Raw genomic sequence first — 55276 nt, 5'->3', positions numbered from 1 at the left:
ACGGGGCAGGGCCGAACGGGCGCCCCGCGGCGGGCCGGACCTGCCCGGGCTGCCCGGGCTGCCCGGGAGGAGTACGGGGCGTAACCCGGGGGCGGTCCGGGGCGTTGTTCCGTACGACGGCCGTGGCGGGGAGGACCCCCGAGCCCCCACCACGGCCGTAGTGCTGCGCCGGAGCCGTCGCTACCGGTTCACGCGGCGAGGCCGGAACGCTCCAGGGCGTCGGTACCCGCGCGCAGGGCCGCGAGCCGCTCGTCGAGCGTGAAGCCGGCCGGCGCGAGGGTCAGCGTCGTGACCCCCGCAGCCGCGTACGCCTGCATCCGGTCGGCGATCCGGTCCACGGAGCCGAGCAGCGTGGTCTGGTCGATGAGCTGGTGGGGCACGGCGGCCGCGGCGCCCGCCTTGTCGCCGGACAGGTACTTGTCCTGGATCTCGGCGGCCTCCTTCTCGTATCCCATGCGCTGGGCGAGCTGGTTGTAGAAGTTCTGCTTGCGGCTGCCCATGCCGCCGACGTAGAGGGCGGTGTACGGACGGAACATGTCGGCGAGGCCGTTGATGTCGTCGCCGACCGCCAGCGGCAGGGTCGGGCAGACGTCGAAGCCCTCCATCGTCTTGCCGGCCTTCTCCCGTCCGGCCCGCAGGTACTGCACCGCGGTCTCCTGGAGGTGGTCGGCGGACGGGAAGATCAGCAGGGCGCCGTCGGCGATCTCGCCGGTCTGCTCGAGGTTCTTCGGGCCGATCGCGGCGATGTAGAGCGGGATGTGTTCACGCTGCGGGTGGACGGTCAGCTTGATGGGCTTGCCGGGGCCGTCGGGCAGCGGCAGGGTCCAGTGCTCGCCCTCGTAGGACAGCCGCTCCCGGGACATCGCGCGGCGCACGATCTCGACGTACTCGCGGGTGCGGGCCAGCGGCTTGTCGAACTTGACGCCGTACCAGCCCTCGGAGACCTGCGGTCCCGAGACGCCGAGGCCGAGGCGGAAGCGGCCGCCGGAGAGCGAGTCCAGGGTGGCCGCGGTCATGGCCGTCATGGCGGGCTGGCGGGCCGGGATCTGCATGATGGCGGAGCCCACGTCGATGGACTCGGTCCTGGCGGCCACCCAGGCGAGCACCGTCGGCACGTCGGAGCCGTACGCCTCGGCCGCCCAGCAGACGTCGTAGCCGAGCCGGTCGGCCTCCTGGGCGACGGCGAGGTTGTCACCGTCCATGCCCGCACCCCAGTAACCGAGATTGATGCCGAGCCGCATAGCCACACTCCCTCTACTGATCAGTAACGTTCCTGTGCCGGGGACTCTAGCGCGGGGCGCCGTGATCCGGCAGGCTCGCCCCCCGGGCCGCGGTTGTCCAGGGGCCTCCACCGCGTGGGGCCCTGGCCAGTAATCTCAGCGCCCATGGAGCAGAGGCATCTCGGCCGTACCGGCCTTCGCGTGTCCCGGATCGGGCTGGGCACGCTCACCTGGGGCCGGGACACCGACGAACACGACGCCGCCGACCAGCTCAAGGCCTTCTGGGACGTGGGCGGCACCCTGATCGACACCGCCGACGTGTACGGCGGCGGCGAGGCCGAACACCTGCTGGGGCGCCTCCTGGACAACCTGGTCCCGCGCGAGGACCTGGTCATCGCGACCAAGGCGGGCAGCGTCGCCGACCCCTACCGGCGCTCCGACGGATCGCGGGGGCACCTGCTCGCCGCGCTGGACGCGTCCCTGCGACGGCTCGGGACGGAGTACGTCGATCTGTGGCAGATCCACGCGTTCGATCCCGTGACCCCGCTGGAGGAGACGCTGCAGGCGCTCGACCTGGCCGTGTCGTCGGGGCGCGTCCGGTATGCCGGAGTGTCCGGTTTCAGCGGCTGGCAGCTGGCCAAGGCGGCCACCTGGCAGCTCGCCGCGCCCGGGCTGCGCACCCGTCTCGCCTGCACGCAGATGGAGTACTCCCTGCTGCAGCGGGGAGTGGAGCGCGAGGTGCTGCCGGCGGCGCTGGACCTCGGGGTGGGGCTGCTGCCGTCGTCCCCGCTCGGCAGGGGGGTGCTGACCGGCAAGTACCGCACCGGTACGCCGTCCGACTCGCGCGGCGCCTCCGAGCGGCTGGCCCCCTTCGTCGAGCCCTACCTCGACGAGGCGGCGAGCAGGATCGTGGACGCGGTGGCCACGGCAGCCGACGGCCTCGCCACGACGCCGCTCCAGGTCGCCCTCGCCTGGGTGCGGGACCGGCCGGGGGTGGTGGCCCCGGTCCTGGGCGCGCGCAACGCGCGGCAGCTGACCGAGGCGTTGTCAGTGGAGGCGCTTAGTCTTCCTGACGAGATCTGCCAGGCGCTCGACGACGTGTCGGCGCCCGTGCACCGCTATCCCGACCAGGACTGGAGCACGCTGTGACTGCGCATCCCCGGGGAGAATCCCCGGACCCCGCGGCCGAGACCCACGAGGCCGGCGAGGACGCCGTCGTCCAGGACGCCGACACGCCCGGCGGCACACCCGAGGAGGACGGCGCGGGGAGCGCAGAGGGGGCGCACGACGGATCAGAGGGCGCAGCGGGGGCGCACGAGGAGGACGCCGACGGCGCGGAGGACGCCCGGGAAGCCGGGCAGCCCCCCGCGGCGGCCGACGCCCCCGCGTTGTCGGAGGCCGAGGCGGAGCTGGCCGCGCAGCGCGAGCTGCGTCTGCGGATCGAGCAGCGCAAGGCGGAGAAGGACGGGCCCGTCGCGGCCGGGACCAAGCTGAGCGGCCCGGCCGCGGATCTGCTCGCGGCCGTACGGGCGGTGGAGAGCGGCGAGAAGCCGGGCACCGCGTTCTTCGACTCACCCGCCTCCGCTCCCGCGCCCCGCCGCGCCGCTCCCGACGCGCCCGCACGGCCCTCTCCCGTTCCCGCTCCCGAGCGGACGGCCCCGCGGGCCGCGTCGCCCGAGGCGGCGGCCTCGGTCGCGGCGGTGCTCGCCGGGGGCGGGGCTCCCGAGGCCCTGGCGGGCCCGGCGGCGGCTTCGCTCGGCGAGGGGGCCGCGGGCGTCCTCCGGGAGGACCCGTGGCAGCTGCTGTCCGTGCCAGGTGTCCGGCCGGAGCAGGCTGACGGCTTCGCACGCGCCCTGCTGGGCGCGGAGTGCGGACCCGACGACGAACGGCGGACGGCGGCCCTGGTGGGGTGGCTGCTGGAGCGGGCCGCGCTGCGGGGTCACACCGCGCTCGACGCCGACGACGCACGGAAGGCGCTGGCGGGGTTCGGGGTCACCGACCCTGCGGAGGCCGTCCAGCACGCCGTCGCGGAGGGCGTCGTGCTGGTCTTCCAGGACGGTGTCGACGCGACGGGCGCGGAGGAGCCGGAGGAGGGGGCCGAGGCGGCGGGCGAGGACGCGGACGCGGACGGCGGCGGGACCGAGGACGACGCGGATCCGGTGCGGGTCCTGCTGGGCCTCGACCGGTACGCCCTCGCCGAGGAGAGCCTCGCCGACGGCCTGGGCCGGCTGATCAACTCCTGCGGGAAGGGGGCCGACTGGACGGACGCCGCTGCCGCCGCCCCGTCTGCTTCGGCGGGCGAGCTGATCCGTGCCGCCGCGACGGCGGGTCTGGTCGCCCACAGCGGGGGCGAGAGCGCCCGGTCGGAACCCGCCGCCCTGATCGCCGCCGCGCAGGGGCTCGGTCTGCGGGCCCTGGGCACCACGCACAGCGCCGACGGCCGGCGCAGGCTGGCCGAGGCCGTCGGCGATCCGCGCCGCGCCGTCACCCTGGCCGCTCTGCTCTCCGGGGAGGACGGTCCCGGCCGGGACGCGGACGGTGCGTTCGCGCTGGACGTGCTGGTGGTGCTGGACGCCCCGCAGGTCGACGTCGAGACGGCGGCGATGCTGGTGGAGTCCCTGGCCGACGGGACGCGGCTGGTCCTGAGCGGCGATCCGGGGGTACTCGGATCGGCTGGTGCGGGCCGGGTGTTCGCCGATGTGACCGCGGCGCGCGCCTGCCCCCACGTGGTCTCGCGCACACCCGACCCCGGGCCGATCGGTGAGCTGGTCTCGGGCATCGGGATCGGTGAGCTCGCCCGGGTCGAGGCCCCCGGGAAGGAGGTGGTGATCGTCCCCGTCCGCGATGCGGGCGAAGCCGTCCACCGCACGGTGCAGCTGGTGGCCGATTCGGTGCCGCGGGCCCTCGGCGTGCCGTCGTCCGACACCCAGGTGATCACCGTCGGGCACGGTGGCTCGGCGGGCACCACCGCGCTGAACGCGGCGCTCAAGCAGCGGCTCAACCCCGGACCGGGCCGCTTCGGCGGATTCGACCCGGGTGACCGGGTCGTCCATGTTCCCGCTCCCGGCAGAGCCGTGCCCGGTTTCGTGGTTTCGGCCGACGGGGAGGGCCTGCACCTGGACTGCGCGGGCACACCCGTCGTCGTGGCGCAGGAGAGGGTGGAGGCCTCCGTACGCCACGGCTGGGCGCTCAGCGCCCACCAGGCGGCCGGGATGCGCTGGCCCGCCGTCGTGGTGGTCCTACCGGGAGACGCGGCCGAGGGGCTCAGCAGGCCCTGGGTCTACACGGCCTTCAGCCGCGGGGAGCGGCACCTGTCCGTGGTGCACGGCGTGGACCAGGCCCTGCCGCGTGCGGTGGCCGAGGTGCCGGCCCAGGAGCGGACGACCCGGCTGCGTCCGCTGCTGGAGGCGCTTCCCACCCCGGACGCCTCGTAACGGAGGGGATCCGCCCCGGCCGGAGCAGGCCGACGGCCCCGGCACGCAGCGTGCCGGGGCCGTCGGACGGTGCGCTCAGGCGCGTTGCGGGAGGCTGCCGTCCTGGTCCCCGTCCAGCTCGTCCTCCTCGTCGAAGACCGCACTGGCGTCGAACCGGCAGACCACCAGTGCGGGGTCGGCCTCGTCGAACGGCGCCCCGAGCCACTCCCCCGGCTCGGGAAGCTCGTCCACGGCGGAGACCCAGAGTGTGGAGTCTCCCTCCTCCAGGCCGAACTCCTTGTGCCGGGAGGCGATCTCGTCCGCCTCGTACTCGCCGAACACCACGCCCAGCGCGGCGTGCACACCCGCGTCGGCCACGGTCGGGACGCCGGCGTCCCGACCGTCCGGATCGAGCTCGGTGAGCCGCTGTGCCTGGGCGATCAGCCGCGCGGGCTCCGCGACCGCGTAGTCGCGCCTGATCAGGACGCTCACGGCATGCGGTTCGTCGGGGCCCTCGTAAGGCGGGAGGGAGTCCTCCGCCCCGGGGATCTCGAAGGGGGTGACCTCGTCGTAGCGGTCGTACAGCAGCTCGTCGTAGACCTCGGCCGCGGCGGCCAGTGCGTTGAACGCGTCGTAGACAGCGGGGTCGTCGTCCCCGGTACGGCGCTCGACTGCCTGGAGGTGGCGGTCGAGCGCGGTTTTGACTGCATCGGCGGCGGCGCGTACCTCGGCAGCGGTGGGCTGCGCAGCATCAGACATGGGACAGACGCTATCCGTACCGGGGGTCTGCCCGCACAATAGATGCGATGCCGGAATACGAATTCATCGACGTGTACGTGCCGCGCGGGGTGTCCCGCAAGGAGGCGGCCCGACTGCTGACCGACCATGCCGAGTACGGGCACTGGGAGTTGGACCGGCTGACGCTGCGCCGTGACGGCAGCCGCCGGGTGCGGCTGCGCCGCCGCATCATCCGCCAGCTCCGGCCCACCTGGTAGGACGGAGCGGGTCCCGCACGCGCGGAACCCGCTCGTCGTGCCGATGCCGCGAAGCCGTTACGCGGCGCTGCGGGAACGCCGGTACAGGACCGTGCCCGCACCTGCGAGCATCAGGCCCGCGCTCGCCGGAACGAGCAGGCCGAGACCGCCCCCACCGGTCTGCGCGAGCTGCTCGCCGGGCACGAGCTGGGGCTCGGGAGCCGGAGGCGCGGGCGGGGTGACCGGCCGCTCCGGGGTGTGCGGCGTCTCCGGCACGACGGGAGGCGGGGCCGTCTCCGAGTCGTTCTCGCAGGAGTTGCCGAAGACCGGGTTGAGCAGTCCGCCGACGGTGACGCTGTTGCCGCAGACGTTCAGGGCGATCTCCAGCGGCGCCTGCACCTGGTTGCCGGAGAGGATCCCGGGGGAACCGGTGGTCTCCGCCTGGGCCGAGGTGCCGGGAGCACGGTGCCTGCCCGTCCCCGCGCCGCCGTCACGGCCGCCGTCGTGCCCGGAGGCGTGGCTGCCGGAGCCGTGCCGGGACTCATCACCGCCGGAGCCGCGCCCGGAGCCGTGCCCGGACGAGGAGCGGTCGTCCGAGGTGTGTCCGCGGCGCGAGTCCGAAGATCCGTTTCCACAGTCGTTTCCGCTCGTGGGGTTGAGCAGACCGGCAACGTCCACGGAGTTTCCGCACACGTTGACGGGTACATCGATCGGGACCTGGATCGAGTTCCCGGAGAGCACTCCCGGTGAACCCGAAGCGGCGCCGGCCGCACCCGCGTCAGCGTGTGCGTAGCCGCCGCCGAGCGCGAGCACTCCGCCCGCCGCTGCCATCGTGATCAGGCCTTTACGTGTGACCTGTCGCATAGGTTGTCTTCCTGCCTTCTGCCTGCCGAAAATGCCCCGGACACAGCGGTGAAGGGGCCGAATGCCCAGTGGCCCCGGAGTGCATGGCGCGCACTCCGGGGCCGACCGGACTCACACCCTTACGGGTTGATGCTCAACGTCAGTTGTTGACGCAGGCGTTGCCGAAGGCGGGGTTCAGCAGACCGATCACGGAGATCGTGTTGCCGCACACGTTCACCGGAACGTGGACCGGAACCTGGATGACGTTGCCCGAGAGCACGCCGGGGCTGCCGATGGCGGCACCCTGGGCACCGGCGTCGGCGGAAGCCATACCCGCACCCGCGAGCACGAGACCACCGGTAGCAGCCGCGATTGCGACGACCTTCTTGATCATTATTCCTCCTGATTGACAAGTGCGGTCCCAGCCGCGGACCGCATCATCTGTAACGAGGAGGAGGTGCCGGGGCTACGAGTGCGTGATCCCTTTCACCCTTTCCGGTGAGGTCCGTACAGGCTGGCGATTTCGGCTGCCCGTGAGGTCAGGAGTGGTCGATGAACCGGTCGAGCACCCGGGCTCCGAATTTCAGGCCGTCCACCGGGACGCGCTCGTCCACACCGTGGAACATGCCGGCGAAGTCCAGCTCCGGCGGCAGCTTCAGCGGGGCGAAGCCGAAGCAGCGGATGCCGAGGTCGTCGAAGGACTTCGCGTCGGTGCCGCCGGAGAGCATGTAGGGCACGGCCCGGGCGATCGGGTCCTCGGCCTTCAGCGCGAGCTGCATCGCGTCGACGAGGGACCCGTCGAAGCTCGTCTCCAGGGCCTTGTCCCCGTGCACGTCCTCGCGCTTGACCCGTGGGCCGAGGATCCGGTCGAGGTCGGTCAGGAACTCGTCCTCGAAGCCCGGCAGGAACCGGCCGTCCACGTGCGCGGTGGCCTGCCCGGGGATCACGTTCACCTTGTAGCCCGCGCCCAGCATGGTGGGCGCGGCGGAGTTGCGCAGGGTCGCGCCGATCATCTTGGCGATCCCGCCGAGCTTGGCGAGGGTCGCCTCCATGTCCTCCGGGTCGAGCGGGGTGCCGAGCGCGTCGGAGAGCTCGTCGAGGAAGGACCGCACGGTCTTGGTCACCCTGACCGGCCACTGGTGGCGCCCCAGCCTGCCGACGGCCTCGCAGAGCTCGGTGATCGCGTTGTCGGTGTTGGTCATCGAGCCGTGTCCGGCGGTGCCGTCCACGGTGAGCCGCATCCAGTGCATGCCCTTCTCGGCGGTCTCCACCAGATAGAGGCGCAGGTTCTCGTTGACGGTGAAGGAGAAGCCTCCGACCTCGCCGATCGCCTCGGTCACCCCGTCGAAGAGGTCCCGGTGGTTGTCGACGAGGTGGCGCGCCCCGTAGGTGCCGCCCGCCTCCTCGTCGGCGAGGAAGGCCAGCACGATGTCGCGCGGGGGCTTGCGGCCGCTGCGCATCCGGTCGCGCACGACCGCGAGGGTCATCGCGTCCATGTCCTTCATGTCGACGGCCCCGCGTCCCCAGACGCAGCCGTCCGCGATCTCCCCGGAGAACGGGTCGTGCGTCCAGTCCGCCGCGTTGGCCGGGACCACGTCGGTGTGCCCGTGGATCAGCAGCGCCGGCTTGGAGGGGTCCTCGCCCTCGATCCGGGCCACGGTGGAGGCGCGTCCCTTGTGGGACTCGATGATCTGCGGCTCCAGCCCGACCTCGGCGAGCTTCTCGGCGATGTACTCGGCTGCGGCCCGCTCCCCCGGTCCCGAGTGGTCGCCGTAATTGCTGGTGTCGATCCGGATCAGGTCACGACAGAGGTCCACGACCTCGTTCTCGGCGGTCCCGCCGATGCCGGCCGGGGCCGTGTTGGTCTCGCTCACGCTGCTTCCTTCCACTGGCACGGTGGTGCTCCCCCTCATCCTCGCGCGCCCGCCCCGCGCGCCCAAGGCCGCCCGCCCTCCGTCATGCGGCTTTCGCACGCCCGGGGCGTGATCGAGCACCCCTGAATGTTTGCTATGGTTTTCCACGTCGGAACGGGCCGGGCCCGCGAGACAGACACCTTGTCCGGGTGGCGGAATGGCAGACGCGCTAGCTTGAGGTGCTAGTGCCCTTTATCGGGCGTGGGGGTTCAAGTCCCCCCTCGGACACAGTGCAGTGGAAAGCCCCCAGGTCGCCCTGGGGGCTTTCGCCTTTTCCGGCACGCTCCCCTGATGCGCGCCCAGGTCACGGAGTGCGCCGGGAACGGGCGGGCGCACGTCGGAGCGGCTCCGGCGGTGCGCGCGCCGGTGGGATGATGGAGGCTCCGCGCCCGACCGTGCCGGGCCCCCTCCGGCGACAAGGACTCCTGCGATGAGAGGTCGCGCGCGACCACCCGCCGCCCCGCTCCCCCAGCGCGCGGGCGTCGATCCGGTGCGGGTACGGCTCCCTGCGGATCCCGCCGGGGCCTGGCCCACCGTCCGGGACCACCTGCTGGACCGGTTCGCGGTGGCGGTCGGCGCCGGGCGGGTGGATGCCATGCTGGCCGAGGGCCGGTTCGTCGGCGCGGACGGAGGGGCGGTGCGGGCGGACGAGCCGTACACGGCCGGGCGCCTGCTCTGGTTCCACCGTGATTTCACGCCCGAGGAGCCGGTGCCCTTCCCCATCGGGGTCGTCCACCGCGACGACCGCCTGGTGATCGCGGACAAGCCGCATTTCCTGGCCACCACCCCGCGCGGCCGGCATATCACCCAGACCCTGGTGGCGCGGCTCCGCGACGGGCTGGGGCTGCCGGAGCTGCAGCCCGCGCACCGACTGGACCGGCTGACGGCGGGCCTGGTGCTCTGCGTCGTACGGCCCGGGGACCGGGGCGCGTACCAGACGCTGTTCCGCGACCGGCTGGTGCGCAAGGAGTACGAGGCGGTGGCACCGTACGATCCCGGGATCGCCCTGCCGCGTACGGTGCGCAGCCGCATCGTGAAGGAGCGCGGGGTGATCGCCGCCCGGGAGGAGCCGGGCGAGCCGAACAGCGAGAGCCGGATCGAGCTGCTGGAGCACCGGCGGGGTCTCGGCCGCTACCGGCTGCTGCCCGCCACCGGGCGCACGCACCAGCTGCGGGTCCATATGAACGCGCTGGGGCTGCCGTTGGTCGACGATCCGGTCTATCCGGTGGTGGAGCCCGAGCCGGAGCGGGCGGAGTACGGGCGGCCGTTGCAACTGCTCGCGAAGGTGCTGGAGTTCACCGATCCGGTCACGGGCCAGCCGCACCGCTTCGAGAGCGGGCGGCGGCTCTCCGCGTGGCCGGACCGGTGAACACTGCCGGGGTCAGTGGCCCCGGGCGATCCACTCGTCGAGCTGCGGGGCTTCCGCGCCGATGGTGGTGGAGTCCCCGTGCCCGGTGCGGGCCGTGGTTTCCGGCGGGAGCGCGAGCAGCCGGTCCCTGATCGAGTCGATGATCGTCGGGAAGTGCGAGAAGGAGCGTCCGGTGGCGCCCGGCCCGCCCTGGAAGAGGGTGTCGCCGGTGAAGACGGTGCCCAGCTCCGGGGCGTGGAGGCAGACGGCCCCGGGCGCGTGGCCCGGGGTGTGCAGCACCGTCAGGCGTGTCCCGGCGACCTCGATCTCCTGGCCGTCGGCCAGTTCGGCGTCGGGTGCCCGGTCCGGGTGGGTCTGCTTCCAGAGCGGCAGGTCGTCCGGGTGCAGCAGGATCGGCGCGTTCGTCGCGGCGGCGAGGGCCGGGGCGGCGTCGATGTGGTCGTTGTGCGCGTGGGTGCAGATGATCGCGCGCAGCGTACGGCCGCCGAGTGCGGCCTCGATGGCGGCGGCGTCGTGGGCGGCGTCGATGACGACGGCCTCCGTGTCGTCACCGACGATCCACACGTTGTTGTCGACGTCCCACTCGCCCCCGTCGAGGGCGAAGGTGCCGGAGGTGACCAGGTGATCGATGCGGGCGGCCATCAGAGGACCACCACCGAGCGCAGGACGTCGCCGTCGTGCATCCGGGCGAAGGCCTGCTCGATCTCGCCGAGCCCGATGGTCTCGGTCACGAAGGCGCCCAGGTCGAGGCGGCCCTGCTGGTGCAGGTCGACCAGCATCGGGAAGTCGCGCGAGGGCAGGCAGTCGCCGTACCAGGAGGACTTGAGCGAGCCGCCGCGGCCGAACACGTCGAGGAGCGGGAGTTCGAGCTGCATCTCGGGGGTCGGCACACCGACGAGGACGACGGTGCCGGCCAGATCGCGGGCGTAGAAGGCCTGCTTGTACGTCTCGGGGCGGCCGACCGCCTCGATGACGACATCGGCGCCGTTGCCGTCGGTCAGGGCGCGGATCGCCTCGACGGGGTCGTCGGAGCGGGAGTTGACGGTGTGGGTGGCGCCCATCGTCTTCGCCGTCTCCAGCTTGCGGTCGTCGATGTCGACCGCGATGATCTTCGCCGCTCCGGCGAGCCGGGCACCGGCGATCGCCGCGTCGCCGACGCCGCCGCAGCCGATGACGGCCACGGAGTCTCCGCGGCCGACCTGACCGGTGTTGATGGCGGCGCCGATGCCCGCCATGACGCCGCAGCCGAGCAGCCCGGCGACGGCCGGGGAGACCTCGGGGTCGACCTTGGTGCACTGGCCGGCGGCGACGAGGGTCTTCTCGGCGAAGGCGCCGATGCCGAGCGCCGGGGAGAGCTCGGTGCCGTCCAGGAGGGTCATCCTCTGCTTCGCGTTGTGGGTGTCGAAGCAGTACCAGGGGCGGCCGCGCAGACAGGCGCGGCACTGGCCGCACACCGCACGCCAGTTGAGGACGACGAAGTCGCCCGGCGCGACGTCGGTGACACCGTCACCGACGGACTCCACGACACCGGCGGCCTCGTGGCCGAGCAGGAAGGGGAACTCGTCGTTGATCCCGCCCTGCTTGTAGTGCAGGTCGGTGTGGCAGACGCCGCACGCCTGGATCGTGACCACGGCCTCACCGGGGCCGGGGTCCGGAATCACGATGGTCTCGACCCGCACCGGCTCGTTCTTTCCCGGAGCGATGACCCCTTGTACGTGCTGCGGCATTCCCGTGGACTCCCTTTCCCGACTTTTCCTCATGGATCGATCACCGACAACCGTACGCCGCGCGAGGGGGCCGCGTCGGCACACCGCGGCGACGGCCTCCCCCGCCGGCTGCGGCGCACGTCAGTCCCCGTACACCCGGCGTCCTCCCACGTAGGTGGCCATGACCTGTGTGCGCGCGATCTCCTCGGGCCGTGCGGCGTACGGGTCGCGGTCCAGGACCACCAGGTCGGCGAGGGCCCCGGCGCGGATGCTGCCGGTGTCGTCCAGGTGGTTCAGGCGGGCCGAGCCGGCCGTGTACGCGGTGAGCGCGTCGGTCAGGGAGGTGCGCTGACCCGGGAGGAAGACGGGCCCGTCGCCGCCGGGCGGGACGCGGTTGACGGCGGTGTGGATGCCGTGCAGCGGATCGGCGCTGCTGACCGGCCGGTCGGAGCCCGCGGCGACGGTGGCGCCGGAGCGCAGCAGTGCGGCGAACGGGTACTGGAGCGCGGCCCGTTCACCGCCCGGGTATCCGGCGGCGCTGGAGATGATGCTGGCCGCCGCGTCCGCGCGGTTGCGGCACCTGACCCCGGCCCCGCCGGACGCCTGAGGGTCCCCTGACGCGTGAGCACGGGGGTGGCCGGGGCCTGAGACCTCCGGGCGGGTGGCCCCGACCGGTGGCCGGGGGCGTCTCAGGGCGCCAGTACGTCCAGTTCGTGCAGTGCGCCGACCGCGATCTCCTTGGTCAGCCGTTCCGCGCCCGCCGCGTCCCCCTCGCGTACGGCTTCGGCCAGCCGGACGTGGAGCGTGACGGCGGCGGGGTCGGGGTCCTCGAACATCACCTGGTGGTGGGTGCGCCCGGCGAGGACCTCGGCGACGACGTCGCCGAGCCGCGCGAACATCTCGTTCCCGGACGCGTTGAGCACGATGCGGTGGAAGGCGATGTCGTGCCGGAGGTACCCCTCCAGCTGCTGGCCGCGCGAGGTCGCCACCATGCCGAGGGCGCATTCGGTGAGCTCCGCGCACTGCTCGGCCGTGGCGTGCCGGGCCGCGAGGCCCGCGGCGACCGGTTCGACGGCGGACCGCAGCACGGTGAGGGAGCGCAGCTGCCGGGGCCGGTCGGCGCCGGCGAGCCGCCAGCGGATGACCTGGGGGTCGTAGACGTTCCACTCCTCGGTGGGACGCACGGTCACCCCGACCCTGCGCCGGGACTCGACCAGGTGCATGGACTCCAGGACGCGGACCACTTCGCGGACGACGGTGCGGGACACGTCGAAGCGCTGGGCGAGCTCGTCGGTGCGCAGGACGAGGCCGGGCGGGGAGTCACCCGCGGCGATCTCCAGGCCCAGGGTGTCCAGCACCTGCGTATGGAGCCCCTGGGCAGGTGTGGTCATGCCGACCAGCCTACGGGGCGGCCCGGGGGATCAATAAGTACGACGTTTATGTCACAGCCTCTTGAATAAGTCGTATGTAATGGGTTTCAGTAGCGCGACGGACCGATGTCGCGGACCGATGTCGATGAAGACAGCGAGGCACCAATGAGCACCCCCCACGTCGTCGTGGTGATGGGCGTAGCAGGGACCGGCAAGACCACGATCGGTCCCCTGCTCGCCGACGCCCTGGGCGTCCCCTACGCCGAGGGCGACGACTTCCACCCGCCGGCCAACATCGCCAAGATGTCCGCCGGTACGCCCCTGGACGACAACGACCGGTGGCCGTGGCTGGACGCGATCGGGCAGTGGGCGCACGGCAGGGCGGGGCTCGGCGGCGTCGTCAGCAGCTCGGCGCTCAAGCGCGTCTACCGCGACCGGCTGCGGGCCGAGGCGCCCGGTGCCGTCTTCCTGCATCTGACCGGTGACCGGTCGCTCATCGAGCAGCGCATGGCGGACCGCAAGGGCCACTTCATGCCGGCCGCGCTGCTCGACTCCCAGTTCTCGACCCTGCAGCCGCTGCAGGAGGACGAGGCGGGCGTCGGTGTCGACGTGTCCGGCACCCCCGAGGAAATCACCGAACGGGCCGTCGCCGCGCTGCGCCGGCTCGCGAACTAAGGAACACCACCGTGACCAGTCTCAGCGTCGAGATGCTGGCAGCGGATGCCGTCGAACCCATCACTTCGGCCGGCAACGCGCAGCTGGGCATCGCCGTCCTGGCGGGCATCGCCGTCATCGTCCTGCTCATCACCAAGCTCAAGATGCACGCGTTCCTCGCGTTGACCATCGGCTCGCTCGCCCTCGGCTCCTTCGCCGGGGCCAACCCGGCGAAGACGATCACCAGCTTCACCGCCGGCCTCGGTTCGACCGTCGCGGGTGTCGGTGTCCTCATCGCGCTCGGCGCCATCCTGGGCAAGCTGCTCGCCGACTCCGGCGGCGCCGACCAGATCGTCGACACGATCCTCGCGAAGGCGAGCGGGCGCGCCATGCCGTGGGCGATGGTCCTGATCGCCTCGATCATCGGGCTTCCGCTCTTCTTCGAGGTCGGAATCGTGCTGATGATTCCGGTGGTGCTGCTGGTCGCCAAGCGCGGCAACTACTCCCTGATGCGGATCGGCATCCCCGCACTCGCCGGTCTCTCCGTGATGCACGGGCTGATCCCCCCGCACCCCGGCCCGCTGGTGGCGATCGACGCCCTCGGCGCCAACCTCGGCATCACGCTCGCCCTCGGTGTGCTGGTGGCCGTCCCGACCGTGATCATCGCGGGGCCGGTCTTCTCCCGCTACGCCGCCCGCTGGGTGGACATCCAGGCGCCGGAGAAGATGATCCCGCAGCGCCCCTCGGAGGACCTGGACCGCAGGCCCGGCTTCGGCGCGACCCTGGCGACGATCCTGCTGCCCGTGGTGCTGATGCTGATCAAGGCACTGGTCGACATCGTGGTGGACGACCCGGAGAACCACGTCCAGCGGGTCACCGACGTCATCGGCTCGCCGCTGATCGCTCTGCTCGCCGCCGTGATCGTCGGCATGTTCACCCTGGGCCGGGCGGCCGGCTTCACCAGGGACCGGCTCTCCGGCACCGTCGAGAAGTCGCTCGCCCCGATCGCGGGCATCCTCCTGATCGTGGGCGCCGGCGGCGGGTTCAAACAGACCCTCATCGACGCCGGTGTGGGCCAGATGATCCTGGAGTTCTCCGAGAACTGGTCGATACCCGCCCTGCTGCTCGGCTGGCTCATCGCCGTCGCGATACGCCTGGCGACGGGCTCGGCGACGGTCGCCACCATCTCGGCGGCCGGCCTGGTCGCCCCGCTGGCGGCCGACCTGTCGACGTCGCACGTCGCCCTGCTCGTCCTCGCGGTCGGCGCGGGTTCGCTCTTCTTCAGCCATGTCAACGACGCGGGTTTCTGGCTGGTGAAGGAGTACTTCGGCATGGACGTCCCGCAGACGATCAAGACCTGGTCGGTGATGGAGACGATCATCTCCGTCGTCTCGCTGGGCTTCATCATGCTGCTGTCGCTGGTGTTGTAGGGGGGCTACTCCTCCGGCTCCCGCCACAACGGGTGCTCGGCACGGGCCCAGGGGCGCTCGACCGACCCGGTACGCATGCCACGGCGTGCCTCCGGGTCGGCGAGCGCCTTCGCCATGTGCCCGGCGAGGACGATGCCGATCGCGAGCGCGAGCCAGTCGTGCACGAAGGTCGCGCCCGTGCGCCACACCAGCGGGGCGATCCCGGTGAACCACATCAGCAGCCCGGTGCCCAGCATCACGAGCACGGCGCCCGCGATCCACGCGGCGTAGAGCTTCTGGCCCGCGTTGAACTTCCCGGCCGGCCGGGAGCCCGGTGTCCGGTCGCGGCGCAGCACGGCCCGCAGCCACCGGTGGTCGTGCGGCCCGAAGCGGTTGAGCCGCGAGAGGTCGGCGCGCAGCGCCCTGGAGACCAGCCCCGCCAGGAGCGGCACGGGGATCAGGAGCCCGGACCACTCGTGGACGGTCACCACGAGGTGGCGGCGGCCGACGAGCTGCGCCAGCTGGGGTACGTACAGGCAGGCGGCCGTGGCCACGCAGAGCAGCACCAGCCAGGCCGTGGTGCGGTGCACCCAGCGCTCGGCGGCGCTGAAGCGCCGGACCCTCGGGCCGTGTTCAGACAGTAGGGGCGTCGTCCCGTCCGTTCGAACGGCCCACCCAGGCGTCGACGTCATAGCCGAGCTCCTCCCAATAGCCGGGGCGCACGGAGTCGGTGACGGTGATCCCGGAAAGCCATTTTGCGGACTTGTAGAAGTACATGGGGGCGACGTACAGCCGGACCGGGCCGCCGTGGGAGTGGGCCAGCGCCTTGTCCTGCATGCGCAGGGCGACCAGGACGTCCGGCCGGCGGGCCTGTTCCAGGGTGAGGCTCTCGCTGTACGCGCCGTCGAAGCAGGTGAAGCGGATCGCCTTGGCACCGGACCGCACGCCCGCCGCGTCGAGCAGCGCCGAGAGCGTGACGCCTTCGAACGGGGTCTCGGGCACCCGCCAGCCGGTGACGCACTGGACGTCCCGTACGAGACGGGTCTGCGGCAGCGCCTTCAGGCTGTCCAGCGTGTACGTCGCCGGTCGGTCGACCAGGCCGTCCACGGTCAGCCTGTAGTCCGCGGAGGTCTTGCGCGGCACCGAGGAGGTGACGGAGTAGTAGCGGAAGCCGCCGCCGTTGGGCAGCAGGCCGCTGAGCCCGGTGGGGTCCTTGTCGGCGACGGCCCCCAGCCCGCTCTCGACCGCGCCCTGGAGGACGGGTGCGGCCGCCACACCGGCGGCGCCGAGGCCGAGCATGGTCAGGACCAGACGGCGCCCGACGGGCGTGCCGCCGGAGTCGGGAGGGGGGCCGGGAGGGGGGTTGTTCACCCGCTCATTCGACCACCCGCGGCCCGCTCTTCACCAGGGGCCACGGGTTCGCGTCATGCTTCGGTAAGAAACGGCGGTCAGCGCGGCGCGGTGGTGCTCTCCGCCGCCTTCTCCAGTTGGAACGCCTCGTTGCCGAGGCCGATGCGCGCGTGGACGTCGGGCTTGGTGCGGCGCAGCACCGCCCCGTAGGCCAGGCCGACGGCGAGGGCCAGGACGATGACGCCGGGCAGCAGCCAGTTCAGGGACGAGCCGGGTCCCGAGCCGACCAGGACGTCGAAGTCCCGGACGGTGAGGACGGCGATGGCCAGCAGGGCCAGGCCCGCGAGACCCGAGGCCACCAGCCGGGGCGCCTGGGCCCGGCCGGCGCCGCGCCGTACGAAGAACACGATGACGGCGAAGGAGGCCGCGGCCATCAGCACGATGACTCCGAGCGCGCCGACGTTGCCCATCCAGGTGAACAGGTGCAGGACGGGGGCGGTCGGGTCACCGGCCGGGTTGTCGTCGGTGAGGGCGAAGGCGAGCACGATCACGGCGGACAGCACGGACTGGAGCATCGAGCCGGTGGCGGGGGCGCCGCTCGCCTTGTTGGTGCGGCCGAAGGCGGCGGGCAGCAGTCCTTCGCGGCCCATGGCGAACGCGTAGCGGGCGACCACGTTGTGGAAGCTGAGCAGCGCCGCGAACATGCCGGTGACGAAGAGGACGTGCAGGACGTCGGTGAAGGTGGCGCCGAGCCGCTCCTCGGTGAGGCCGAAGAGCATGCCCGGGCCCTCCTTGAGCGAGAGGTCCGCGATGGAGGAGGGGCCCGCGGCGACCGTGAGCGCCCAGGAGCTGACGGCGAGGAAGAGGGCGGCGTAGCCGACGGCGAGGAACATGACGCGGGACACGACGACCTGCGGGCGGCTGGTCTCCTCGGCGTACACCGGGGCCTGCTCGAAGCCGACGAACGCGGCGATGCAGAAGCAGAGCGCGGTGCCGAGGCCCGCCCCGGTGAGGGTCTCGGGGTTGAACGCGTGGAAGGACAGGCCCTCGGGCCCGGGCTTGCCGACGGCGGCGATGTCGAAGATGACCACGAGGGCGCACTCGATGACGAGCAGTACACCGAGGACCTTGGCGTTGAGGTCGATCTTCAGCCAGCCCAGCACGCCGACGACGGCCACGGCGAGCAGGGCGGGGATCCACCACCCGAGCTCGATGTCGAGGTAGGTGGCGAAGAGGCCGGAGACCTCGAAGCCGAGGATGCCGTAGATGCCGACCTGCATGGCGCTGTAGGCGACGAGGGCGACGAGCGAGGCACCCGCGCCGGCCGTGGCGCCGAGCCCGCGGGCGATGTACGCGTAGAAGGCGCCGGCGTTGTGGACGTGGCGGCTCATCTCCGCGTAGCCGACGCCGAACAGCATCAGGACGATGCCGAGGATGACGTAGAGCAGGGGCTGTCCGACGATCCCCATCACGCCGAAGACCGTGGGCATCACGCCCGCGACGACCATCAGGGGGGCGCTCGCCGCGAGGACGGAGAGGAGCAGCCCGGGGGTGCCCAGCCGGTCGGCGCGCAGGGCGCGTTCCTCACCCTTGTAGGTGTTGATCCCGCCGGTGTCGCCGGTCGTCCCGGTGGTGCCGGTCTCGCTCGTATCTGTTCTGCCCGTCGACATGGCGGGGATGGTCCCTTCGTCGATAACAACGTGCGTCAGGGGGAACCGAGCGCGAGGGTGCGCGCGGCGAGGAATGCGGTGTGGGGATCGTGGCCGGCGTACGACCACGGCGCCTCGGTCGCGTGGGGGCCGATGCGGTGGAACAGGGCGGCGGCCTCGGCGGGGCGGCCCTCGCAGATCTTGGCGTGGGCGAGGAAGTTGAGATCGGCGCGGTGGCGGGGGTGGTCCTCGCGTTCCCATTCGAGCCACCAGTCGAAGGCGGCCTTCATCACCTGTCGGGCACGGCGCCCCGACCAGTGTCCGGAGGCCGCCGGGTCGTCGGACACGGCACCGGCCGCGGCCAGGACGCGGTAGCGCTCGGCATGGGCGACGACGGGGAGCACGGCGAGCGGCGAGTCGGCCGGGGCCTGTTCCGCGGCCCACGCGGCGAAGTCGTACACCTCGTGGAGGGGGTCGCTCTCCGGGTGCGCCTCGGCGAGCCCCGCGGTCATGAGGTGGTGGGCGTGGTGGTGTTCGGGGTGCCGGGCACGGATCTCCTCGAAGTGCCGTGCGACCTCCGTCCGGGTCCCGTGCGTGCGCTCCAGGGCCATCAGGCCGAGCCAGGGGGTGGGGTCGGCGGGGTCGAGCGCGGCGGCGGCCAGGCATGCCTCGCGCGCCCGGCCGCTCTCACCGGCGGCGGCCCTGGGCCGCTGGGCGCGGGCGACAGCGGCGCAGGCCAGGAGTGTCGTGGCGTCGGGGCTGTCCGGTTCGGCGAGCAGCCAGTCGCGCGCCCAGCCGGCGGCCGAGGGGACGGCGGCGAGGGCGAGGAGCCGATGTCCCCGGCGGTCCCAGTCACTGCCCGTGGCGACGAGCAGGGACCGCGCCCTGGTCCAGCGCCCCTGGGCGAACTGTGTCCGTACGTCGATGAGTTCGCTGTCGCCGAGAGCCGGGTCGAAGGAGCGGTCCGAGCGTCCGCCCTTGCGTCGGGAACGGCCCAGGGGCGGCGGAGGCGGAGACATCCGCAGGCTTCCTTTTCGACTTCGGCATGAGATCGGCACATTTCGATGCCGTGTGCGAGCAAACGATCGCGCACAGCAAACCGGTAGGCAATGCTCCGAGTCAAGAGCGGACATACCCCAACTACGTTCACAAGCCATGCAGTTGGCCGAATCGAGGGGCGGTACGGACCATTCGCGCAGTTCGCGAGCGCGTTGCGGGAGTGGCGGGTGGAGGCGAGGTGACGCGTGCCACACTGCCGCCATGGAGAACCGTGAACCGCTCAAGCCCCTCCTCCTCGCCTACCCCGGGCCCCTGCGCGACTGTCTGGTGGCGGCCGTGCTCTCGGGCGAGAAGGTCTGCACCTCCGGGCTGCTCGCGGAGTTCGAGGCGGAGCGCGAGGAGCTCCCGCCGGTGGGTGAGCGGTCCGCCCTCATCGACTCCGCCGGGCGGGAGGTCGCCGTGGTCGAGCTCACGGAGGTGCGCGTCGTGCCGCTGGGGTCGGTGGGCCTGCGCCACGCGCTCGACGAGGGCGAGGGATACGCGTCGGTGGCCGAGTGGCGGGCGGGGCAGGAGGAGTTCTGGCACGGGGAGGAGATGCGGGAGGCACTCGGGGACCCGCTGTTCACGGTGGACGACTCGACGATGATCGTGGCGGAGCGCTTCCGGGTGGTGGAGCGGCTCGCCTGACGGCGCCTCCGGAGCGCCTCTGGGCCGGTGAGCCGCCCGTGGCGCCCGCGACGCCCGTTACGGCGACGTCCGGCCGGGTCGCCGCCACCCGGCCGGGGACCTCCGGCCGGGTCCCGGCGGTCCCGGCCGGGGACGATCAGCCCGTTGCCTCTGCCGCGGCCCGGCCGGCCGCCCGGCCCGAGAAGATGCAGCCGCCGAGGAAGGTGCCTTCCAGGGAGCGGTAGCCGTGGACCCCACCGCCGCCGAAGCCCGCAGCCTCCCCCGCCGCGTAGACCGCCGGCAGCGGGGTCCCCTCCTCGGTCAGGACGCGGGAGGACAGGTCCGTCTCCAGCCCTCCGAGGGACTTGCGGGTCAGGATGTTCAGCCGTACGGCGATGAGCGGGCCCGCGGCCGGGTCGAGGATGCGGTGCGGCTTCGCCGTGCGGATCAGTTTGTCGCCGAGGTAGGAGCGGGCGCCGTTGATCGCCGTGATCTGGAGGTCCTTGGTGAAGGGGTTGGCGATCTCGCGGTCCCGGGCCGTGATCTCGCGGCGCAGGTCCTCCTCGTCGATGAGCCCTTCGCCGGTGAGCGCGTTCATTCCCCGCACGAGCGCGCCGAGGTCCTTCTCCACGACGAAGTCGACGCCGTTGTCCATGAACGCCTTCACCGGCCCGGGGACGTCGGCGCGGGCCCTGCCGATCACGTCGCGCACCGACTTCCCGGTCAGGTCCGGGTTCTGCTCGGAACCGGAGAGCGCGAACTCCTTGCCGATGATCCTCCGGTCCAGGACGAACCAGGTGTAGCCGTGTCCGGACCCCATGATGTGTTCGAGGGTGCCGAGGGTGTCGAAGCCCGGGAACAGCGGGACGGGCAGCCGCTTGCCGCGCGCGTCCAGCCAGAGGGAGGACGGGCCGGGCAGGATCCGGATGCCGTGCCTGTCCCAGATCGGGTCCCAGTTCTCGATGCCCTCGGTGTAGTGCCACATGCGGTCGCGGTTGATGTGGTGGCCGCCCGCCTTCTCGGCGATGCCCAGCATCAGTCCGTCGACATGGGCGGGGACCCCGGAGAGCATCTTCTCCGGCGGGGTGCCCAGCCGCTCGGGCCACTGGGCGCGCACGAGGTCGTGGTTGCCGCCGATGCCTCCGGAGGTGACGATCACGGCCTGTGCCCTGAGCTCGAAGGTGCCCGTGACCTCGCGGCTGGTCGCGGTGCCCCGCCCGGCTCCGCTCTCCCGGAGTATCTCGCCGGTGACGGTGTCGACCGCTCCGGCCGAGCGGCCGAGGCCGGTCACCCGGTGGCGGAAGCGCGCCTGGACGAGGCCCTTCGCCATGCCCTCCCGCACCCGCCGCTCGAAGGGGGCGACGACGCCCGGACCGGTCCCCCAGGTGATGTGGAAGCGGGGGACGGAGTTGCCGTGGCCGTTGGCGTCGTAACCGCCGCGTTCCGCCCAGCCGACGACAGGGAAGAAGCGCAGCCCCTGGGCGTGCAGCCAGGACCGCTTCTCCCCGGCCGCGAAGTCGACGTACGCCTCGGCCCACTTCCGCGGCCAGTGGTCCTCGTCGCGGTCGAAGCCGGCCGTGCCGTACCAGTCCTGGAGGGCCAGCTCGTGGCTGTCCTTGATCCGGAACCGCCGCTGCTCGGGCGAGTCGACGAGGAAGAGCCCGCCGAAGGACCAGTGCGCCTGGCCGCCGATCGACTGCTCGGGTTCCTGGTCGAGCAGGATCACCGAGCGGCCCGCGTCGACGAGCTCGGCGGTGGCCACCAGCCCCGCGAGTCCTGCCCCGATCACGATCACATCAGCGTCGTACGCCATGGGGTTCCATCCTTCGGGGCGGTGCGGGGCAGCGGCGGGCGCGGCGGGCGCGGCGGGCCAAGTTACCTGTGGGTCAGATCTTCGGTACGGGCCGCCGCCACGTCAACCGTCCGGCGGTGGCGCCCTCACCGATCCTGTACGGCTGCCGGGCTATCGTCGGACCGTGTCGGTGCTGGTAATCCTGCTGTCCGTGGGCGCCGCCTGCTGCCTGGGCTTCGGCTTCGTGCTCCAGCAGGACGCCGCCCGCCGCGCCCCCCTGAGCGACTTCCTCTCGCCCCGGCTGCTCCTCGACCTGATGCGGGTCCCGAGCTGGCTGGCCGGACTGGGCCTGATGGTCTGCGGAATGGTCCTCGGCGCCCTGGCGCTCGGTCAGGGCGAGGTCTCCGTCGTCGAACCGCTCCTGGCGACCAACCTCCTCTTCGCGATGGCCCTCTCACGCCACCGCACGGGCCAGTCGCTGGGGCGGCAGGGGTGGGGAGGGCTCTGCCTGCTGGCGGGCGGCGTCACCGCGTTCCTGCTGGCGGGCGAGCCCCAGGGCGGCCGGGCGGAGACGTCGTCCCTGCGGCAGTGGCTGGTGATCGGTGTGGTGGCCGGTCTCGCCCTGGCCCTGACCGCCTGTGCCAGACACCCCCGGACCCGGGGGACCCCCGTCCTCCTCGGTCTGGCGGCAGGACTCCTCTACGGGCTGCAGGACGCCCTGACCCGGCTCAGCGGGGAGCGGCTGACCGACGACGGCTGGGACGCGCTGCTGACGAGCTGGTACCCGTACGCCGTCCTCGTCCTGGGAGTGACCGGACTGATCCTGGTCCAGAGCGCCTTCGAGGCGGGGCCGCTGCGGATGTCCCTGCCGGCGCTGACCGCCGCGCAGCCCCTGGCCGGGATCGGCTGCGGGATCGGGTTCCTCGGCGACCAGGTGCGCACCGACACCGGCGCCCTGGCCTGGCAGGCCGCCGGGCTCGCGGCGATCGTGGCCGGCATCGTGCTGCTGGGACTGCACCCGGCGATGCCGGAGGGCAAGGAGAAGCACGGTTCCACCGCCGCCGACCGATTGATGTTGGATGGACCCCATGAATCCGGCTGACGAGATCCTGGACTTGGTGGACGAGAACGACGAGGTGGTCGGGCAGATGGCCCGCGGCGAGGCGACCGCCCGCGGTCTGCGCCACCGCTGCGTCTTCATCGAGGCCAGGGACCCGGAGGGCAGGCTCTTCGTCCACCGCAGGACGGCCACGAAGCTGGTCTTCCCCTCGCACCACGACATGTTCGTCGGCGGGGTCGTCGGCGCGGGCGAGTCGTACGACGAGGCCGCGCTGCGGGAGGCCGAGGAGGAGCTGGGGGTCTCCGGTCTCCCCCGCCCGACGCCCCTCTTCACGTACCTCTACGAGAGTCCGGCGCACAGCTGGTGGTCGTACGTGTACGAGGTGCGCTGCGCGCTGCCCGTGCGGCCGCAGGCGGAGGAGGTCGCCTGGCACACCTTCCTGACCGACGCCGAGCTGGAGGAACGCCTGGACGCGTGGACGTGGGTGCCGGACGGGTTGGAGGCCTACCACCGGCTGCGGGAGTTCCGGGCCGCGGGCGGGGCGGGGGCCGTCGCGTGAGCGACTTCGTACGGGGCCTGCGGCTGTGGCTCGCGCCGGAGCGGATCCGCGAGGAGGGCGACACTCCCGACTACCGCTTCTCCCTGGCCAACGAGCGCACCTTCCTCGCCTGGATCCGGACGGCCCTCGCGCTCATCGGCGGCGGCTTCGCCGTCGACCAGTTCCTCCCGGAGCTGGCCTGGGGCGTCCGCACCGGCCTGGCTCTCGGACTTCTGGCGGCAGGGGTGCTCTGCTCCCTGCGCGCGGTCAACCACTGGGTGCGGTGCGAGCGGGCGATGCGGCGCGGCGAGGATCTCCCGTCGTCCCGCTTCCCCGCGCTGCTCAGCCTCGTGGTGGCCGTGGTGGCGGTCGCGATGGTGGTGGTGGTCCTGTTCGGCTGGGAGGGCCGGTGACCCCCGCGGAGCGTGATCCCGGTCTGCAGCCCGAGCGGACGCGGCTGGCCTGGCGGCGCACCACCCTGTCGTGCACGGTGGTGGCCCTGCTCGCGGTGCGGCAGGCCCTGCACGGCGGGGCGACCATGACCGGGATGATCGCGGTGGCCCTGTCCCTGCTGGCCTGGGTGGGGTTCCTGGCGGTGGCGCACCGCAGGGTGACCGGCATGGGGAGCGCGGAGCCCGCCCCGCTGTCGGCGCGCCGTGCTCTGACGGCGGCCGCGTGCACGGTGGCACTGGCGGTCTTCGCCGCCGCGATGCTGTTCTGACCCGCCACATCGCCGGACGGCCGGCCGCGGCCCTCAGTCCTCCCACTCCACGGAGACGACGATCTTGCCCCGGGTGCGCCCCTGCTCGTTGAGCCGGTAGGCCTCGGCGGCCTGCTCCAGGGGGAACACCCGGTCCACGTGGACGGAGACGATGCCTTGCTCGGCGAGGCCGGCGAGGTGGGCGAGGTCCGTGGCGTCGGGCCGTACGAAGGCGTAGCGCCCGCCGTAGGAGAAGACCTCGGCGTCGGCGATCGACGCGAGGCGGCCGCCGGTGGCGAGGGTCTCGGCGGAGACCCGGAGCGCCTCCCCGCCCACGGTGTCGAAGGCCGCGTCGAAGCCGTCGGGGGCGAGGTCCCGCAGCCGGGCGGCCAGGCCCTCGCCGTACTCGACCGGTTCGCCGCCGAGGCGGCGTACGTAGTCGTGGTTGTGGGGCCCGGCGGTGCCGACGACCCGGCAGCCCGCGTGCCGGGCGAGCTGGACCGCGAGCGATCCGACCCCGCCGGCGGCCGCGTGGACGAGGACCGTCTCGCCCCCCTGGACCTTCAGGCTGTGGTGCAGCACCTGGTAGGCGGTGAGACCGCACAGCGGGAGCCCCGCCGCCTCCTCGAAGCCGATGCTCAGGGGCTTGCGGGCGAGGGTGCGCACGGGTGCGGCGACGTACTCGGCGAAGGTCCCGCGCGAGAGGAAGTCCTCGCGCACGTAGCCGATGACCTCGTCGCCCACGGCGAACTCGTCGACGGCCGCCCCGGGCTGGACGACGACGCCGGAGACGTCCCAGCCGGGGATGACGGGGAAGACCGCTTCCAGCCCGGCCTGGAGATAGCCCTCGCGGGCCTTCCAGTCGACGGGGTTCACGGCGGCGGCCCGCACCTTCACCAGGACCGAGTCGGGGCCGACCTTGGGATCGGGCCGTTCGCCGTACTCCAGGACGCCGGCGGGACCGTACCTGCTGTAGCTGATCGCCTTCATACTTCGACGATCGGCGCGGCCCCGGATACCCGCAACTCAGGCCGTGACCACGTGGAAGGGCGGCGGCAGGGTGCGCGGGTCGTGGCCGGAGTGCCGGAGTCCGACGAGGAAGGCGGTGGCCGACTCCAGATACGCGGCCCGGTCGAGCCCGCCCACGGTCAGGGGCACGCGGCCGAGGTCCCGAGGGCTGGGACGACCGAGCCGTACGCCGAGGAGGAGCCGGAGATCACTTCTCGGATTCCGGGAGGGCACTGGACGACATACCGACTGGTCGGCATCATGGTCTCGACCGTTCAACCGCCCCGGAGGTGCGCCCCATGAGCCCAGTCCACCCGCCAGGTCTCGACCTCGACCTGCTGCGCGGCCATCTCGACCGGGAGCGGCCGGGGCTGGTGAAGGGGCCGCTCGACGCCCGGGTGATCGAGGGCGGCCGCTCGAACCTCACCTACATCGTCACCGACGGGAGCGCGCAGTGGGTCGTGCGCAGGCCTCCCCTGGGCCATGTGCTCGCCACCGCGCACGACATGAAGCGCGAGCACCGGGTGATCAGCGCCCTCCACCCGACGCCGGTCCCGGTCCCGGAGACCCTCCTGCTCTGCGAGGACGACGCCGTCATCGGCTCGCCCTTCTACGTCATGGAGTACGTCGAGGGCACCCCGTACCGGACCGCCGAGCAGCTCGCCCCGCTCGGCGCCGAGCGGACCAGGGCCGTCGTCCTGGGGCTCGTCGACACCCTGGTGGACCTGCACGCCGTGGATCCGGCGGCCGTCGGCCTCGGTGACTTCGGGCGTCCGGACGGCTTCCTCGACCGGCAGCTGCGGCGCTGGGGCAAGCAGCTGGACGCCTCGCGCAACCGCGAGCTCGCCGGGATCGACGAACTGCACGCGGCCCTCGGCCGGGAGCTCCCCGCCTCCCCCGCGCCCACCGTCGTCCACGGCGACTACCGCCTGGACAACGTGCTGATCGGCCAGGACGACCGGATCAGGGCGGTGCTGGACTGGGAGATGTCCACGCTCGGCGACCCGCTGACCGACCTCGGCCTGCTGGTGATGTACAGCTCCGACCTGGACCTGCCGGCCTCACCCGTCTCCACCACGAGCGGCGCGCCCGGACACCCCGGCCCCGCCGAGCTGATCGAGCGCTACGCGGCCCGCTCCGGCCGCGACACCTCCGCCATCTCCTGGTACACGGCCTTCGCGTGGTTCAAGCTCGCCGTGATCCTCGAGGGCATCCACTACCGCTACACCCTCGGGCAGACCGTCGGCGCCGGCTTCGACCGCATCGGCGACCTGGTCCCCGTCTTCATCGCGCACGGCCTCACCACCCTCAAGGAAGGCTGATCACCCCATGGACTTCGCATTCGACGCCCGTACCGAAGAGCTGCGCACGAAACTGCTCACGTTCATGGACGAGCACGTGTACCCGGCCGAGGAGGTCGCCGAGGAGCAGCGCGCGGCACTGGCGTCGCCATGGGACACCCCGCAGATCGTGGAGGACCTCAAGGCCGAGGCCCGCAGGCAGGGGTTGTGGAACGTCTTCCTCCCGGACGCGGAGTACGGCGCCGGGCTGACGAACCTCCAGTACGCCCCGCTCGCCGAGATCACCGGCCGCAGCCCGCACCTGGCGCCGACGGCGCTGAACTGCGCCGCCCCGGACACCGGGAACATGGAGGTGCTCTTCCAGTTCGGGTCGGACGAGCAGAAGAAGCAGTGGCTGGAGCCGCTGCTCGCCGGGGAGATCCGCTCGGCCTTCGCGATGACGGAGCCCGAGGTGGCCTCGTCGGACGCGACGAACATCGAGACGCGGATCGCCCGGGACGGTGACGACTACGTCATCAACGGCCGCAAGTGGTACATCTCCGGGGCGATGAACCCGGACTGTGCGGTGTTCATCGTGATGGGCAAGACCGACCCGGACAGCGAGGACATCCGCCGCCAGCAGTCCATGATCCTCGTCCCCCGCGACACCCCCGGCCTCGAAGTGCGCCGCGCGATGCAGGTCTACGGCTACGAGGACCACTCCCACGGCGGCCACGCAGAGGTCGTCTTCACCGACGTGCGGGTGCCCGCCGCGAACCTGATCGGCGAGGAGGGCGGCGGCTTCGCCATCGCCCAGGCACGGCTGGGTCCGGGCCGGATCCACCACTGCATGCGGCTGATCGGGATGGCGGAGCGCGCGATCGAGCTGATGTGCAGGCGCGCCGTGGCCCGTACGGCCTTCGGCAAGCCGCTGGCCCAGCAGGGCGTCGTCCAGAACTGGATCGCGGACGCCCGGGTGACGGTGGAGCAGCTGAGGCTGCTGGTGCTGAAGACGGCCTGGCTGATGGACACGGTGGGCAACCGCGGTGCCCACACCGAGATCCAGTCGATCAAGATCGCCACCCCGCGCGCGGTCGTCGAGATCCTCGACCGGGCGGTGCAGCTGTACGGCGCCGGCGGGGTGAGCCAGGACTACCCGCTGGCCGAACTCTGGTCGTCGGCGCGGACGCTGCGGCTGGCCGACGGTCCGGACGAGGTGCACCAGCGGTCGCTGGCCCGGCGCGAGATCAAGAAGTACCTCTGACACCACCGGTACGGGGAGGCGCCGGCCGGCGCCTCCCCGTCGGGTCAGAAGGTGAGCTGCCAGCTGTCGATGTAGCCGGTGTCCCGCGCGGCGACGTCCCGGACCTGGAGTCTCCAGGTGCCGTTGGCGGCCTCGCTCGACGCGTTGACCGTGTAGGTCGCGATCACGTTGTCCGCCGAGTCGCTGCCGCTGGAGTTCTTGAGCCGGTAGGCCGTGCCGTCCGGCGCCAGCAGATCGACGACGAGGTCACCGCGGTAGGTGTGTTTGATGTCCACACCGACCTTGAGCGCGGACGGGGCGTTGCCCGTGCGCCCGGTCACCACGACCGAGGAGGTCACCGCGGCGCCGTTGTCGGGCACGTTGACGTTGGCCGCGTTGCTGAAGACGGTGCCGGTCGGCGGCGTGACCGTCCCGGCGGACAGGGTCCATATCGCATGGGCGACGGCGTCGCTGTTGCGGTCCAGGGCCGTGTCGTTGATGTTCGCCGTCGTGTCGCACGACGAGTGGTAGCAGCGGTCGAAGGCCTGTCCCGCCGTACCGCCCCACTTCTGGGCCTGGGCGCTCGTCTTGGTGTAGTCCGCGCCGGAGAAGAGCCCGCCGACCGGTACGCCCGCGTTCTTGAACGGGGCGTGGTCGGAGCGGCCGTCGCCCTCGGTCTCTATCTCGGTGGGTATGGAGAGCCCCGCGTAGTAGTCCTTGAAGGTCTGCTCGATGACGGGGTCGTCGTCGTACACGAAGTACCCGGGGTTGGGCGAGCCGATCATGTCGAAGTTGAGGTAGCCGGCGAGCTTGGCGCGCTCGGTGGAGGCCAGGTTGTTCACGTAGTACTTCGAGCCCACGAGGCCCAGCTCCTCGGCTCCCCACCAGGCGAAGCGCAGGTGCTTGTCCGGTGCGAGCTGCGCCCGGGACACCGCGAGGGCGGTCTCCAGCACGGCGGCCGATCCGGAGCCGTTGTCGTTGATCCCGGCGCCCGAGGTCACCGAGTCGAGGTGGGAGCCGGCCATGAGGACCTGGTTCGGGTCACCGCCCGGCCAGTCGGCGATCAGGTTGTACCCGGTGGCACCGCCGGAGGTGAACTGCTGGAGCGCGGTGGTGTATCCGGCCGCGTCCAGCTTGGCCTTCACGTAGTCGACGGACGCCTTGTAACCGGCCCTTCCGTGGGCGCGGTTGCCGCTGTTGGCGGTGGCGATCGACTGGAGCTGGGTGAGGTGCGCCTTGACGTTGGCGAGCGGGATGTCGGGGGCGGCGGCGACCTTCGCGGGTGCGGCCTGGACGGCCGGTGCGGCAGTCGCCAGCAGGGCCGCCACGGCGAGTGCGGCGGCGGGCAGGGATCTGAGTCGTGCAGGTCTCATCTGGGGCTCCGGATTCCGTTCGGGGACTGACGGAACGTGCGGGGGGTCCCAGGGCTGTGCACGGCCCTGGACCTGGAGCGGTGAGGCTGGAAGCGCGTCCCCGATGCTCGGGTAGATGACCGAGTACCGTCAAGGGTGGGTTTCGGACAGCAGTGTCCGCATAACGGACGATGGATCCCGACGCCCCCGCACAGGCCTCAGTGGCCCCCAGAGGGCTGATGGCACGTCAGAGAAAGTGCGCGGAGGTACGCGCCGGTGAGCTGGACCTCGCCCGTCTCGCCCCGGACGCCGCAGGCCGGGGCGGACGGTGGTGCTGGCGGGCCGGGCCCCGGAGCCCCGCAATCCGGCGGCCGGGGTCCTGCTGCGGCAGCTGGTGGACGGCGCGGCGGCGTCCACCGGCGCGGTCAGGGACGCAGAGCCTTCAGCAGCAGGTCCGCCAGGTGGTCGGCGACCTCCTGCTGGGTGAGCGGGCCCTCGGGGCTGTACCAGGTGGACAGGTGGTGGACCGAGCCGAAGTGGTAGTCGACGACCAGGTCGGCCGGGGTCGCGGAGGAGAACACCCCGGCTCGCTGCCCCTCCTCGATCAGGGCACGGAAGCGCTCGTGGTAGCGGCGTCGCTCCACCCTGACCTGCTTGTTCTTCTCGGGGCTCAGGTGGTGCATCGAGCGGAAGAAGATCGAGGCGTCGTCGAGGTTGTCGATGGTCGTCACGACCACGTCCGCCGCCGCGTCACGCAGCCGCTGCTCGATCGGCGCCTCGGCGTCCGCGTAGGCGTCGAGCCGCTCCTGCTGGAGCCGCAGCACCCGGGCGTAGACCTCGTGGAGGAGGTCCTCCTTGGAGCCGAAGTAGTGGTAGAGCGCCCCCTTGGTGACCCCCGCCGCCTCGACGATCTCCTGGACGGAGGTGCGGTCGTAGCCGCGTTCCGCGAAGAGGCGGGTGGCGGCGGCCAGCAGCCTCTGGGGGACGGGGGCCCCGTTCCCGTCCGTCGCCTTGGCCATTGCCGCCACCTGCCCTCTCGTACCGTGCGTGAACTGTTCTAACGGGGGGAACGCAGTTCCCGCCTGAGGATCTTCCCACTCGCCGTCTTCGGGAGTTCGGCCAGGATCTCCACTTCGCGCGGGTACTTGTACGCGGCCAGCCGCTCCTTGCAGTACGCGCCGAGCTCACCGTCGCTCACCTCGGCTCCCGGGCGCAGGCTCACATACGCCCGGACGCTCTCGCCGCGGTAGGCGTCGGGGACGCCCACGACGGCGGCCTCGCGGACCGCCGGGTGGGTGTAGAGGACGTCCTCCACCTCCCGGGGCCAGACCTTGAAGCCGGAGGCGTTGATCATGTCCTTCTTGCGGTCCACGACGTAGAGCCAGCCGGCCGTGTCCATGAATCCGATGTCGCCGGTGCGCAGTTCCCCGTCCGGGAATCCGGCGGCCGTGGCCTCCGGGAGGTTCCAGTAGCCGGAGACGACCTGCGGTCCGCGTACGGCGATCTCGCCCAGCTCGCCGAAGGGGACGTCCCCGCCCAGCTCGTCGACGATCCGGACCACGGTGTCGGGTCCGGGGACACCGACCGAGAGGGTCCCCGAGACGGGGTCGACGGGTGCCTCGTGCTCCGGCGGTACGGAGGCGCAGGGCGCGGTGCACTCGGTGAGTCCGTAGCCGTTGCGGATGTAGGGGCCGAACCCCTCGCGGAACTTCTCCACGAGTGCGGGCGGCAGCGGCGCGCCACCGGAGGAGATCACCTGGAAGGAGGCGAAGTGCTCCCGGGTCGCCCCGGGGTGCGCGGCAAGCGCCATGAAGGCGGTCGAGGGGCCCACCGTGTAGGCGGGGCGGTGCTCGGCGAAGGCCTCCAGGACGACGCTCGCCTCGAAGCGGTAGGCCAGGACGAGGGTGCCCGCGTTGGCGATGCACGCGGCGAGCTGGCACACCATGCCGGTGATGTGGAAGAGCGGGGCGAGCGCGAAGTAGGCCGAGCCCTCGGCGATGGGGTGGCCCGCCCTCTGCCGCTCCGCGTTGACCATGATGTTGCCCTGGGAGTTCATGGCTCCCTTGGGGGTGCCGCTCGTCCCGGAGGTGTAGCTGATCAGGGCGGTGTCCGAGGCGGTGAGCTCGCGGCCGGCGGGGGCGGGGAGACCTCGGCGGGCGACGGCCACCAGGTCCGACGCCAGGTCGTCGGCGCCGGGTGCGGGAAGCCTCCCGAAGCCGAGCACCCGGGGGTCGTCGGCCGACTGGAGGTCGAGCTCGCAGGCCGTGAGGGCGATGCTCACGCTCGGGGCCGCCTCGGCGGTGGCCCGCAGATAGGAGTCCCAGGCCCGGTCGGAGCAGATCAGCGCGGTCACCTCCGCGTCCTTCAGCACGTGCCCGACCTCGCCGGACTTGTACATCGGGTTGAGCGGGACGACGGTCGCGCCGGCCTTCCAGGCGCCGAGCAGGGCGATCACGAAGTGCGGAGTGTTCTGGAGCATGATCGCGACGCGGTCCCCGCGCCCCAGCCCCTCGGCGGCGAGGTGTCCCGCCACGGAGTCGGACAGCTCGTCCGTCTCGCGGTAGCTGAGGCGTCCGTCGAAGTAGGCGAGCGCGGTGTGGTCCGGGGCCCGTCCGACGGCAGCGCGGAAGGCGTGAACCATCGTCTCGGCGGGGTGGACGGGGGCGAGCTGGGCCTCACTGAGCAGGGCGGTCCAGGGCTTCGCCGCGTAGATCGACCCGGTCATGCGCCGGCCTCCTCCCACTTCTGCTGCAGGTGGTTCATGTTCCCGATCCAGTGGTCGGGGTCCTTGGCGCGGGCCCGGTAGTAGCCCGCCACCTCGGGGTGCGGCAGGACCAGGAAGCGGTCCTGCTCCATGGCGTCGAACAGGGCGTCGGCGACGGCCTCCGGCTCGATAGCGGTGGGCGCGAGCACGAGGTCACCCGCGGAGCCCGCCGCCGTGAGCATGTCCGTACGCACACCCTGCGGGCAGATCGTGTGGACCTTGACGCCACGGTGCCGGTAGGTCAGCGAGAGCCACTCGGCGAAGGCGACGGCACCGTGCTTGGTGACGCTGTACGGGGCGGCGCCGATCATCGTCAGCAGACCGGCGGCCGAGGCGGTGGAGACGAAACGGCCGCTGCCGCGCTCCAGCCACTGGGGCAGCAGCGCCCTGGCCGCGCGGACGTGCGCCATGACGTTGACGTCCCAGGCCCTGGCCCAGACGTCCTCCTCCGCGAAGGCGTCGCCGCCCGAGGCGAGGCCGGCGTTGGCGCAGTAGACGTCGATCGTGCCGTCGAGCGCGTCGCGTGCGGCGTCCACGATCGCGGAGGCGTCGCCGGCCACGACCGTGCCGCCGATCTCCTCGGCGAGGGCCTTGACCCGGTCGGCGTCGAGGTCGTTGACGACGACCCTCGCGCCCTCCGCGGCGAATCTGCGGGCCAGGGCGGCGCCGATGCCGCCTCCGGCTCCGGTCACCACTACGCCAGCGCCCTGCACCGTACTCATCGGTCCCGCCTCTCTCAGCCGTGTTCCTCCAGCAGACTAACCAGTCGGTATGTGATCCGGGAAGGGGTTCGGGGCAGGACTGGGAATCTGCCCAGTCGTGGCCGTTCCGTGTGGCCCTCACCCGCGCTAGCGTGCGTGACCATGACATTCGACGTGATCATGGAGGTAGCGCGATGACCCTGTCCAGGCGTGGCCTGCTCGCTGTCGGCGGCGCGGTGGGGGCCCTCGCGGCGACCGCCGCCAAACCGGGGACGGCCTCGGCCGCCGGCCGGGAGCACGGGGCCGGGCACGGCGGTGTCCGTACCGGCTTCGACCGGCTGGCCGCCGACGGCTACCGGCTGCTGGCCGGGCAGAAGGTCGGCATCGTGACCAATCCGACGGGCATCACCGCGGACGTCCGGCACATCGTCGACGTGATGCACCCGGACGACCGGGTGGACCTGACCGCCGTCTTCGGACCCGAGCACGGCTTCCGGGGAACGGCGCAGGCGGGCGGCTCGGAGGGACGCTACGACGACCCGGCGACGGGACTGCCGGTCTACGACACGTATCTGAAGAGCGGGCAGCCCCTCGCCGACATCTTCACGGCGTCGGGTGTCGACACGGTGGTCTTCGACATCCAGGACGCCGGCGCCCGCTTCTACACGTACATCTGGACCCTCTACGACTGCATGGAGGCGGCGGCGCTCGCGGGCAAGCGGTTCGTCGTCCTGGACCGGCCCAACCCGGTGACGGGCCGGGCGGCCCTGGGGCCGGTGCTCGATCCGGCCTTCGCGACCTTCGTGGGACGCCGGGAGATCGCTCAGGCGCACGGGATGACGGTGGCTGAGCTCGCGCTGCTCTTCAACGAGGAGTTCCTGGCGGACCGGCCGGTGGAGCTGGACGTCGTGAAGATGTCGGGCTGGCGGCGCGCGGACTTCTTCGACGCGACGGGCCTGCCGTGGGTCCCGCCGAGCCCCAACATGCCGACGCCGGAGACGGCGGTGGTCTACCCCGGGACGTGCCTCTTCGAGGGCACGAACCTCTCCGAGGGGCGGGGGACGACACGGCCGTTCGAGCTGCTGGGCGCCGAGGGGATCGACCACCGGTGGGCGGCCGCCGCGAACACGCTGGACCTGCCCGGGGTCGCCTTCCGTGAGGCGTACTTCGCGCCGACGTTCTCCAAGTTCCAGGGGAAGACGGTGGGCGGGGTCCAGGTGCACGTCCAGGACCGGGAGGCCTTCGACCCCGTACGCACCGGGATCGCGCTGCTGGTGACGGCCAGGCGGTCGTGGAGCGGTTTCGCGTGGCGCTCGGACAACTGGATCGACAAGCTGACGGGCAACACCCGGGTCCGCACGATGATCGACGCCGGGGCGGACACGGACGAGGTCGTCGGCGCGTGGTCGGACGACCTCGCCGCGTTCCGGAGGATCCGACGGGAGCACCTGCTGTACCGGTAGGACCGACCTGCGGTGGGTGTCCCCGTGCGCCGGACGGACCGGAGGACCGGTCCGTCCGGCGGCAGGGGGACGCTGTGCTCAGCGGTGCGAGGGGAACTCCACGACCTGCTGGTAGGTCGGCCTGTTCTGCCAGTGGACGGACTTCTGGGAGATTCCGCCCAGCGGGCGGTGGATGATCGAGTCGGCGCACCACTGCTCACCGGCGCCGCAGCTGTCGTCGCCGGGGTAGACCTCGGCGGCCGGCTCGGCTGCGGCCTCCTTCAGGGTGCTGAGCAGCGCGGTCCGGCAGGCGCTCAGGTCGCCGTTGCCGCAGTACGTCTTCGCCAGCGGCCCCTTGACGGGCCCTCCGAGGACCTGACGCAGGTCCTTGTCGGCGAAACCCCACCAGCCGTACTGGAACGCGGATCCGCTGTGCGCCCCGCTCGGCCCGTGGCTCGCGGCGGGCGACTCGTCCGTGGCCAGGCTCGCGGTGAGCGCCGTGTAGAGGCCGTCGCCCAGGCCGGGACGAAACTCGGCCTCGATCAGCTTCGGCCACCACGCGTCCATGATCCGTACCGCGTCCGCGTGGGTGTACGTGTGCGTCCCCGGGCCGGTCTCCTTGCGCTGCGCCCCGGCGGCGCGCCAGGAGTCCAGCTGCTGCACCACCGTGTTGAGCCCCGGGTCGGTGACCGGCTGGGAGCGCAGCACCTTCAGGAGCTCGGGCAGCAGCTGCTCGCCCCGCAGGTCGGTGAGCGCCGCCTCGGCCATGGCGCGGGTGAGGGAGGCGCGGGTCACCCCGCCCTCCTCCACCAGCTCGGACACCCGGTCGTCGAGCAGGTCCCCCCGGTGCACGGCGCCGAAGCCGAAGCCGGCGGTGGAGTAGTCCTCGGCCTGCCGGTTGTTCCAGGAGATGTAGTAGTCCTGGCCGGTGGACTGCGGGTGCTCGGCGAACGGCGTGTAGTCGGTGGTGTTGGCGGCCGGGTCGTAGCCCCGCCACAGGTACGCCTTCTCGGCCTTGACCGGCAGCGCGGCGTCCACGCCCGGGGCGCGCACCGGGTTCATGCCGCTGTTGTAGTAGGCCGCGGTGCGCGAGTCGGCGTAGAACCAGTTGAAGGCGTAGTCGATGTGGCTCGCGGCCTGCTGGAAGGAGGCCGCGTCCGTCACGTACGCCGGGTCGTTGAGCAACTGGAAGCCGACGATCGAGTCGGCCTCGTGCCGGTAGGTGGTGCGCAGCGAGGTGTAGGCGACGGGCTTGCCGCCCACCGTGGCGCGGTGGGTGACGATGCCGTAGTCCGTGCGCCACACCTGCATCCGGTAGGAGCCCTTGGCCGTGGAGTCGGCCACGGTGGGCTTCCAGGAGTTGGTGCGCTCCAGCTTCTCCATGGCCGTGCAGGCGCCGTCGTCGCGGTAGTGCGTGGAGTCCTTGGTGGGCGCGGACCCGTCGGGTTCGCAGAGCTCGACGGCGTACGTGTCGGTGATGTCCTGGGCCGCCGACGTGGCGCTCCACGCGTAGTCCTGACCACGGCCCATCTGGATGTACATGCCGACCCCGGCGAAGGAGACCCCGCGCGCGCTGATGCCGGGCCCCTGGAGCTCCTGGAGCATCATCAGCTGTGGCGCGAAGTAGCCGGTCTGGGGGCCCATGACGGCGATCGGGTTACCGCTCGCGGTGTGTTTTCCGGACACCAGGAGGGCGTTGGACATGCCACGTCTCTGGGCGCCTTCGCCGGATCCGGGCAGCGATCCCTCCGGGATCACACCGTCGTCGTACATGCCCTGAAGCGGCTTCAGGGCGGCCGGCGCCTTCACCGGGGCCTTCCTGTCCGTGCCGGCCGACCCCGTGCGGTCGTGGATCAGGGGTTCGGGTGTGACGGAGCCCGGGTCGGGAAGGGCGGTCCCCCGGGCCTCGTCCGGCTTGCCCGCGAAGGGGAACGAGGTGCCGTCGTGGACGGTGAGCACCGCCTCGGGGTCGTTGCGCTGGCGGAAGGACTCCCAGACGCGGGTGCCCTCCTCGACGCCGTACTTCTCCTGGGCCGCGAGCAGCGAGAGCGCGGCCTGGACCTCGCCGCCCCCTCCCCCGCCGAACTGTCCGCCGACGACGGAGGCGATCGAGATGAGGTCCGTCAGCTTGAACGGCTGGATCTCGCCGATGTTGGTGATCGCGTCGATCTTGCCCGTGAGGACGTACTCGCCGGGGAAGTAGCGGCCCTTCTTGGATTTGGTCCGGTAGGCGTTGATCCCGTCGACGTAGGCCTGGGCGTCTGCCATGGCCTGTTCGCCCTGCGGGCCCTCGGTCGTCCTGATCCGCTCGACCTGGGCTTCGAGGTCCGCCTCGGTGTACGGGGCCTGTGGCCAGAACTGCTGCTCCAGGCCCTGGTTGGCGAGGGCCCCGCCGGCGAACGAGGTCAGTTCACCGCGGCCGATGTGGCGGAAGAGGTCCATCAGCCACAGCCGGTCCTGCCCGGCGGCGAACCCGGCGCCGAATTCGGTGCCGTAGCGGGTGGTGCCCTTGATGTGGGGCACGCCGCTCTTCTTGTCGCGGGTGATGGTGACGTCCTCGCGGGGCGAGGTGACGGATTCCACCTGGTTCGCGGCGACGCCGAACGAGGCGTCGTTGAAGAAGTCGGTCAGCTTCTGGTCGGTGAGGCTCGTGTGACCCGCGACCAGGCCGTTGTAGCGGTCGAGCTGGTCGTCGCTGTGGGCGGGGTGGGTGCCGAACGCCTTGTTGCCGAGGATCTCGACGAGCGTGGCGTTCCCGTTCTCGCCGGGCGGCAGGATGTCCGTGCACCGGCTGCCGCAGTGGTCGGTGACGGGTAGGGGTTCCGGTTCCGCCGCTCCGGCCGAGGGGGCCGAGGCGAGCAGGGACGTGCCGAGGGCGAGAACGGCCGCGACTGCGGCGGCTCCGAGCGTGCGGGTGCGTGGGGGCATGCGTGCTCCTCCGGGTGGCCGATGCGCCGGAGGTTACTGGCGGTACGCCCCGCCGGTAAGGTGAACATCAGTCACTTTTGCCGAATCGCCACACGGCGGCACACGGCCTCACATGGACCGTCTCGATCCGTGGACGCTTTTCACCTTTCGATGGAGCCGAACGGGGCACTCGTACGTCCATCCCATGACGCCGAAGTACGAGCGACGGAGGTGGCAGTGCCATGGCCGGTTTCCGGAGTCTTGCGAGACAGGTCCGCGATCCACGGAGCGATCTGGCTTTGCGGCGGTACTCGCTGCGCAAATGCCTGGAGAGGTTCGCCCCCTACGGCCACCGGGCGACCTGGGATCATCTGTGCGCCCGGAACGGGATCGAGCCCGAGGACCGGGCCCCCGATCCCGTGCGCCTGATCCGCGCACTGGAGGAACTGGAGGAGGCGCGGGCCGTCTGGCTCGCGTACGAGACGGGCTTCGCCGAACGGCGGCGCCGCGAGAAGCACGACGGGCTGCGACGGCCCGGCACATTCGACGACTGGCACCGGCTGACCTGGGGCGGCAACGGGATCGCGCACTGCGAGGACCCGGGAGTTCATCCCAGCGCACCCCTCGCCGAGGTGCTGGGGCGGCTGATCGCGGCCCTCGGCGGAAGGCCGGGCGCGGCCTGCCCGGTCTGCGCGGGGACCGGGCTCGCCTGGCGGCAGGACCTGGACCGGGAGCCCTGGGCCGGCCCGGTCTGCACGGACTGCGGCATCACGGTCCCCCGGCCCGTCCTGACGGCGGGCGCACTGGCCAGGGCCAGGAGCGCACGGACGAGGGACCTGGCCGCTTCGGCGGCCTGAAGGACGCGGGGCCGGACAGGATCCGGGCGGAGCCGGGGCGCGCCCGGGACAGCCGCGCCCCGCTCGCACGCTCAGGAGGGCTTCGCCGCGCCCCGCTCGGGCATCAGGCGCGAGCCGGTCATCCGGTCGCCGAAGACGTCGTCCGGGTTGGACAGCACACAGGTCTCCAGCGACAGGCAGCCGCAGCCGATGCAGTCGGTGAGGTGGTCGCGCAGGCGCCCCAGCTGCTTGATGCGCTCGTCCAGCTCCGCTCGCCAGGCCCGGGAGAGCCGGGCCCAGTCCTCATGGGTCGGCGTACGCTCCTCCGGCAGCTCCGCCAGCGCCTCCCTGATGGTGGCGAGCGGGATGCCCACCCGTTGGGCCGCCCGCACGAAGGCGACCCGGCGCAGGGCGTCCCTGGTGTAGCGGCGCTGGTTGCCACTGGTGCGGCTGCTGCTGATCAGGCCCTTGGACTCGTAGAAGTGCAGGGCGGAGACCGCGGCGCCACTACGGGCGGAGAGCTGACCGACGGTGAGTTCTTGGTACGTCTGCGGGATCTGCGGCACTCCCCCGACCCTAGTGGCCGCGCCTCGACCCGGCCGCCACTTCGAGAACCCCCGCGGTCCGTCGTTGACAGGGACGCGCGCCCCCAGCATGCTGAGCAAGCGCTTAGACACCGCCCGGGAGTGGGCGACCGACAGCCGGAAGGCAGGGACCAGCACCATGGCAGAGCCGAAGATCTTCACGTCCGCACAGGAGCTGCGGGACGGCGTGGGCGAGGAGCTCGGGCACAGCGACTGGCTGGAGGTCGAGCAGAAGAGGATCGACCAGTTCGCCGAGGCCACGGGCGACCACCAGTGGATCCACGTGGACCCGGAGCGGGCGGCGAACGGTCCCTTCGGGACGACGATCGCGCACGGCTACCTGACCCTGTCGCTGCTGCCGGTGCTCGTGCCGCAGATCCTTCGGGTCGAGGGCGCCAAGATGGGCATCAACTACGGGACCAACAAGGTGCGCTTCCCCTCGACCGTTCCGGTGGGCTCGCGGCTGCGCGCCACGGCCGTGCTCAAGAACGTCGAGGAGGCGGGGGGCGGTGTCCAGGTGACCGCGCTCGTCACCATCGAGCGCGAGGGCGGCGACAAGCCGGCCTGCGTCGCGGAGTCGGTGTCGCGCTACTACTTCTGAGCCGCACGCACGCGTTCTGAGCCGCACGCACGCGGGAGCCGCGCGGTCCGACGGACCGCGCGGCTCCCGCGTGCGCTACTTCTGGGCGCCCACCATGCGCAGGACCAGGTCCGCGTAGAGGTCGCCGACCTCCTCGGGCGTCCGGCTGCCCTGCGCGTTGAACCAGCGCGCCACGTCGATACAGAGGGACAGCACGGCGAGCGTGGTGCCCGGGACGTCCGGGACGTCGAACTCTCCCGCACGGACGCCCTCGCCGATGATGCGGCGCACCGCGGCGTCGCTCCGCCTGCGCAGCGCGACGATCTCGGTGCGGTGCTCGTCCCCCAGCGCCTCCAGCTCGTACTGCACGACCCGGGCGGTGGTGTGCCGCTCGGCGTGCCAGCTGACGAAGGACCGGACCGCGTCGGCGAGCCGCTCGGCCGCCGTCCCGTCCTGGTCCGCGGCCGTCTCCAGCAGGCGCAGGGCGCGGTCGTGGCCGATCCTGCTGATCCGGTGGAGCAGCTCTTCCTTGGTCTTGTAGTGGATGTAGAGCGCGGCCGGGCTCATCCCGGCCCGGCCGGCGATGTCACGAGTGGTGGTCGCGTGGTACCCACGCTCGGCGAACGCCTCGACCGCCGCGAGGAGCAGCCGCCTCGCCGCCTCGGGCGTGACCTCGCTCCACGGCGTGCTGTCGCCGTCGGTCTCCTCCGCCGTGCTCATCGCCACGTGCCCCTTTCCGCTGGCAGGACGAACACCATACCGCGAACCTGAGCAAGCGCTTAGAGCGCTCCGTGGGGGTGAGATCGTCAGAGCTTCTGGAAGGGGTCGTGCTCGGCGAGGATCTTCTCCAGCCTGGCCTGGTCGACCCTGCTGACGATCTGCCCCGCCTCCTGCCGGTCCCTGACGACCTTGGCGAGGGTGAAGCACGAGGTGACGAGGTAGAGGACGCCGACGGCGAGGAAGGCCCGCACCCAGGCGTCGGCGTCGAGGAAGAAGATGCCGAGGGCCACCGCGCCCATCGCCACGCCGAAGGAGAGGACGGCCTGCCCGTAGAAGGCGGCGGTGCTCTGCTGCTTGACCGATGTCGTCTCACTCATGCGGCACAGCATCCGCCGCGGCGGCCTGCGCCGGCATCCGCCGGAGTACTCACCCGGGTACTCAGGAGAAGCGGGGGCCGGCCGGCGACGGGCTCAGAAGGCGGAGACGCCCGTCAGCGCACGGCCGATGATCAGCTTCTGGATCTGGCTGGTGCCCTCGTAGAGGGTCATCACGCGGGCGTCCCTGACCAGCTTGCCGACGGGGTACTCGTCGATGTAGCCGTAGCCGCCGAAGACCTGCAGGGCGTTGTTCGCGGCGCGGACCGCGGCCTCGGAGGCGAAGAGCTTGGCGGTGGACGCCGCTGTGGCGAAGTCCTGGCCGCGGTCGATGAGGTCGGCGACGCGCCAGGTCAGCATGCGGGCGGCGTCGACGTCCACGGAGATGTCACTGATGAGTTCCTGGACGAGCTGGTAGCTCGCGATGGACTTGCCGAACTGCTCGCGCTCGCCCGCGTAGCGCACGGCCGCGTCGAGCGCCGCCTGCGCGATGCCGACACAGCCGGCCGCGACCGACATCCGGCCCTTGGCCAGGGCCGACATGGCGATGGAGAAGCCCTTGCCCTCGGGGCCCATGAGGGTGGACGCGGGGACGCGCACGTCCTCCAGCACCAGCTCGGCCGTGGCCTGGCCGCGCAGCCCGAGCTTGCCGTGGACCGTGCGCCGGCTCAGCCCTGGGGCGTCGGCCGGCACCAGGAAGGCGGAGATGCCCCGGTGGCCGGGGGTGTCGTTCGTGCGGGCGAAGAGCAGGACGACATCGGCCCAGGTGCCGTTGGTGATGAACATCTTCGAGCCGTTGATGACGTAGTCGTCGCCGTCGCGGACGGCCCGGGTCGTCAGGTTCCCGGCGTCGGAGCCGGTGCCGGGCTCGGTGAGGCCGAAGCAGCCGATGGCCTCGCCCGCGGTGAGCTGCGGCAGCCACCGCTGCTTCTGCTCGTCACTGCCCCAGGACGCGATGGTCTTGGCGACGAGTCCGAGCGACACCGACACGATGCCGCGCACCGAGGAGTCGCCGCGGCCGAGCTCCTCGGTCACCAGGCAGTACGCGAGGTGGTCCCCGCCGGAACCGCCGTACTCCTCCGGGATCGTCAGACCGAGGAAGCCGAGGGCGCCCAGCTTCTTCACGATCGACTTGTCGACACTCTCGGCGCGGTCCCACTCGACGACGTGCGGGGCGATCTCCCGCGCGACGAAGTCCTCGGCGAGCCGCCGGACGGCGTCCTGCTCCTCGCTCAGCTCCAGGTTCATCCTGCGACACCCCAACTTTTAATTAGCACTGCTAGTTTTATGGTTGCAGGCCCTACTATGTGCCGCATGGCCCGACCGCGCAAGCCCCTCCTCAGCAGAGACCGCATCGTCGAGGCGGCGGGCTCCCTCGTGGACGCCGAGGGACTCGACGCCGTCTCGACCCGGCGCCTCGCCGCCGAGCTGGGGGTCAGCGGGCCCTCGCTCTACAACCACTTCCGGAACAAGGACGAGATCCTCGACGCGGTGGCCGACGCGGTCTCCGCGCAGGTCGACCTGTCGATGTTCGAGGAGACCGATCCCCGCGACTGGCCCGCCGCGCTGCACGACTGGGCCGTCTCCTACCGTGCGGCGCTCGCCGCGCACCCGCACATCGTGCCGGTGCTCGCCCAGGGCCCCGGCCGCCGTCCGGCCGGCCTCCGCGTCGCCGACGCGGTCTTCGGCGCCATGGTCAGGGCCGGCTGGCAGCCCGCCCAGGCGACGTACATCGGCGCGCTGATGCGCTACTTCATCACCGGGTCGGCGCTCGGCTCCTTCGCCCGCGGATTCGTGGACGACGAGACGGCGTACGACCCCGCCGACTACCCCCACCTCGGCCAGGCCCACCTGCTGGCCGACCGCCGCCAGCAGGTGGACGAAGGCGCCTTCGAGACCGGGTTGCGCGCCCTGCTGGACGGTCTGGCGCTCCAGTACGAGCAGTCGGCCGCGGGCCGCACCGTTCGGCACGCGCCGAACGGTGCCTGACGCATCCTGGACGTATGGCCCGTACGACAGCGCACGATCCGACGGCACCGCGCCTCGCCGCGCTGGCCTCCCTGCTCGCCGACGAGACCCGCGCCTCCTTCTGCCTGGCCCTGCTCGACGGCCGGGCCTGGACGGCCGGCGAGCTGGCGCGCTCCGCGGGGGTCGCCGCCTCGACGGCCAGTGAGCATCTGGGCAAGCTCGTCTCCGGCGGGCTGCTGGCGGAGGAACGCCAGGGCCGTCACCGCTACGTGCGGCTGGCCGACGGGCGGACCGCCCAGCTGATCGAGGAGCTGGCCGCCCACGCCCACCCCGTCACGCCGGTGCCCGTGCGCACCCTGCGCGAGGCGAGCCTCCAGCACGCGCTGGCCCGGGGACGCACCTGCTACGACCACCTCGCCGGGCGCCTCGGGATCCGCATCACGGACGCGATGACCCGCCGCGGGCTCCTGCGGCAGGACACCGGATTCGCCCTCACCGATCAGGGCCTCGCGTGGTTCGGCGCACTCTCCGTCCCGCTCGCCACGACGTCACGGCGCCCGCTGGCCCGCGGCTGCCTCGACTGGACCGAGCGGCGCCCGCACCTGGCCGGAACCTCGGGCGCCGCCCTGTGCCGGCACGTGCTGGACGCGGGATGGTGCGAGCGGGTCGGTTCGGGCAGGGCGGTCCGGGCGACGCCCGCCGGGCTGGCGGCGTTCTCCGACCACCTGGGCATCGAGCCGGCGGAGCTCGACGGGGACTGACAATTCGGTGGGAGCCGAAGCGTCGTCCGCCTACCGTCGTGGCCATGACGACGACTCCGACGGCGCGCCCCGGCACGCCCGCCATCCCGGGACACGACTGGCGCGCCCCGGCCGCCGCGTGCACCACGGTCATCCTGTGGGCCTCGGCCTTTGTCTCCATCCGCAGTGCGGGCGAGGCCTACTCACCGGGGGCGCTGGCGCTCGGCCGGCTTCTCGCGGGCACGCTGACCCTCGGCGCGTTCCTGCTCGTACGCCGCGAGGGCCTGCCGTCCCGGGCGGCCTGGCCGGGCATCGCGGCATCGGGACTGCTCTGGTTCGGCCTGTACATGGTGGTGCTGAACTGGGGCGAGCAGCAGGTGGACGCGGGCACCGCCGCGATGGTCGTGAACATCGGGCCGATCCTGATCGCCCTGCTCAGCGCGGGCCTGCTCGGTGAGGGACTGCCCCGCCGGCTGATCGTCGGCATGGCCGTCTCGTTCGGGGGCGCGGCGGTGGTCGGGCTCTCCATGTCGGGGCACGGAAGCTCGTCGGTGCTCGGCGTCGTGCTCTGCGTGGTGGCGGCCGTGGCGTACGCCGGCGGCGTGGTCAGCCAGAAGCCCGCGCTCCGGCACGGATCGGCCCTGCAGATCACCACGTTCGGCTGCCTGACCGGCACGGTCGCCTGCCTGCCGTTCACCGGCGTCCTGGTCTCCGAGGCGGCCGACGCCCCGCTGTCCGCCACGCTGAACATGGTCTATCTCGGGGTCTTCCCGACCGCGCTCGCCTTCACCACCTGGGCCTACGCCCTGGCGCGGACCACCGCGGGCCGGATGGGCGCGACGACGTACGCGGTGCCCGCCCTGGTGGTGCTGATGTCCTGGCTGCTGCTCGACGAGGTCCCCGCGCTGCTCACCGTCGCGGGCGGGCTTCTCTGCCTCGCGGGGGTCGCGGTCTCCCGGACCCGGGCCCGGAACAGGGACGCGCGCCCCGCGGTGACGCCGGAAACCGAGCGGAGTGCGGCCGAGCGGCCCTGAGCCGGTGAGCCGGACCGCGGGAAGGGACCGAAGTCCTTCCGGCCGGTGACCGACGTCCCTCACGCCTGCCTGGCCCTCGCCGCAGGCTGGGAGATACGTCACTGCCGGGTGCCGGCCGGTCCGCGGCAGATCGCCCCGGTGCGCGGCCGACAGGCGGGGCCGTACGTCCCACGGCCCCGCCTGCCGCCGCGGCCGTCCTAGAAGACGACCAGGGCGCGTCCGCCCTTGCCCGCGATCATGTTCTCGAACGCCGCCGGGATGCCGTCCAGAGAGATCCGCTCGGTCACCAGCATGGAGAGGTCGAACCGTCCGCCGCGGATGTGTTCGGCGAGCACCGGCAGGTCGCGGGCCGGGTCGCTGTTGCCGTAGACACAGCCGGTGAGGGAGCGGCCCCAGTGGAAGATCTCCAGGGCGTTGAAGGTCACCGGCTGGTCCTTGCCGCCGATGCCGACGACCGTGGTGCGGCCGCCCCGGCGGGTCGACTCCCAGGCCGCGCGGATCGTGGCGGACCGGCCCACGCACTCCACGGCGACGTCCGCGCCCTGGCCGCCCGTGAGCTTGCGGACGGCGCGCGGTGTGGTGTCGGAGGCGACGACGTAGTCGGTGGCACCGGCCCGACGGGCGAGCTCCTCCTTCTCGGGTGACACGTCCACGGCGATGATCTTCGACGCTCCGGCGATGCGGGCGGACTGGAGGACGGCGAGGCCGACCCCGCCGATCCCGAAGACGACGACGCTCTCGCCCTCACGCACCCGGGCGGAGTGGTGGACGGCCCCGTATCCGGTCAGGACCGCGCAGCCGAGCAGGGCCGCGTCGTCGAGCGGGATGCCGGCCGGGGCGGGCAGCACGCAGTTCGCGGCGACGACGGTCTCCTGGGCGAAGGCCGCGACGTTCAGGCCGGGGTGGAGCTCGGTGCCGTCGGCCGTACGGGCGTGGATGTTCGCCGCGCCCTTGAGGGCGTCGGCGCAGAGCCAGATCTCGCCGATCCCGCAGTGGAAGCATGCTCCGCAGGACGGGGCCCAGTTGAGGACGACCGGGTCGCCCGCGCCGACGTGGGTGACGCCCTCGCCGACGGCGAGCACCGTGCCGGCGCCCTCGTGGCCGAGGACGGCGGGGACGGGCAATCGCATGGTGCCGTTGGACAGGGACAGGTCGGAGTGGCAGACACCGGCGGCGGCGAGCGAGATGCTCACCTGGCCGGGGCCGGGCTCCGGGAGTTCGATGTCGGTGATCTCCAGGGGAGCTCCGACGGCGGGCAGTACGGCGGCGCGGACCACGAACAGACTCCTCGGTGGATCGGCGGGGATCAGAACTGCAGGGACTTGGTCTGGAGGTACTCGGAGAGGCCGTGCGGGCCGAGCTCGCGCCCCACCCCGGACTGCTTGTAGCCGCCGAAGGGGGCCAGGGGGTTGAAGCGGCCCCCGTTGATGTCGACCTGCCCGGTGTCCATCCGGCGGGCGAAGGCCACGGCCTCCTCGTCGTCCGCGCCCCAGACGGCGCCGGCCAGCCCGTACACCGTGTCGTTGGCGATCCGCAGGGCGTCGTCCACGTCCTCGTACCGCAGGATCGAGAGGACCGGGCCGAAGATCTCCTCCTGCGCGATGGTCATCTCCGGGGTCACGTCGGCGAACACGGTGGGGCTGACGTAGTAGCCCTGGCCCTGGGGTGCCTCGGGGCCACCCGCGACGAGGCGGGCGCCCTCCTCGACGCCCTTCTCGATGTAACCCCGCACCCGGGCCTGCTGCCTGGCGTTGACGACGGGGCCGACGCGCTCCCCCGGCACGTACTTGGCGACGGCCGCGGCGGCGAGGCCCACGGCCTCCTCGTACCGCTCGGCGTCGACCAGCATCCGGGTCCAGGCGCTGCACGTCTGGCCGGAGTTGGACATCACGTTGGCCACGCCCACGTTGACGGCCTTCGCGAGGTCGGCGCCGGGGAGGATCACGTTGGCCGACTTGCCGCCGAGCTCCAGGGCGACCCGCTTGACCGCCGCTCCCGCCGTGGCCCCGATCTGCCTGCCGACGGCGGTGGAGCCGGTGAACGAGACGAGGTCGACACCCTCGTGCTCGGCGAGTGCCTGGCCGGCGACCGCGCCGATCCCGGTGACCAGGTTGAAGACGCCGGCGGGCAGTCCCGCCTCCTGGGTGGCCTCGGCGAAGAGCTGGGCGGTGAGCGGGGTGTCCTCGGCGGGCTTCAGGACGACGGTGCAGCCCGCGGCCAGCGCCGGGACCACCTTGGCGACGATCTGGTGGAGCGGGTAGTTCCAGGGCGTGATCGCGCCGACGACGCCGACGGGCTCCAGCAGGACGGTGGAGTTGCCGAGCCTCTCCTCGAAGGAGTAGGAGGCGGCCAGTTCGGCGTACGAACCGGCGACCAGCACCGGCACGCCCGCGTGCACCATCCGGGAGAGCGGCAGCGGGGAGCCGAGCTCAGCCGTGACGGTCTCGGCGATCTCGTCCTTGCGGGCGGCGAGCACGTCGCGCAGGGCGGCGATCCGCGCGGCGCGTTCGGCGGGCGGGGTGGCCGCCCAGCCGGGGAACGCGGCGCGTGCGGCGCGTACCGCGGTGTCGACGTCCTCGGCGGTCCCCGCCGGGACGTGGCCGATGACCTGCTCGTCGGCCGGGTTCACGACCGCGATCGTGTCCTGGCCCGATGCGGGCCGCCACTCCCCGCCGATGTACATCCCGTCATGCGCCTTCATGGCTGTCCCTCCCGGGCTCGCTGTGCCTGCCGCCGAAGCCGTGCGTCGTACGGACGGATGCCGTCCCGGCTCCAAACTAGCGCTGTTAGTTTTTTGGCGCCAGGGAACGGCCGGAGACACAGATCACGCACGGACCACGGACGACAGTCACACGTCGAGCCCCGGAATGTCCCTCGGCAGGGGGCAGATCCTGCGCCCGGAGTGGTCGAAGACGTACAGATGCGCCAGGTCGACGAGGAGCGGCACCTGTCCGCCGGTGCGAAGCCGCATGTCGGGGCCGGTGCGGACCACCAGGTCGCTCGCCGTGACGGCCGGGCGGTCGGGGCTGCGCACGGCGTACGACTCCTCAGCCGGGTGGTCGAGGACGGCGACGGAGCCGGTGGCACGCTGCTTGAGGCGTTCCAGCACACCGGTCCCGCCGCTCCTGGCACGGCGGCGCTGGGGCGCCTGCGGCCGGGCGGACTCCAGGTCGGGCACCACGGCCGGCCGAGAGCCGGTGTTGAGGTGGACGAGCGCCTCGTGCCCCTGGTACTCGACGTGCTCGACGATGCCGCTGAGCGCCACCTCTCCGGGGCGGGCCTGGCTGCGCGGGGCGATCCGGACGGCCTCGGAGCGCAGGCCCACGATGATCGGGCGGCCCTGCTGGATGCGGAGCAACTGATGGTCGGCACTGAGCGGCTCGGGCAGCGGGAGGCGCTGCCGGCCGAGGTCGATCGACATCCTCCCCTCCAGCGGGGCGTGGACGACCGCCTGGAGCAGATTGATCCTCGGGGTGCCGATGAACGCGGCGACGAACACGTTCTCCGGCAGCGCGTAGACCTCCCGCGGGGTGCTGACCTGCTGGAGCACCCCGCCGCGCATCACGGCCACCCGGTCGCCGAGCGACATCGCCTCCGCCTGGTCGTGCGTGACGTACACGGTGGTGACGCCCAGTTCGGCGGTGAGCTGGGCGATCTCGGCGCGCAGGTGGTTGCGCAGTTTGGCGTCGAGGTTGGAGAGCGGTTCGTCCATCAGGAAGGCGGACGGTCGCCGCGAGATGGCCCGGCCCATCGCGACCCGCTGGCGTTCGCCGCCGGAGAGCTGGCGGGGGTAGCGGTCCAGCACGCTCTCGATGCCGAGCATCCTGGCGGTGGACTCCACCCGGTCGGTGTGGTCACGGCGGGGGTTCTCCAGCTTGAGCGGGAAGCCGATGTTGGCCCGGTTGGTCATGTTCGGATAGAGCGCGAAGTTCTGGAAGACCATGGCCATGCCGCGTTCGCGCGGTGACAGGTCGTTCGACGGCTCGCCGTCGAGCAGCAGCTCCCCCTCGGAGACCTCCTCCAGGCCCGCGATCATCCGGAGCACGGTCGACTTGCCGCAGCCCGAGGGGCCCAGCAGCACCACGAACTCGCCGGGGGCGACCGAGAGCGAGAACCGGTCGACGGCGCGCGAGGACCGTCCGTACGTCTTGCTCACACTGTGCAGGGAGATGGCACGAGACATGGTTCCGCCCGGGAAGGAGGGAGGGGGTCGCGTGGGGAGCGGCTGGCCTGAAGCTAACCCACCTGGCGGGGTGTGGGAACGTCTCGCGCAGGACTGATCGGTACCGGGAAGTGTCAGGCGGGGTTCCGGTTCGGGCAGGGCTTCTCGACTCGGTGGACAGGTGCGGGCCCCCGGTACGGGAGGCGGGCACGGCCGGAGCGGCGGCCGCGGTCCGGTCTCCCCGCAGACCGGGTCCGGCCGCCACGGTCAGCAGTGCGCCCAGCATCACGAACGGCGCGTCGGTGCCCACCGCTCCGGCGATCGGCCCGGCCGGGGCGGGGGCGGCGACCTGGCCCGGCCGGTTGCCGGTGAGCCCGAGGGCGAGCGCGGTGGAGCGGGCGCCGGTGCAGCAGACGGCGGGCCGCGCCATCGACACCGCTGCCTGCGCGAAGGCGAACGCGAAGGCGGTGACGAGGCGCGGCAGCCAGCCCCTGCCGGGCCCTGGTTCCGGAGGCATCAGATGAGCCCGAAGAGGATTCCGGCGCCGAGGACCACCAGCGAGGTGAGCACGGCCCACTTGACCGTGAACCGGGTGTGGTCGCCGAACTCGACCTTGGCCATGCCGACCAGGACGTAGACGGCGGGCACGAGCGGGGACGACATGTGCAGCGGCTGTCCCACGATGGAGGCGCGGGCGACCTCCAGCGGCGAGACTCCGTGGGCGGCGCCGGCCTCGGCGAGCACGGGCAGCACGCCGAAGTAGAAGCCGTCGTTGGACATGAAGTAGGTGAGGGGAAGGCTCAGCACGCCGGTGACCACGGCCATGTGCGGGCCCATGGCGTCGGGGATCGCCCCGACGAGCCAGTCCGCCATGTGTTCGACCATGCCGGTGCCGGTGAGCACGCCGGTGAAGACGGCCGCGGCGAAGACCATGCCGGAGACGTTGAGCACGTTGTCGGCGTGGGCCGCGATCCTGGCGCGCTGGTCGGGCATGTGGGGGAAGTTGACCGTGAGGGCGAGGGCCGCGCCGAGCAGGAAGAGCACCGGGATCGGCATGAGTTCCAGGATCATCGCGGCCAGCAGGGCGACGGTGAGTCCGGCGTTGAACCAGTAGAGCCCTGGACGCAGCGTGGACCTGTGGGGGTCGAGGCCCTTGAACTCCTCGTCCGCCTCGGCGTCGTCGTCGCCGCCCGTGGTTCCCGCACCGCCGGTGGCGGTCCCCTTCGGTGCCTTCGTGAGCCGGTCGCCGACGCCCGCGCCGGCCAGGACGGTCTCGGGCTCGGTGACCAGCGCCTCGTCGAGGGTGAGCGTGCCGAGGCGCTTGCGCTCGCGGCGGCCCAGGACACAGGCAAGGAGGATGACGGCGAGGAGGCCGACGGCGAGCGCCGGGATCATCGGGACGAAGATGTCGGCCGCGTCCACCTTGAGCGCGGTGGCCGCGCGGGCGGTGGGCCCGCCCCAGGGCAGGGTGTTCATGACGCCGTTCGCCGTGGCGGCGACACCGGTCATGACCACGAGGCTCATCTTCAGCCGCTTGTAGAGCGGGTACATCGCCGAGACGGTGATCATGAAGGTGGTGGATCCGTCGCCGTCCAGCGAGACGACCGCGGCGAGCAGTGCCGTGCCCACGACGATCCGCATCGGGTCGGCCTTGCAGAAGCGCAGGATGGCCCGGACGATCGGGTCGAAGAGACCGACGTCGATCATCACGCCGAAGTAGACGATGGCGAACATCAGCATCGCCGCGGTCGGCGCGAGGGTGCCGACGCCCTCGATGACGTAGCCACCGAGCTGCGCGCCCTGCCCCACGGCCACGCAGAACAGGGCGGGAATCAGGACCAGGGCCGCGATCGGCGACATCTTCTTCATCATGATCAGGACCAGGAAGGTCGCGATCATGGCAAAGCCGAGAATGGTCAGCATAGGGATACCTCACGTTCACCTTTGAACTCGCACCGGTGCCGGCGGTGCGGATGACGTTAGGGGCCCTGAAGCAGCGTTAACAAGATGTCGGCCTGTGAGCAATACGAGCAAAACCCCAGGTCAGCGTGTTGGTGACACGGAGACCGGCACAGCGTTGAGCACCGCGGTGCCGGACAGCGGGTCCAGGAGCGTGCCGTCCAGGAGCTGGTTCACGTTGACTCCCGGCTCCGCCGCCGCGACCGACATGCGGGTACCGGGACGGCTGTGGCCCCAGCCGTGCGGGAGGCTGACGACTCCGGACCGCACCGAGTCGGTGATCTCGGCGGGCGCCTCGACCTCGCCGCCGGCCGCGGTGATCCGGGCCGTGTCGCCGTCGGCGAGCCCGATCCTGGCCGCGTCGTCGGGGTGGATCTGCAGGGTGCAGACGTTCGAACCACCACGCAGGGAGGCGACGTTGTGCATCCAGCTGTTGTTGGAGCGCAGATGCCGCCGGCCGACGAGGACGAGCCCCGCGGGCCGCGCGCCGAGCGACGCACGGAGCCGGGGCAGGTCGGCGGCGATCGGCTCCGGGAACAGCTCGATGCGGCCGCTGCGGGTCCTGAGCACCTGCGGAACGCGCGGCTTCAGCGGGCCGAGGTCGATCCCGTGGGGCTGCTCGACGAGCTGCTCCAGCGTGAGGTCGTACGGGCCGAGGCGCAGCATCAGGTCGAGGCGCCGCTCGGCGCCCGTGCGGCCCGTCAGCTCGTCCGCGAGCGCCTCGGGGGCGCCTGCCCTGGTGAGCGCGGTGACGATGGCCAGATCGTCGACGGCCTCGGGCGGCGCGCCGTGCCTGCCGCCGACGGCGAGGACGAGCCGGGCGAGGATCTCGCTCTCGTCCATACGTCCCTCCTCCAGCGGCACGGCGGGACGGCTGTAGCGGACCTGGTTGCGGACGGCCAGGGAGTTCAGCGCGAAGTCGAAGTGGGCACTCTGCGAGGGCGGCGGCGGGGGCAGCACGACGTCCGCGTGGCGGGCGGTCTCGTTGAGGTACGGATCGACGCTGACCATGAAGTCGAGCCCCTCGGCGAGGGCGCGGTCCAGACGGTTCCCGTCGGGGGCGGAGAGCACCGGGTTGCCCGCGACGACGATCAGGGCCCGGATCCGGCCCTCCCCCGGTGTCTCGATCTCCTCGGCGAGCGCGGCGACGGGCAGTTCGCCCTTGGCCTCGGGGTGCCCGGAGACCCGGCTCCTCCAGCGGCCGAGGGAGAAGCCCTTCCCCGGCGCGGCCGCGCGCGGGGCGCGGGCGGTGGCGGCGAGCGGGAAGAGCGCCCCGCCGGGGCGGTCCAGGTTGCCGGTGAGGATGTTGAGCACGTCGACGAGCCAGCTCGCCAGGGTGCCGTGCTCGACGGTGCAGCTGCCGATGCGCCCGTAGACGGCCGCGGCCGGGGCGGCGGCCAGTTCGCGGGCGATCTCCCTGATGGTGTCCGCGTCCAGGTCGCAGGCGGCGGCCACCGCTTCGGGCGTGAAGTCGGCGATGGCCTCCGCCAGTTCGTCGGGGCCCTCCAGGTGCTCGGCGAGCGCCCCGGGATCGGCGAGCTTCTCCTCCAGGAGCACCTGGGTGAGCGCGGCGAGCAGCAGGGCGTCGGTGCCGGGCCTGATGGCGGCGTGCCGGTCGGCGAGACGTGCGGTGCGGGTGCGGCGCGGGTCGATGACGGTGAGGGTGCCGCCGCGCCGGCGGAGCGCCTTGAGCTTGCCGGGGAAGTCGGGAGCGGTGCACAGACTTCCGTTGGATTCCAGCGGGTTGGCGCCGATCAGCAGCAGGTGTGCGGTGCGGTCCAGGTCGGGCACGGGGATGGCGTGGGCGTCCCCGAAGAGCAGCCCGCTGGAGACGTGCTTGGGCATCTGGTCCAGGGTGCTGGCGGTGAAGACGTTGCGGGTGCCGAGCGCGGACAGCAGCAGCGGCGGATAGAGCCCGCCCGCGGTCGTGTGCACGTTGGGGTTGCCGAGGAAGACCCCGACGGCCTGCGGCCCGTGCTCCTGGACCAGGGCGGGGATCCTGGCGGCGATCAGGTCGAAGGCCTCGCTCCAGGTCGCCTCGCGCAGGACGCCGTCGGTGCGCACGAGCGGGGTGCGCAGCCGGTCCGGGTCGGCGTCCAGGCCCCCGAAGGAGGCGCCCTTGGGGCAGATGAAGCCCTGGCTGAAGACGTCGTCGCGGTCACCGCGGGCACCGGTGACCCGGGTCCCCTCGATGGTCAGGGTGAGTCCGCAGGTGGCCTCGCAGAGCGGGCAGACACGCAGGGCGGTACGGGAGTCGTCGGACATGGGCCCTCCCCGGGGCGGCAGCGGTGACGCGCGGGCGTGATCCGGCCTCCCGCGGCACGCTGGGCGGGTGCGGGTTCCCGGGTGACCGAGCATACCGACCGGTACGGATGCTGGCGAGGGCCTGGAGCGGCCGGTTACGGCCGCGGCGCGCGCCGCCTACTCCAAGACGTGCGCGAGATACGCCCGGAGCAGTACCCGGGTCTCCGCGATCAGGTCCGGGTCACCCTCCGGGTCGGCGCGGAAGGCGAGTTGGAGCAGGGCGTCGGCGGCCTGCACGGAGACCAGGACCGTGCGGAGCAGACCCTCGTCGGGGACGGCCCCGTCACGCCCCCGGCCGAGGTGGCCGGAGAGCAGTTCCGCCAGGCGCCCCGCGACGAGCCGGTTCACCTCCGCGTCGAGCGGGCCGGCGGCCGGCACGGGCGGGCCGAAGTCGACGAGGGCGAAGCCGGGGACGGAACGCTTCATCGCCAGGTACTCGTCGAGCACGGCGTCGATGGCCGCACGCCACTCCCGCTCGGGAATCACCTCGAGCCTGGCGACGATCCGCTCCGCGTAGACCTGCAGGTTGCGCTCGGCCAGGGCGTCGACGAGCGCTCTCTTGTTGGGGAAGAAACGGTAGACGGAGCCGATGGGCACGCCGGCGCGGTCGGCCACCGCGCGGGTGGAGAGCTGCTCGTAGCCGGTCTCGTCGAGCAGGGCGGCGCCCGCGTCGAGGATGCGGGCCAGGCGGTCGGCGCTGCGCTGCTGGACGGGGACGCGTCGGAGGTTCGTATGAGCGTGGGACACGACTCCATGATGCCCGTATGCCGTTGACGGGCCACGTTTCGATTCCTACGGTGTTCCATAGGATTCTTCGTCAGGGGATCCACGGGATTCCCCATCCACCAGGAGCGCATGATGAGCGGCATCGAGCAGGCGAGGAAGACGGCGGAGAACCTCGCCCACCAGTCGGGATTCGGCAACGAGCACAGCTCGGAGGCGGTCCCCGGTGCGCTGCCCCACGGCCGCAACTCGCCCCAGCGCGCGCCCCTCGGGCTCTACGCGGAGCAGCTCAGCGGCTCCGCCTTCACCGAGCCCCGCGCCCGCAACCGCCGGTCCTGGCTCTACCGGATCCGCCCCTCGGCCGCCCACCCCGCCTTCGTACGCGTCGACAACGGGTGCCTGCGCACCGCCCCCTTCACCGAGGCGGTCCCCGACCCCAACCGGCTGCGCTGGGACCCGCTGCCCGACCCCGCGCCCGGCACGGACTTCCTGACCGGCCTGTGGACCCTGGGCGGCAACGGCGACGCCACGCAGCGCACCGGCATGGCCGTCCACCTCTACAGCGCGAACACCTCCATGACCGAGCGGGTGTTCAGCGACTCCGACGGGGAGCTCCTGATCGTCCCCGAGCGCGGGGGTCTCCTGCTCCGCACCGAGATGGGGGCGCTCGCGGCCGGTCCCGGCCAGGTCGCGCTGATCCCGCGCGGCGTACGCTTCCGTGTCGAGCTGCTGGACACCACGGCACGCGGCTACGTCTGCGAGAACTACGGCCAGCCCTTCGTCCTGCCCGACCTGGGTCCGATCGGCGCCAACGGCCTGGCGAACGCACGGGACTTCCTGGCGCCCGTCGCGGCGTTCGAGGACCGTGAGGGACCGGTCGAGGTGGTCAACAAGTTCTGCGGGAACCTCTGGTCGGCGACGTACGGGCACTCCCCGCTCGACGTGGTCGCCTGGCACGGCAACCACACCCCGTACGTCTACGACCTGCACCGTTTCAACGTCCTCGGCACGATCAGCTACGACCACCCGGACCCGTCGATCTTCACCGTGCTGACCTCCCCCTCGGACACCCCGGGGCTGGCGGGCGTCGACTTCGTCGTCTTCGCCCCGCGCTGGCTGGTCGGCGAGGACACCTTCCGCCCGCCGTACTTCCACCGCAACGTGATGAGCGAGTACATGGGCCTGATCGAGGGGGCGTACGACGCGAAGGCGGGCGGGTTCGTCCCGGGCGGCGGCTCGCTGCACAACATGATGTCCGCGCACGGCCCGGACCGTGAGACCTTCGACCGGGCCAGCGCGGCGGAGCTGGAGCCGCAGCGGATCGACGACGGCCTGGCGTTCATGTTCGAGACCCGCTGGCCGGTCACGGCGACCGCCCAGGCGGCGGGCGCCGGACATCTCCAGCGCGGATACGACGACGTGTGGCAGGGTCTGAGCCGCAACTTCCGGCCGTGATCCCCCGCAGCCGGCCGCAGCGCAGAGAGATCGGGTGATCCGGATGAATCAGGTGAACGAGGCGAGCCGCCCCGGCTTCGCCCCCGACTCCCTGGTGCTGAACCGGAAGCTTCCCCTCTGGTACCAGGTCTCGCAGTCGCTGCGGGCCTCCATACTGGGTCGCCCCCAGGACGCCTCGACGCGGCTGCCCACCGAGGAGCAGCTCGCCGCGCACTACGGCGTCAGCGTCCTGACCATGCGCCAGGCCCTCAAGGAGCTGGAGAGCGAGGGGCTGATCAGCAGGCACCGGCGGCGCGGCACGTTCATCGAGCCGCGCGCCCGGCGGGTGTCGCCCGTCCGCCTGCTGGGTTCGATCGACGCGATCGTCGCCCAGCAGTCGGGCGAGCTGACAACCGTGCTCGGCCACGGCCGGGCGCCCGTGCCCGGCGATCTCGCCGAGTTCTTCCCGGACTGCCCCGAGGTGGTCAGCTACCGGCGGCTGCGCTGCGACGACGGGACGGGCGAGCCCACCAACTGGGCGGAGAACGCCGTGCGTCCGGAGATCGCGGCCGGGATCGACGTGGCCGATCTGCAGCGGTGGCCGATGACCAAGGTGCTGCGCGACGCCGTCGGCGTACGGATCTCCCGGATCACGGACACCGTCGAGGCGCGCCTCGCGGATCCCGTCACGGCGGAGCTGCTCCAGGTCCCGCTGCTCAGTCCGATCCTCCACTACACCGGCGTGACGTACGACGACGACGGCACCGTGGTGGACGTGGCACGCATCCGCTACCGGGGCGACCGCTTCTCCTTCTCCGTGACGGTCGACGCGCACTGACGGCGGGGCCGAAGCGCGCGCTCGCTACGATGCCGGGGGCGGCGGACGTGGCGACGGGGAGGACGACACGGTGGCAGCACGGGTGGCGGCCGGGACCGGCGGGGGCGACGCGCTCCCGCTGCTGGACGACCTCATGCCCTGGTCGGTGCGGCCCCTGAGACCGGGCCGCCCCTGGGTGACGGCTCCCGAGGCCTCCTCGCTCCGGGCACGATGGGACCTGCTCGCGCGAGCCGAAGGCGCAGAGCAGGAACGGCTGTTCCAGCCCAGCCGCTCCCGTACGCCGCAGACCCCGGCAGCGGCGCTGCCGGGCAGGTCCACCGGGACGAGCGGGTTCGCCCGGGACCCCGGCCCCTGTCCCGAACCGGTGCGGATCCTGCACGGCCCCTTCGACGAGCAGTGGCTGATCCCCGACCACCGGCTGCTCGACGCGGCCCGCCCCGAGCTGTGGCGGGTGGCCGACGGACAGCAGGTGTTCGCCGTCGAGCACGGGTACGTCCCCCAGGACGGCGGGCCCGCCCTGTCGGCGACCGCGCTGCTGCCCGACGGGCACTCCCCGGCGGGGCGGCCGGGCCGGATCCGGCCGCTCTACCGGCGGCCGGGCGGGCAGGAGCCCAACCTCGCGTCGGGCCTCTGCGCCCTGCTGGCCGCCCGGTACGGAGCTCCGGCCGGCGCCGAGGACGTGCTGGCCTGGTCCCTCG

General features: G+C 72.3%; 52 protein-coding genes, 1 tRNA gene and 1 pseudogene. 23 read left to right on the top strand and 31 right to left on the bottom strand.

The features are described from left to right. Nucleotides 1-188: 188 nt before the first annotated feature. The gene (locus B9S57_RS22615) at nt 189-1241 is read right to left on the bottom strand and encodes an LLM class F420-dependent oxidoreductase (protein ID WP_103517388.1); all 1053 of its coding nucleotides are present in this window, start codon (nt 1239-1241) and stop codon (nt 189-191) included. Nucleotides 1242-1385: 144 nt separating this feature from the next. Here B9S57_RS22615 and B9S57_RS22610 point away from each other — a divergent pair, with 144 nt between their 5' ends. After that, complete coding sequence (locus B9S57_RS22610; RefSeq protein WP_103517387.1) at nt 1386-2369, top strand: aldo/keto reductase; 984 nt, start codon at nt 1386-1388, stop codon at nt 2367-2369. Then, nucleotides 2366-4654: an ATP-dependent RecD-like DNA helicase gene (locus tag B9S57_RS22605; protein ID WP_103517386.1), complete on the top strand. Its 2289-nt coding sequence runs from the start codon at nt 2366-2368 to the stop codon at nt 4652-4654. The genes B9S57_RS22610 and B9S57_RS22605 overlap by 4 nt, the downstream gene beginning before the upstream one ends. A gap of 75 nt (nt 4655-4729) precedes the next feature. Here the strand turns inward: B9S57_RS22605 and B9S57_RS22600 are convergent, their stop codons facing one another. Further along, the gene (locus tag B9S57_RS22600) at nt 4730-5392 is read right to left on the bottom strand and encodes a hypothetical protein (protein WP_103517385.1); all 663 of its coding nucleotides are present in this window, start codon (nt 5390-5392) and stop codon (nt 4730-4732) included. A gap of 47 nt (nt 5393-5439) precedes the next feature. Between B9S57_RS22600 and B9S57_RS22595 the strand changes: the two genes are divergently transcribed. Continuing rightward, on the top strand, nt 5440-5628 hold the full coding sequence (locus tag B9S57_RS22595; protein ID WP_053930948.1) for a DUF5703 family protein: 189 nt from the start codon (nt 5440-5442) through the stop codon (nt 5626-5628). 57 nt (nt 5629-5685) lie between these two features. Here B9S57_RS22595 and B9S57_RS36270 read toward each other — a convergent pair whose 3' ends face one another. The 3 genes from B9S57_RS36270 to B9S57_RS22580 all read right to left on the bottom strand — a co-directional run bounded on the left by B9S57_RS36270 (nt 5686) and on the right by B9S57_RS22580 (nt 8324). Then, nucleotides 5686-6471: a chaplin gene (locus B9S57_RS36270; RefSeq protein WP_103517384.1), complete on the bottom strand. Its 786-nt coding sequence runs from the start codon at nt 6469-6471 to the stop codon at nt 5686-5688. 139 nt (nt 6472-6610) lie between these two features. Continuing rightward, the gene (gene chpH / locus B9S57_RS22585) at nt 6611-6844 is read right to left on the bottom strand and encodes a chaplin ChpH (protein ID WP_103517383.1); all 234 of its coding nucleotides are present in this window, start codon (nt 6842-6844) and stop codon (nt 6611-6613) included. Nucleotides 6845-6989: 145 nt separating this feature from the next. Further along, entirely contained in the window at nt 6990-8324 is a 1335-nt protein-coding gene (locus B9S57_RS22580; RefSeq protein WP_103517382.1) for a M20/M25/M40 family metallo-hydrolase, read from the bottom strand. Nucleotides 8325-8506: 182 nt separating this feature from the next. Between B9S57_RS22580 and B9S57_RS22575 the strand changes: the two genes are divergently transcribed. Then, nucleotides 8507-8591, top strand: a tRNA-Leu gene (locus B9S57_RS22575). A 202-nt stretch (nt 8592-8793) separates the two neighbouring features. Beyond that, the gene (locus tag B9S57_RS22570) at nt 8794-9732 is read left to right on the top strand and encodes a pseudouridine synthase (RefSeq protein ID WP_103517381.1); all 939 of its coding nucleotides are present in this window, start codon (nt 8794-8796) and stop codon (nt 9730-9732) included. Between the two features lie 12 nt (nt 9733-9744). Here the strand turns inward: B9S57_RS22570 and B9S57_RS22565 are convergent, their stop codons facing one another. From B9S57_RS22565 to B9S57_RS22550, 4 genes and pseudogenes are all read right to left on the bottom strand, one after another. Continuing rightward, on the bottom strand, nt 9745-10374 hold the full coding sequence (locus tag B9S57_RS22565) for an MBL fold metallo-hydrolase (protein WP_103517380.1): 630 nt from the start codon (nt 10372-10374) through the stop codon (nt 9745-9747). Further along, a complete protein-coding gene (locus B9S57_RS22560) occupies nt 10374-11459 on the bottom strand; it encodes an S-(hydroxymethyl)mycothiol dehydrogenase (protein WP_103517379.1) in 1086 nt (361 codons plus the stop codon). The genes B9S57_RS22565 and B9S57_RS22560 overlap by 1 nt, the downstream gene beginning before the upstream one ends. 120 nt (nt 11460-11579) lie before the next feature. Beyond that, a pseudogene (locus B9S57_RS22555) lies at nt 11580-11960 on the bottom strand (amidohydrolase family protein); the annotation flags it as partial. A gap of 167 nt (nt 11961-12127) precedes the next feature. Next, a complete protein-coding gene (locus B9S57_RS22550; protein ID WP_103517378.1) occupies nt 12128-12829 on the bottom strand; it encodes a FadR/GntR family transcriptional regulator in 702 nt (233 codons plus the stop codon). Between the two features lie 144 nt (nt 12830-12973). Between B9S57_RS22550 and B9S57_RS22545 the strand changes: the two genes are divergently transcribed. Next, nucleotides 12974-13483, top strand: coding sequence for a gluconokinase (locus tag B9S57_RS22545; RefSeq protein WP_103517377.1), 510 nt, complete (start codon nt 12974-12976; stop codon nt 13481-13483). Between the two features lie 11 nt (nt 13484-13494). Continuing rightward, nucleotides 13495-14892 carry a GntP family permease gene (locus B9S57_RS22540; RefSeq protein ID WP_103517376.1) on the top strand — a complete coding sequence of 466 codons (1398 nt, stop codon included), beginning with the start codon at nt 13495-13497 and terminating at the stop codon, nt 14890-14892. A 5-nt stretch (nt 14893-14897) separates the two neighbouring features. Here B9S57_RS22540 and B9S57_RS22535 read toward each other — a convergent pair whose 3' ends face one another. The 4 genes from B9S57_RS22535 to B9S57_RS22520 all read right to left on the bottom strand — a co-directional run bounded on the left by B9S57_RS22535 (nt 14898) and on the right by B9S57_RS22520 (nt 18889). After that, nucleotides 14898-15563 (bottom strand): cytochrome b/b6 domain-containing protein, encoded by a 666-nt coding sequence (locus tag B9S57_RS22535; RefSeq protein WP_103517375.1) that lies wholly within the window; start codon nt 15561-15563, stop codon nt 14898-14900. Continuing rightward, complete coding sequence (locus B9S57_RS22530; RefSeq protein WP_258036514.1) at nt 15505-16170, bottom strand: molybdopterin-dependent oxidoreductase; 666 nt, start codon at nt 16168-16170, stop codon at nt 15505-15507. The genes B9S57_RS22535 and B9S57_RS22530 overlap by 59 nt, the downstream gene beginning before the upstream one ends. Before the next feature lie 149 nt (nt 16171-16319). Continuing rightward, the gene (locus B9S57_RS22525) at nt 16320-17891 is read right to left on the bottom strand and encodes an APC family permease (RefSeq protein ID WP_103517373.1); all 1572 of its coding nucleotides are present in this window, start codon (nt 17889-17891) and stop codon (nt 16320-16322) included. A gap of 35 nt (nt 17892-17926) precedes the next feature. Further along, on the bottom strand, nt 17927-18889 hold the full coding sequence (locus B9S57_RS22520; protein ID WP_103517372.1) for a hypothetical protein: 963 nt from the start codon (nt 18887-18889) through the stop codon (nt 17927-17929). Between the two features lie 241 nt (nt 18890-19130). On the opposite strand from B9S57_RS22520, the gene B9S57_RS22515 reads away from it, so the two are divergent. Beyond that, nucleotides 19131-19556, top strand: coding sequence for an ASCH domain-containing protein (locus tag B9S57_RS22515; RefSeq protein ID WP_103517371.1), 426 nt, complete (start codon nt 19131-19133; stop codon nt 19554-19556). 136 nt (nt 19557-19692) lie between these two features. Here the strand turns inward: B9S57_RS22515 and B9S57_RS22510 are convergent, their stop codons facing one another. Further along, nucleotides 19693-21348, bottom strand: coding sequence for an FAD-binding dehydrogenase (locus B9S57_RS22510; RefSeq protein ID WP_103517370.1), 1656 nt, complete (start codon nt 21346-21348; stop codon nt 19693-19695). 163 nt (nt 21349-21511) lie between these two features. Here B9S57_RS22510 and B9S57_RS22505 point away from each other — a divergent pair, with 163 nt between their 5' ends. Genes B9S57_RS22505 through B9S57_RS22490 form a run of 4 tightly spaced genes read left to right on the top strand, consistent with a single transcriptional unit; the run spans nt 21512 to nt 23646 of the window. Beyond that, nucleotides 21512-22429 (top strand): DMT family transporter, encoded by a 918-nt coding sequence (locus tag B9S57_RS22505; RefSeq protein WP_103517369.1) that lies wholly within the window; start codon nt 21512-21514, stop codon nt 22427-22429. Beyond that, complete coding sequence (locus B9S57_RS22500; RefSeq protein ID WP_103517464.1) at nt 22416-22946, top strand: NUDIX domain-containing protein; 531 nt, start codon at nt 22416-22418, stop codon at nt 22944-22946. Before B9S57_RS22505 ends, B9S57_RS22500 begins: the two co-directional genes overlap by 14 nt. Beyond that, the gene (locus B9S57_RS22495; protein ID WP_103517368.1) at nt 22943-23338 is read left to right on the top strand and encodes a YidH family protein; all 396 of its coding nucleotides are present in this window, start codon (nt 22943-22945) and stop codon (nt 23336-23338) included. Before B9S57_RS22500 ends, B9S57_RS22495 begins: the two co-directional genes overlap by 4 nt. After that, nucleotides 23335-23646 carry a DUF202 domain-containing protein gene (locus B9S57_RS22490; protein WP_103517367.1) on the top strand — a complete coding sequence of 104 codons (312 nt, stop codon included), beginning with the start codon at nt 23335-23337 and terminating at the stop codon, nt 23644-23646. Before B9S57_RS22495 ends, B9S57_RS22490 begins: the two co-directional genes overlap by 4 nt. A 33-nt stretch (nt 23647-23679) precedes the next feature. Here B9S57_RS22490 and B9S57_RS22485 read toward each other — a convergent pair whose 3' ends face one another. Continuing rightward, on the bottom strand, nt 23680-24615 hold the full coding sequence (locus B9S57_RS22485; protein ID WP_103517366.1) for an NADP-dependent oxidoreductase: 936 nt from the start codon (nt 24613-24615) through the stop codon (nt 23680-23682). 36 nt (nt 24616-24651) lie between these two features. Further along, entirely contained in the window at nt 24652-24783 is a 132-nt protein-coding gene (locus B9S57_RS35675; protein ID WP_258036512.1) for a hypothetical protein, read from the bottom strand. A 149-nt stretch (nt 24784-24932) separates the two neighbouring features. Here B9S57_RS35675 and B9S57_RS22480 point away from each other — a divergent pair, with 149 nt between their 5' ends. Beyond that, nucleotides 24933-25955, top strand: coding sequence for a phosphotransferase family protein (locus B9S57_RS22480; protein WP_103517365.1), 1023 nt, complete (start codon nt 24933-24935; stop codon nt 25953-25955). 7 nt (nt 25956-25962) lie between these two features. Continuing rightward, entirely contained in the window at nt 25963-27177 is a 1215-nt protein-coding gene (locus B9S57_RS22475) for an acyl-CoA dehydrogenase family protein (RefSeq protein ID WP_103517364.1), read from the top strand. Nucleotides 27178-27221: 44 nt separating this feature from the next. On the opposite strand, the gene B9S57_RS22470 is transcribed toward B9S57_RS22475, so the two are convergent. The 4 genes from B9S57_RS22470 to B9S57_RS22455 form a co-directional block, all read right to left on the bottom strand. Continuing rightward, complete coding sequence (locus B9S57_RS22470) at nt 27222-28529, bottom strand: M28 family metallopeptidase (protein ID WP_103517363.1); 1308 nt, start codon at nt 28527-28529, stop codon at nt 27222-27224. A 404-nt stretch (nt 28530-28933) separates the two neighbouring features. Then, nucleotides 28934-29527, bottom strand: coding sequence for a TetR/AcrR family transcriptional regulator (locus B9S57_RS22465; protein ID WP_103517362.1), 594 nt, complete (start codon nt 29525-29527; stop codon nt 28934-28936). A 38-nt stretch (nt 29528-29565) separates the two neighbouring features. Then, the gene (locus B9S57_RS22460; protein ID WP_103517361.1) at nt 29566-31233 is read right to left on the bottom strand and encodes a class I adenylate-forming enzyme family protein; all 1668 of its coding nucleotides are present in this window, start codon (nt 31231-31233) and stop codon (nt 29566-29568) included. Next, complete coding sequence (locus tag B9S57_RS22455) at nt 31230-31994, bottom strand: SDR family oxidoreductase (RefSeq protein WP_103517360.1); 765 nt, start codon at nt 31992-31994, stop codon at nt 31230-31232. Before B9S57_RS22455 ends, B9S57_RS22460 begins: the two co-directional genes overlap by 4 nt. A 173-nt stretch (nt 31995-32167) precedes the next feature. Between B9S57_RS22455 and B9S57_RS22450 the strand changes: the two genes are divergently transcribed. Next, nucleotides 32168-33436 carry an exo-beta-N-acetylmuramidase NamZ domain-containing protein gene (locus B9S57_RS22450; RefSeq protein ID WP_103517359.1) on the top strand — a complete coding sequence of 423 codons (1269 nt, stop codon included), beginning with the start codon at nt 32168-32170 and terminating at the stop codon, nt 33434-33436. 78 nt (nt 33437-33514) lie between these two features. Here the strand turns inward: B9S57_RS22450 and B9S57_RS22445 are convergent, their stop codons facing one another. Beyond that, nucleotides 33515-36343, bottom strand: coding sequence for a penicillin acylase family protein (locus B9S57_RS22445; protein WP_103517358.1), 2829 nt, complete (start codon nt 36341-36343; stop codon nt 33515-33517). Between the two features lie 221 nt (nt 36344-36564). Here B9S57_RS22445 and B9S57_RS22440 point away from each other — a divergent pair, with 221 nt between their 5' ends. Continuing rightward, nucleotides 36565-37179 carry a hypothetical protein gene (locus B9S57_RS22440; protein WP_103517357.1) on the top strand — a complete coding sequence of 205 codons (615 nt, stop codon included), beginning with the start codon at nt 36565-36567 and terminating at the stop codon, nt 37177-37179. Nucleotides 37180-37250: 71 nt separating this feature from the next. Here B9S57_RS22440 and soxR read toward each other — a convergent pair whose 3' ends face one another. After that, the gene (soxR, locus tag B9S57_RS22435) at nt 37251-37724 is read right to left on the bottom strand and encodes a redox-sensitive transcriptional activator SoxR (RefSeq protein ID WP_103517356.1); all 474 of its coding nucleotides are present in this window, start codon (nt 37722-37724) and stop codon (nt 37251-37253) included. Between the two features lie 157 nt (nt 37725-37881). Here soxR and B9S57_RS22430 point away from each other — a divergent pair, with 157 nt between their 5' ends. Then, entirely contained in the window at nt 37882-38343 is a 462-nt protein-coding gene (locus tag B9S57_RS22430; RefSeq protein ID WP_103517463.1) for a MaoC family dehydratase, read from the top strand. A 75-nt stretch (nt 38344-38418) separates the two neighbouring features. Here the strand turns inward: B9S57_RS22430 and B9S57_RS22425 are convergent, their stop codons facing one another. The 3 genes from B9S57_RS22425 to B9S57_RS22415 all read right to left on the bottom strand — a co-directional run bounded on the left by B9S57_RS22425 (nt 38419) and on the right by B9S57_RS22415 (nt 40664). Further along, on the bottom strand, nt 38419-39042 hold the full coding sequence (locus B9S57_RS22425; protein WP_103517461.1) for a TetR/AcrR family transcriptional regulator: 624 nt from the start codon (nt 39040-39042) through the stop codon (nt 38419-38421). A gap of 86 nt (nt 39043-39128) precedes the next feature. Beyond that, the gene (locus tag B9S57_RS22420; protein ID WP_103517355.1) at nt 39129-39419 is read right to left on the bottom strand and encodes a YiaA/YiaB family inner membrane protein; all 291 of its coding nucleotides are present in this window, start codon (nt 39417-39419) and stop codon (nt 39129-39131) included. Between the two features lie 93 nt (nt 39420-39512). Next, nucleotides 39513-40664: an acyl-CoA dehydrogenase family protein gene (locus tag B9S57_RS22415; protein ID WP_103517354.1), complete on the bottom strand. Its 1152-nt coding sequence runs from the start codon at nt 40662-40664 to the stop codon at nt 39513-39515. 66 nt (nt 40665-40730) lie between these two features. Between B9S57_RS22415 and B9S57_RS22410 the strand changes: the two genes are divergently transcribed. From B9S57_RS22410 to B9S57_RS22400, 3 genes are read left to right on the top strand one after another with little or no spacing between them, the layout of a single operon-like run. Further along, nucleotides 40731-41405, top strand: a complete 675-nt coding sequence (locus B9S57_RS22410; protein ID WP_103517353.1) for a TetR/AcrR family transcriptional regulator — start codon at nt 40731-40733, stop codon at nt 41403-41405. Nucleotides 41406-41419: 14 nt separating this feature from the next. Beyond that, nucleotides 41420-42145 (top strand): helix-turn-helix transcriptional regulator, encoded by a 726-nt coding sequence (locus B9S57_RS22405; protein ID WP_103517352.1) that lies wholly within the window; start codon nt 41420-41422, stop codon nt 42143-42145. A gap of 44 nt (nt 42146-42189) precedes the next feature. Next, nucleotides 42190-43158 carry a DMT family transporter gene (locus B9S57_RS22400; RefSeq protein WP_103517351.1) on the top strand — a complete coding sequence of 323 codons (969 nt, stop codon included), beginning with the start codon at nt 42190-42192 and terminating at the stop codon, nt 43156-43158. Between the two features lie 197 nt (nt 43159-43355). Here the strand turns inward: B9S57_RS22400 and B9S57_RS22395 are convergent, their stop codons facing one another. The 6 genes from B9S57_RS22395 to B9S57_RS22365 all read right to left on the bottom strand — a co-directional run bounded on the left by B9S57_RS22395 (nt 43356) and on the right by B9S57_RS22365 (nt 52330). Continuing rightward, nucleotides 43356-44435, bottom strand: a complete 1080-nt coding sequence (locus tag B9S57_RS22395; protein ID WP_103517350.1) for a Zn-dependent alcohol dehydrogenase — start codon at nt 44433-44435, stop codon at nt 43356-43358. Nucleotides 44436-44464: 29 nt separating this feature from the next. Beyond that, nucleotides 44465-45859, bottom strand: coding sequence for an aldehyde dehydrogenase family protein (locus tag B9S57_RS22390; protein WP_103517349.1), 1395 nt, complete (start codon nt 45857-45859; stop codon nt 44465-44467). Nucleotides 45860-46006: 147 nt separating this feature from the next. Next, a complete protein-coding gene (locus tag B9S57_RS22385) occupies nt 46007-47341 on the bottom strand; it encodes an ABC transporter ATP-binding protein (protein WP_103517348.1) in 1335 nt (444 codons plus the stop codon). A 495-nt stretch (nt 47342-47836) separates the two neighbouring features. After that, the gene (locus tag B9S57_RS22375; RefSeq protein ID WP_103517347.1) at nt 47837-49243 is read right to left on the bottom strand and encodes a CitMHS family transporter; all 1407 of its coding nucleotides are present in this window, start codon (nt 49241-49243) and stop codon (nt 47837-47839) included. A gap of 120 nt (nt 49244-49363) precedes the next feature. Further along, entirely contained in the window at nt 49364-51544 is a 2181-nt protein-coding gene (locus B9S57_RS22370; protein ID WP_103517346.1) for a molybdopterin oxidoreductase family protein, read from the bottom strand. 156 nt (nt 51545-51700) lie between these two features. Continuing rightward, nucleotides 51701-52330, bottom strand: a complete 630-nt coding sequence (locus tag B9S57_RS22365) for a TetR/AcrR family transcriptional regulator (protein ID WP_103517345.1) — start codon at nt 52328-52330, stop codon at nt 51701-51703. Between the two features lie 111 nt (nt 52331-52441). Between B9S57_RS22365 and hmgA the strand changes: the two genes are divergently transcribed. The 3 genes from hmgA to B9S57_RS22350 all read left to right on the top strand — a co-directional run. Then, nucleotides 52442-53761, top strand: coding sequence for a homogentisate 1,2-dioxygenase (hmgA, locus tag B9S57_RS22360; protein ID WP_103517344.1), 1320 nt, complete (start codon nt 52442-52444; stop codon nt 53759-53761). 43 nt (nt 53762-53804) lie between these two features. Next, on the top strand, nt 53805-54578 hold the full coding sequence (locus tag B9S57_RS22355; RefSeq protein WP_258036511.1) for a GntR family transcriptional regulator: 774 nt from the start codon (nt 53805-53807) through the stop codon (nt 54576-54578). Between the two features lie 70 nt (nt 54579-54648). Continuing rightward, the coding region (locus B9S57_RS22350) for a type ISP restriction/modification enzyme (RefSeq protein ID WP_308457414.1) at nt 54649-55276 on the top strand (628 nt) is incomplete at its 3' end.

The sequence above is a fragment of the Streptomyces sp. SM10 genome (assembly GCF_002910915.1).
Lineage (GTDB): Bacteria > Actinomycetota > Actinomycetes > Streptomycetales > Streptomycetaceae > Streptomyces.
This window is presented reverse-complemented; position numbering and strand designations above follow the sequence as displayed.

Coding starts and splice junctions, on each gene's coding strand:
- B9S57_RS22615 (WP_103517388.1), bottom strand. CDS start 1,241: ATGCGGCTCGGCATCAATCTCGGTTACTGGGGTGCGGGCATGGACGGT.
- B9S57_RS22610 (WP_103517387.1), top strand. CDS start 1,386: ATGGAGCAGAGGCATCTCGGCCGTACCGGCCTTCGCGTGTCCCGGATC.
- B9S57_RS22600 (WP_103517385.1), bottom strand. CDS start 5,392: ATGTCTGATGCTGCGCAGCCCACCGCTGCCGAGGTACGCGCCGCCGCC.
- B9S57_RS22595 (WP_053930948.1), top strand. CDS start 5,440: ATGCCGGAATACGAATTCATCGACGTGTACGTGCCGCGCGGGGTGTCC.
- B9S57_RS36270 (WP_103517384.1), bottom strand. CDS start 6,471: ATGCGACAGGTCACACGTAAAGGCCTGATCACGATGGCAGCGGCGGGC.
- chpH (WP_103517383.1), bottom strand. CDS start 6,844: ATGATCAAGAAGGTCGTCGCAATCGCGGCTGCTACCGGTGGTCTCGTG.
- B9S57_RS22570 (WP_103517381.1), top strand. CDS start 8,794: ATGAGAGGTCGCGCGCGACCACCCGCCGCCCCGCTCCCCCAGCGCGCG.
- B9S57_RS22565 (WP_103517380.1), bottom strand. CDS start 10,374: ATGGCCGCCCGCATCGATCACCTGGTCACCTCCGGCACCTTCGCCCTC.
- B9S57_RS22560 (WP_103517379.1), bottom strand. CDS start 11,459: ATGCCGCAGCACGTACAAGGGGTCATCGCTCCGGGAAAGAACGAGCCG.
- B9S57_RS22550 (WP_103517378.1), bottom strand. CDS start 12,829: ATGACCACACCTGCCCAGGGGCTCCATACGCAGGTGCTGGACACCCTG.
- B9S57_RS22545 (WP_103517377.1), top strand. CDS start 12,974: ATGAGCACCCCCCACGTCGTCGTGGTGATGGGCGTAGCAGGGACCGGC.
- B9S57_RS22535 (WP_103517375.1), bottom strand. CDS start 15,563: ATGACGTCGACGCCTGGGTGGGCCGTTCGAACGGACGGGACGACGCCC.
- B9S57_RS22530 (WP_258036514.1), bottom strand. CDS start 16,170: ATGCTCGGCCTCGGCGCCGCCGGTGTGGCGGCCGCACCCGTCCTCCAG.
- B9S57_RS22525 (WP_103517373.1), bottom strand. CDS start 17,891: ATGTCGACGGGCAGAACAGATACGAGCGAGACCGGCACCACCGGGACG.
- B9S57_RS22520 (WP_103517372.1), bottom strand. CDS start 18,889: ATGTCTCCGCCTCCGCCGCCCCTGGGCCGTTCCCGACGCAAGGGCGGA.
- B9S57_RS22515 (WP_103517371.1), top strand. CDS start 19,131: ATGGAGAACCGTGAACCGCTCAAGCCCCTCCTCCTCGCCTACCCCGGG.
- B9S57_RS22510 (WP_103517370.1), bottom strand. CDS start 21,348: ATGGCGTACGACGCTGATGTGATCGTGATCGGGGCAGGACTCGCGGGG.
- B9S57_RS22500 (WP_103517464.1), top strand. CDS start 22,416: ATGAATCCGGCTGACGAGATCCTGGACTTGGTGGACGAGAACGACGAG.
- B9S57_RS22485 (WP_103517366.1), bottom strand. CDS start 24,615: ATGAAGGCGATCAGCTACAGCAGGTACGGTCCCGCCGGCGTCCTGGAG.
- B9S57_RS22480 (WP_103517365.1), top strand. CDS start 24,933: ATGAGCCCAGTCCACCCGCCAGGTCTCGACCTCGACCTGCTGCGCGGC.
- B9S57_RS22475 (WP_103517364.1), top strand. CDS start 25,963: ATGGACTTCGCATTCGACGCCCGTACCGAAGAGCTGCGCACGAAACTG.
- B9S57_RS22470 (WP_103517363.1), bottom strand. CDS start 28,529: ATGAGACCTGCACGACTCAGATCCCTGCCCGCCGCCGCACTCGCCGTG.
- B9S57_RS22465 (WP_103517362.1), bottom strand. CDS start 29,527: ATGGCCAAGGCGACGGACGGGAACGGGGCCCCCGTCCCCCAGAGGCTG.
- B9S57_RS22460 (WP_103517361.1), bottom strand. CDS start 31,233: ATGACCGGGTCGATCTACGCGGCGAAGCCCTGGACCGCCCTGCTCAGT.
- B9S57_RS22455 (WP_103517360.1), bottom strand. CDS start 31,994: ATGAGTACGGTGCAGGGCGCTGGCGTAGTGGTGACCGGAGCCGGAGGC.
- B9S57_RS22450 (WP_103517359.1), top strand. CDS start 32,168: ATGACCCTGTCCAGGCGTGGCCTGCTCGCTGTCGGCGGCGCGGTGGGG.
- B9S57_RS22445 (WP_103517358.1), bottom strand. CDS start 36,343: ATGCCCCCACGCACCCGCACGCTCGGAGCCGCCGCAGTCGCGGCCGTT.
- B9S57_RS22440 (WP_103517357.1), top strand. CDS start 36,565: ATGGCCGGTTTCCGGAGTCTTGCGAGACAGGTCCGCGATCCACGGAGC.
- B9S57_RS22430 (WP_103517463.1), top strand. CDS start 37,882: ATGGCAGAGCCGAAGATCTTCACGTCCGCACAGGAGCTGCGGGACGGC.
- B9S57_RS22425 (WP_103517461.1), bottom strand. CDS start 39,042: ATGAGCACGGCGGAGGAGACCGACGGCGACAGCACGCCGTGGAGCGAG.
- B9S57_RS22420 (WP_103517355.1), bottom strand. CDS start 39,419: ATGAGTGAGACGACATCGGTCAAGCAGCAGAGCACCGCCGCCTTCTAC.
- B9S57_RS22415 (WP_103517354.1), bottom strand. CDS start 40,664: ATGAACCTGGAGCTGAGCGAGGAGCAGGACGCCGTCCGGCGGCTCGCC.
- B9S57_RS22410 (WP_103517353.1), top strand. CDS start 40,731: ATGGCCCGACCGCGCAAGCCCCTCCTCAGCAGAGACCGCATCGTCGAG.
- B9S57_RS22405 (WP_103517352.1), top strand. CDS start 41,420: ATGGCCCGTACGACAGCGCACGATCCGACGGCACCGCGCCTCGCCGCG.
- B9S57_RS22400 (WP_103517351.1), top strand. CDS start 42,190: ATGACGACGACTCCGACGGCGCGCCCCGGCACGCCCGCCATCCCGGGA.
- B9S57_RS22390 (WP_103517349.1), bottom strand. CDS start 45,859: ATGAAGGCGCATGACGGGATGTACATCGGCGGGGAGTGGCGGCCCGCA.
- B9S57_RS22385 (WP_103517348.1), bottom strand. CDS start 47,341: ATGTCTCGTGCCATCTCCCTGCACAGTGTGAGCAAGACGTACGGACGG.
- B9S57_RS22375 (WP_103517347.1), bottom strand. CDS start 49,243: ATGCTGACCATTCTCGGCTTTGCCATGATCGCGACCTTCCTGGTCCTG.
- B9S57_RS22370 (WP_103517346.1), bottom strand. CDS start 51,544: ATGTCCGACGACTCCCGTACCGCCCTGCGTGTCTGCCCGCTCTGCGAG.
- hmgA (WP_103517344.1), top strand. CDS start 52,442: ATGAGCGGCATCGAGCAGGCGAGGAAGACGGCGGAGAACCTCGCCCAC.
- B9S57_RS22355 (WP_258036511.1), top strand. CDS start 53,805: ATGAATCAGGTGAACGAGGCGAGCCGCCCCGGCTTCGCCCCCGACTCC.